This window comes from Corynebacterium sp. CCM 9204, assembly GCF_041357695.1.
GTDB lineage: Bacteria > Actinomycetota > Actinomycetes > Mycobacteriales > Mycobacteriaceae > Corynebacterium.
Genome location: NZ_JAUERX010000007.1, coordinates 1 through 57,671, shown reverse-complemented (window position 1 = coordinate 57,671; position 57,671 = coordinate 1). Strand labels below are relative to the sequence as shown.

Annotated in this window: 49 protein-coding genes and 5 tRNA genes (1 of these 54 running past the window's edge); 39 read left to right on the top strand and 15 right to left on the bottom strand. The window is 61.9% G+C overall.

Going from position 1 to position 57,671, the window contains the following annotated elements; translation table 11 throughout:
- From QWU43_RS11365 to QWU43_RS11350, 4 genes are all read left to right on the top strand, one after another.
- Nucleotides 1–1,019: the 3' portion of a pyruvate dehydrogenase gene (locus tag QWU43_RS11365; protein ID WP_370917888.1), read on the top strand. It extends 721 nt beyond the left edge of the window; the window shows 1,019 of its 1,740 coding nt (coding positions 722–1,740); its start codon lies beyond the left edge, outside the window; it ends in the stop codon at nucleotides 1,017–1,019.
- 51 nt (nucleotides 1,020–1,070) lie between these two features.
- Nucleotides 1,071–1,829, top strand: coding sequence for a MerR family transcriptional regulator (locus QWU43_RS11360; RefSeq protein WP_370917887.1), 759 nt, complete (start codon nucleotides 1,071–1,073; stop codon nucleotides 1,827–1,829).
- Nucleotides 1,830–2,022: 193 nt separating this feature from the next.
- Nucleotides 2,023–2,724, top strand: coding sequence for a response regulator transcription factor (locus QWU43_RS11355; protein WP_370915764.1), 702 nt, complete (start codon nucleotides 2,023–2,025; stop codon nucleotides 2,722–2,724).
- Complete coding sequence (locus QWU43_RS11350) at nucleotides 2,721–4,106, top strand: ATP-binding protein (protein ID WP_370915765.1); 1,386 nt, start codon at nucleotides 2,721–2,723, stop codon at nucleotides 4,104–4,106. Before QWU43_RS11355 ends, QWU43_RS11350 begins: the two co-directional genes overlap by 4 nt.
- Before the next feature lie 75 nt (nucleotides 4,107–4,181).
- On the opposite strand, the gene QWU43_RS11345 is transcribed toward QWU43_RS11350, so the two are convergent.
- From QWU43_RS11345 to QWU43_RS11335, 3 genes are read right to left on the bottom strand one after another with little or no spacing between them, the layout of a single operon-like run.
- Nucleotides 4,182–4,907 carry an esterase/lipase family protein gene (locus QWU43_RS11345; RefSeq protein WP_370915766.1) on the bottom strand — a complete coding sequence of 242 codons (726 nt, stop codon included), beginning with the start codon at nucleotides 4,905–4,907 and terminating at the stop codon, nucleotides 4,182–4,184.
- Nucleotides 4,904–5,728, bottom strand: coding sequence for an esterase/lipase family protein (locus QWU43_RS11340; protein ID WP_370915767.1), 825 nt, complete (start codon nucleotides 5,726–5,728; stop codon nucleotides 4,904–4,906). Before QWU43_RS11340 ends, QWU43_RS11345 begins: the two co-directional genes overlap by 4 nt.
- On the bottom strand, nucleotides 5,725–6,150 hold the full coding sequence (locus tag QWU43_RS11335; protein WP_370915768.1) for an HIT family protein: 426 nt from the start codon (nucleotides 6,148–6,150) through the stop codon (nucleotides 5,725–5,727). The genes QWU43_RS11340 and QWU43_RS11335 overlap by 4 nt, the downstream gene beginning before the upstream one ends.
- Before the next feature lie 96 nt (nucleotides 6,151–6,246).
- On the opposite strand from QWU43_RS11335, the gene purD reads away from it, so the two are divergent.
- The 7 genes from purD to QWU43_RS11300 all read left to right on the top strand — a co-directional run bounded on the left by purD (nucleotide 6,247) and on the right by QWU43_RS11300 (nucleotide 15,847).
- Nucleotides 6,247–7,527, top strand: a complete 1,281-nt coding sequence (gene purD / locus QWU43_RS11330) for a phosphoribosylamine--glycine ligase (RefSeq protein ID WP_370915769.1) — start codon at nucleotides 6,247–6,249, stop codon at nucleotides 7,525–7,527.
- Nucleotides 7,528–7,564: 37 nt separating this feature from the next.
- Nucleotides 7,565–8,947 carry a TrkH family potassium uptake protein gene (locus tag QWU43_RS11325; protein ID WP_370915770.1) on the top strand — a complete coding sequence of 461 codons (1,383 nt, stop codon included), beginning with the start codon at nucleotides 7,565–7,567 and terminating at the stop codon, nucleotides 8,945–8,947.
- Nucleotides 8,940–9,602: a TrkA family potassium uptake protein gene (locus tag QWU43_RS11320; protein ID WP_370917886.1), complete on the top strand. Its 663-nt coding sequence runs from the start codon at nucleotides 8,940–8,942 to the stop codon at nucleotides 9,600–9,602. Before QWU43_RS11325 ends, QWU43_RS11320 begins: the two co-directional genes overlap by 8 nt.
- A 58-nt stretch (nucleotides 9,603–9,660) precedes the next feature.
- Nucleotides 9,661–11,091, top strand: a complete 1,431-nt coding sequence (purB, locus tag QWU43_RS11315) for an adenylosuccinate lyase (RefSeq protein ID WP_370915772.1) — start codon at nucleotides 9,661–9,663, stop codon at nucleotides 11,089–11,091.
- A 90-nt stretch (nucleotides 11,092–11,181) separates the two neighbouring features.
- Nucleotides 11,182–12,444 carry an alpha/beta hydrolase-fold protein gene (locus tag QWU43_RS11310; RefSeq protein ID WP_370915773.1) on the top strand — a complete coding sequence of 421 codons (1,263 nt, stop codon included), beginning with the start codon at nucleotides 11,182–11,184 and terminating at the stop codon, nucleotides 12,442–12,444.
- A 47-nt stretch (nucleotides 12,445–12,491) separates the two neighbouring features.
- Nucleotides 12,492–14,942, top strand: coding sequence for a bifunctional lysylphosphatidylglycerol flippase/synthetase MprF (locus QWU43_RS11305; protein ID WP_370915774.1), 2,451 nt, complete (start codon nucleotides 12,492–12,494; stop codon nucleotides 14,940–14,942).
- An 11-nt stretch (nucleotides 14,943–14,953) separates the two neighbouring features.
- The gene (locus QWU43_RS11300; RefSeq protein WP_370915775.1) at nucleotides 14,954–15,847 is read left to right on the top strand and encodes a phosphoribosylaminoimidazolesuccinocarboxamide synthase; all 894 of its coding nucleotides are present in this window, start codon (nucleotides 14,954–14,956) and stop codon (nucleotides 15,845–15,847) included.
- Nucleotides 15,848–17,259: 1,412 nt separating this feature from the next.
- Here the strand turns inward: QWU43_RS11300 and QWU43_RS11295 are convergent.
- Nucleotides 17,260–18,954: a DASS family sodium-coupled anion symporter gene (locus tag QWU43_RS11295; RefSeq protein WP_370915776.1), complete on the bottom strand. Its 1,695-nt coding sequence runs from the start codon at nucleotides 18,952–18,954 to the stop codon at nucleotides 17,260–17,262.
- Nucleotides 18,955–19,353: 399 nt separating this feature from the next.
- On the opposite strand from QWU43_RS11295, the gene QWU43_RS11290 reads away from it, so the two are divergent.
- From QWU43_RS11290 to QWU43_RS11260, 7 genes are all read left to right on the top strand, one after another.
- Entirely contained in the window at nucleotides 19,354–21,504 is a 2,151-nt protein-coding gene (locus QWU43_RS11290; RefSeq protein ID WP_370917885.1) for a S9 family peptidase, read from the top strand.
- 58 nt (nucleotides 21,505–21,562) lie between these two features.
- Nucleotides 21,563–22,054: a glutathione peroxidase gene (locus QWU43_RS11285; RefSeq protein WP_370915778.1), complete on the top strand. Its 492-nt coding sequence runs from the start codon at nucleotides 21,563–21,565 to the stop codon at nucleotides 22,052–22,054.
- 274 nt (nucleotides 22,055–22,328) lie between these two features.
- A complete protein-coding gene (locus QWU43_RS11280; protein ID WP_370915779.1) occupies nucleotides 22,329–24,116 on the top strand; it encodes an alkaline phosphatase in 1,788 nt (595 codons plus the stop codon).
- Nucleotides 24,117–24,294: 178 nt separating this feature from the next.
- Complete coding sequence (gene purS / locus QWU43_RS11275; protein WP_370915780.1) at nucleotides 24,295–24,534, top strand: phosphoribosylformylglycinamidine synthase subunit PurS; 240 nt, start codon at nucleotides 24,295–24,297, stop codon at nucleotides 24,532–24,534.
- Between the two features lie 5 nt (nucleotides 24,535–24,539).
- Complete coding sequence (purQ, locus tag QWU43_RS11270) at nucleotides 24,540–25,211, top strand: phosphoribosylformylglycinamidine synthase subunit PurQ (protein ID WP_370917884.1); 672 nt, start codon at nucleotides 24,540–24,542, stop codon at nucleotides 25,209–25,211.
- Nucleotides 25,212–25,247: 36 nt separating this feature from the next.
- Nucleotides 25,248–27,581: a phosphoribosylformylglycinamidine synthase subunit PurL gene (purL, locus tag QWU43_RS11265; RefSeq protein WP_370917883.1), complete on the top strand. Its 2,334-nt coding sequence runs from the start codon at nucleotides 25,248–25,250 to the stop codon at nucleotides 27,579–27,581.
- 520 nt (nucleotides 27,582–28,101) lie between these two features.
- On the top strand, nucleotides 28,102–29,421 hold the full coding sequence (locus tag QWU43_RS11260) for a DUF2254 domain-containing protein (RefSeq protein WP_370915783.1): 1,320 nt from the start codon (nucleotides 28,102–28,104) through the stop codon (nucleotides 29,419–29,421).
- On the opposite strand, the gene QWU43_RS11255 is transcribed toward QWU43_RS11260, so the two are convergent.
- On the bottom strand, nucleotides 29,418–29,690 hold the full coding sequence (locus QWU43_RS11255) for a hypothetical protein (RefSeq protein WP_370915784.1): 273 nt from the start codon (nucleotides 29,688–29,690) through the stop codon (nucleotides 29,418–29,420). The two genes, QWU43_RS11260 and QWU43_RS11255, sit on opposite strands and share 4 nt — an antisense overlap.
- Before the next feature lie 135 nt (nucleotides 29,691–29,825).
- Between QWU43_RS11255 and QWU43_RS11250 the strand changes: the two genes are divergently transcribed.
- Nucleotides 29,826–30,536, top strand: a complete 711-nt coding sequence (locus tag QWU43_RS11250; RefSeq protein ID WP_370915785.1) for a DUF2334 domain-containing protein — start codon at nucleotides 29,826–29,828, stop codon at nucleotides 30,534–30,536.
- Between the two features lie 258 nt (nucleotides 30,537–30,794).
- Entirely contained in the window at nucleotides 30,795–31,478 is a 684-nt protein-coding gene (locus QWU43_RS11245; protein WP_370915809.1) for a hemolysin III family protein, read from the top strand.
- Nucleotides 31,479–31,505: 27 nt separating this feature from the next.
- Here QWU43_RS11245 and QWU43_RS11240 read toward each other — a convergent pair whose 3' ends face one another.
- A complete protein-coding gene (locus QWU43_RS11240; RefSeq protein WP_370915786.1) occupies nucleotides 31,506–32,474 on the bottom strand; it encodes an acyl-CoA thioesterase in 969 nt (322 codons plus the stop codon).
- Between the two features lie 242 nt (nucleotides 32,475–32,716).
- Between QWU43_RS11240 and QWU43_RS11235 the strand changes: the two genes are divergently transcribed.
- The 3 genes from QWU43_RS11235 to purM all read left to right on the top strand — a co-directional run bounded on the left by QWU43_RS11235 (nucleotide 32,717) and on the right by purM (nucleotide 35,933).
- Nucleotides 32,717–33,136, top strand: a complete 420-nt coding sequence (locus QWU43_RS11235) for a sterol carrier family protein (RefSeq protein WP_370917882.1) — start codon at nucleotides 32,717–32,719, stop codon at nucleotides 33,134–33,136.
- Between the two features lie 75 nt (nucleotides 33,137–33,211).
- The gene (gene purF / locus QWU43_RS11230) at nucleotides 33,212–34,729 is read left to right on the top strand and encodes an amidophosphoribosyltransferase (RefSeq protein ID WP_370915810.1); all 1,518 of its coding nucleotides are present in this window, start codon (nucleotides 33,212–33,214) and stop codon (nucleotides 34,727–34,729) included.
- Between the two features lie 139 nt (nucleotides 34,730–34,868).
- Nucleotides 34,869–35,933, top strand: a complete 1,065-nt coding sequence (gene purM / locus QWU43_RS11225; protein WP_370915788.1) for a phosphoribosylformylglycinamidine cyclo-ligase — start codon at nucleotides 34,869–34,871, stop codon at nucleotides 35,931–35,933.
- Between the two features lie 257 nt (nucleotides 35,934–36,190).
- Here purM and QWU43_RS11220 read toward each other — a convergent pair whose 3' ends face one another.
- Entirely contained in the window at nucleotides 36,191–36,412 is a 222-nt protein-coding gene (locus tag QWU43_RS11220; protein ID WP_370915789.1) for a DUF3073 domain-containing protein, read from the bottom strand.
- A 243-nt stretch (nucleotides 36,413–36,655) separates the two neighbouring features.
- Nucleotides 36,656–37,759, bottom strand: coding sequence for a folate-binding protein YgfZ (locus tag QWU43_RS11215; protein WP_370915790.1), 1,104 nt, complete (start codon nucleotides 37,757–37,759; stop codon nucleotides 36,656–36,658).
- 70 nt (nucleotides 37,760–37,829) lie between these two features.
- Between QWU43_RS11215 and QWU43_RS11210 the strand changes: the two genes are divergently transcribed.
- Nucleotides 37,830–38,735: an aminodeoxychorismate lyase gene (locus QWU43_RS11210; protein WP_370915791.1), complete on the top strand. Its 906-nt coding sequence runs from the start codon at nucleotides 37,830–37,832 to the stop codon at nucleotides 38,733–38,735.
- Nucleotides 38,736–38,744: 9 nt separating this feature from the next.
- Here QWU43_RS11210 and QWU43_RS11205 read toward each other — a convergent pair whose 3' ends face one another.
- On the bottom strand, nucleotides 38,745–39,446 hold the full coding sequence (locus tag QWU43_RS11205; RefSeq protein ID WP_370915792.1) for an FABP family protein: 702 nt from the start codon (nucleotides 39,444–39,446) through the stop codon (nucleotides 38,745–38,747).
- Nucleotides 39,447–39,525: 79 nt separating this feature from the next.
- Nucleotides 39,526–40,275 carry a DUF2993 domain-containing protein gene (locus tag QWU43_RS11200; protein ID WP_370917881.1) on the bottom strand — a complete coding sequence of 250 codons (750 nt, stop codon included), beginning with the start codon at nucleotides 40,273–40,275 and terminating at the stop codon, nucleotides 39,526–39,528.
- A 70-nt stretch (nucleotides 40,276–40,345) separates the two neighbouring features.
- Here QWU43_RS11200 and mshD point away from each other — a divergent pair, with 70 nt between their 5' ends.
- The 5 genes from mshD (at nucleotide 40,346) to pstB (ending at nucleotide 45,565) form a co-directional block, all read left to right on the top strand.
- Nucleotides 40,346–41,281: a mycothiol synthase gene (gene mshD, locus QWU43_RS11195; RefSeq protein ID WP_370917880.1), complete on the top strand. Its 936-nt coding sequence runs from the start codon at nucleotides 40,346–40,348 to the stop codon at nucleotides 41,279–41,281.
- 278 nt (nucleotides 41,282–41,559) lie between these two features.
- Complete coding sequence (gene pstS / locus QWU43_RS11190) at nucleotides 41,560–42,666, top strand: phosphate ABC transporter substrate-binding protein PstS (RefSeq protein ID WP_370915811.1); 1,107 nt, start codon at nucleotides 41,560–41,562, stop codon at nucleotides 42,664–42,666.
- 68 nt (nucleotides 42,667–42,734) lie between these two features.
- A complete protein-coding gene (pstC, locus tag QWU43_RS11185; protein WP_370915795.1) occupies nucleotides 42,735–43,796 on the top strand; it encodes a phosphate ABC transporter permease subunit PstC in 1,062 nt (353 codons plus the stop codon).
- Nucleotides 43,796–44,731, top strand: a complete 936-nt coding sequence (gene pstA / locus QWU43_RS11180) for a phosphate ABC transporter permease PstA (RefSeq protein WP_370915796.1) — start codon at nucleotides 43,796–43,798, stop codon at nucleotides 44,729–44,731. Before pstC ends, pstA begins: the two co-directional genes overlap by 1 nt.
- A 57-nt stretch (nucleotides 44,732–44,788) precedes the next feature.
- Nucleotides 44,789–45,565: a phosphate ABC transporter ATP-binding protein PstB gene (gene pstB, locus QWU43_RS11175; RefSeq protein ID WP_370915797.1), complete on the top strand. Its 777-nt coding sequence runs from the start codon at nucleotides 44,789–44,791 to the stop codon at nucleotides 45,563–45,565.
- A gap of 160 nt (nucleotides 45,566–45,725) precedes the next feature.
- Here the strand turns inward: pstB and phoU are convergent, their stop codons facing one another.
- On the bottom strand, nucleotides 45,726–46,463 hold the full coding sequence (phoU, locus tag QWU43_RS11170) for a phosphate signaling complex protein PhoU (RefSeq protein ID WP_370915798.1): 738 nt from the start codon (nucleotides 46,461–46,463) through the stop codon (nucleotides 45,726–45,728).
- Between the two features lie 84 nt (nucleotides 46,464–46,547).
- On the bottom strand, nucleotides 46,548–47,717 hold the full coding sequence (gene dusB / locus QWU43_RS11165) for a tRNA dihydrouridine synthase DusB (protein ID WP_370917879.1): 1,170 nt from the start codon (nucleotides 47,715–47,717) through the stop codon (nucleotides 46,548–46,550).
- A gap of 364 nt (nucleotides 47,718–48,081) precedes the next feature.
- Between dusB and QWU43_RS11160 the strand changes: the two genes are divergently transcribed.
- From QWU43_RS11160 to QWU43_RS11125, 8 genes are all read left to right on the top strand, one after another.
- The gene (locus tag QWU43_RS11160) at nucleotides 48,082–49,611 is read left to right on the top strand and encodes an acetyl-CoA hydrolase/transferase family protein (RefSeq protein ID WP_370915800.1); all 1,530 of its coding nucleotides are present in this window, start codon (nucleotides 48,082–48,084) and stop codon (nucleotides 49,609–49,611) included.
- A gap of 297 nt (nucleotides 49,612–49,908) precedes the next feature.
- A tRNA-Lys gene (locus QWU43_RS11155) sits at nucleotides 49,909–49,984 on the top strand.
- Nucleotides 49,985–50,566: 582 nt separating this feature from the next.
- A tRNA-Glu gene (locus tag QWU43_RS11150) sits at nucleotides 50,567–50,642 on the top strand.
- Between the two features lie 36 nt (nucleotides 50,643–50,678).
- A tRNA-Asp gene (locus QWU43_RS11145) sits at nucleotides 50,679–50,752 on the top strand.
- A 226-nt stretch (nucleotides 50,753–50,978) separates the two neighbouring features.
- A tRNA-Asp gene (locus tag QWU43_RS11140) sits at nucleotides 50,979–51,052 on the top strand.
- A 25-nt stretch (nucleotides 51,053–51,077) separates the two neighbouring features.
- Nucleotides 51,078–51,150, top strand: a tRNA-Phe gene (locus tag QWU43_RS11135).
- A gap of 85 nt (nucleotides 51,151–51,235) precedes the next feature.
- A complete protein-coding gene (locus QWU43_RS11130) occupies nucleotides 51,236–51,898 on the top strand; it encodes a lipocalin family protein (protein WP_370917878.1) in 663 nt (220 codons plus the stop codon).
- Nucleotides 51,899–51,947: 49 nt separating this feature from the next.
- Nucleotides 51,948–52,262: a GNAT family N-acetyltransferase gene (locus QWU43_RS11125; protein ID WP_370915802.1), complete on the top strand. Its 315-nt coding sequence runs from the start codon at nucleotides 51,948–51,950 to the stop codon at nucleotides 52,260–52,262.
- 78 nt (nucleotides 52,263–52,340) lie between these two features.
- On the opposite strand, the gene epsC is transcribed toward QWU43_RS11125, so the two are convergent.
- Complete coding sequence (epsC, locus tag QWU43_RS11120; protein ID WP_370915803.1) at nucleotides 52,341–52,928, bottom strand: serine O-acetyltransferase EpsC; 588 nt, start codon at nucleotides 52,926–52,928, stop codon at nucleotides 52,341–52,343.
- A 113-nt stretch (nucleotides 52,929–53,041) separates the two neighbouring features.
- Nucleotides 53,042–53,977 carry a cysteine synthase A gene (cysK, locus tag QWU43_RS11115; protein WP_370915804.1) on the bottom strand — a complete coding sequence of 312 codons (936 nt, stop codon included), beginning with the start codon at nucleotides 53,975–53,977 and terminating at the stop codon, nucleotides 53,042–53,044.
- A gap of 805 nt (nucleotides 53,978–54,782) precedes the next feature.
- On the opposite strand from cysK, the gene ramA reads away from it, so the two are divergent.
- Nucleotides 54,783–55,622 carry an acetate metabolism transcriptional regulator RamA gene (ramA, locus tag QWU43_RS11110; protein WP_370915805.1) on the top strand — a complete coding sequence of 280 codons (840 nt, stop codon included), beginning with the start codon at nucleotides 54,783–54,785 and terminating at the stop codon, nucleotides 55,620–55,622.
- 64 nt (nucleotides 55,623–55,686) lie between these two features.
- Here ramA and QWU43_RS11105 read toward each other — a convergent pair whose 3' ends face one another.
- Nucleotides 55,687–56,271: a cob(I)yrinic acid a,c-diamide adenosyltransferase gene (locus tag QWU43_RS11105; RefSeq protein ID WP_370915806.1), complete on the bottom strand. Its 585-nt coding sequence runs from the start codon at nucleotides 56,269–56,271 to the stop codon at nucleotides 55,687–55,689.
- Nucleotides 56,272–56,364: 93 nt separating this feature from the next.
- On the opposite strand from QWU43_RS11105, the gene murA reads away from it, so the two are divergent.
- The gene (murA, locus tag QWU43_RS11100) at nucleotides 56,365–57,627 is read left to right on the top strand and encodes a UDP-N-acetylglucosamine 1-carboxyvinyltransferase (RefSeq protein WP_370915807.1); all 1,263 of its coding nucleotides are present in this window, start codon (nucleotides 56,365–56,367) and stop codon (nucleotides 57,625–57,627) included.
- Nucleotides 57,628–57,671: the final 44 nt, after the last annotated feature.

Here is a 57,671-nt window from a genome sequence, read left to right as displayed (position 1 = left end):
AACAGGACAATCCTTACGATGTCGGGATGTCGGGGTTGCTCGGTTACGGCGCCTGCTTCGATGCTTGTGATCAGGCCGATCTGCTCATCCTGCTGGGCACAGACTTCCCGTACAACGACTTTCTGCCCAGCGGAAACGTGGCACAGGTCGATATCAACGGCGCTCACATCGGCCGCCGCACCGAGGTGAAGATCCCGGTCGTCGGTGACGTGAAGGCCACCATCGAGAACATCCTCCCCTCCATCGAGGAGAAGACCGACCGTTCCTTCCTGGACAAGATGCTCAAGGAACACGCGAAGAAAATCAAGCACGTCGTCGAGGCATACACCAGCAACATTGAGCACCACACTCCGATCCACCCCGAGTATGCCGCAGACATCATCGACGAACTCGCCGCCGAGGACGCGATCTTCACTGTTGATACCGGTATGTGCAACGTGTGGGCCGCCCGCTACATCAACAACCCCACCGGCGGACGCATGATGCTCGGTTCCTTCCGGCACGGCACGATGGCTAATGCCCTCCCGCACGCCATCGGCGCCCAAGCCGCGGCCCCCCACCGCCAGGTGATTTCGCTGTCCGGTGACGGTGGCCTGGCGATGCTCATGGGGGAGCTGCTCACCGTGAAGCTGCACCAGCTCCCCATCAAGACGATTGTGTTCAACAATTCGTCGCTCGGGATGGTGAAGTTGGAGATGCTCGTCGAGGGAATCCCCGAATTCGCGACCGACCACGAGGAAGTCAATTTCGCGGCGATCGCGGAAGCCTGCGGTGTCCGCTCGGTGCGGATCACCGACCCGAGGAAATTGCGTGCGGAACTCGGTGCGGCTTTTGCCCTCGACGAACCCGTGCTCATCGACATCGTCACAGACCCGAACGCACTGTCCATCCCGCCGGACATCACCCTGGAACAGATCATGGGCTTCTCGAAGGCGGCGGCCCGCACCGTCCTTGACGGTGGCGTGGGCAGGATGTACAACCTTGCGATGAGTAACCTGCGGAATATCCCCCGCCCCTGACCCTCGGCCGATCTTGACCTTCACGCTACGGGAACCCCGAGAGTGGTGTCCGTGACCGACTACACGATTGGACAGGCCGCAGCGGAACTGGGTGTGACCACTCGGACACTGCGACATTGGGACGAGATCGGGCTGCTCAGTCCGGGCTGGCGCACGGAGACCGGCGACTATCGCCTGTACACCGACGCCGACCTGGACCGCGGCTTCGACATCCTCATCTATCGACGGGCGGGTGTCCCACTCCGGGGCATCGCGACGCTGCTCGCAGAGCCCGGGGACAAGCGGGAACGGCTACTCGCCCAGCGGGAGCTCCTCGTCCAACGGATAGGTCACCTGCACCGGATGGTCCGGGCAGTGGATTCCATCCTGAAAGGGGATACCGTGACAATGCAGGACAAGAAGACGATATTCGGCGACGAATACCACGACTGGCAGGCGGAAGCTGAGGGGCGCTGGGGTGAGACCGAGGACTGGGCGCACGCCCGGGACGTGATGACGACGATGGCTGCCGACGATTTCCGCAGGGTGAAGGCAGAGACCGACGCCTTCGCGACGGCACTCGTCGCCGCCCGCGACAGCGGGGTCGCACCGGGTAGCGCCGAAGCGGATGCGCTCGTTGAGCGCCATGCCGCGATGGTTGCCGCATTCTATCCGTGTACCAGGGCGAAGCAGATCATTCTCGCCCGGATGTACGTGGCGGATGATCGTTATGCCGCGTACACCGGGGATGCCGCCGACTACTTGGTTGAGCTCGTCGAGACGAAGGCCCGCGCCGAGGGAATTGATCCGAGCACCGTCACCTGGGAGTGAGAAGCGTGCGCAGGCGTGCAGATCCCGGGAGCGGTGTGACATCGTGGAGCCGCGGTGACCGGGCCAGTATTCACAGGTACCTCACAGCCTGTGCACGGTGATTCCACACCGCCTGCGTGTGTAGTGGGTGGGAAGGCATGCCACGCGCGGAGAAATAGGTGGAGGGGAAGAATCGGTGAGAAGCTTGGAATCCATGCGGGATATCCCGGTCACGGTCCTCGTCGTCGACGACGAGCCCAGCATTGTGGAGCTACTGGCGGTGAGCCTGAAGTTCCAGGGATTCACGGTACTTACCGCAGGCTCCGGTCAGGAGGCGCTGCGGATAGCCCGAGCGAACACGCCGGACGCCTTCATCCTTGACGTCATGATGCCTGGAATGGACGGCTTCGAGCTCCTGGGAAAACTACGTGCAGAGGGCTTCGACGGCCCGGTTCTGTACCTGACCGCGAAGGATGCCGTTGAACACCGGATCCACGGACTGACCATCGGGGCAGACGACTATGTCACCAAGCCCTTTTCCCTGGAGGAAGTGATCACGAGGCTGTGCGTGATCCTGCGACGGGGACGACTCCTCGACGACGGGGACTCGGATGCAACTCTCCGGTACGCTGACCTCACCCTCAACGATGACACCCATGAGGTGACGAAGGCGGGGAGGATCATTGATCTGTCACCGACCGAATTCAACCTTCTGCGCTACCTGATGCTCAACGCGGAGGTAGTCCTCAGCAAGGCCAAGATTCTCGACAACGTGTGGCACTACGACTTCGGTGGTGACGGAAATGTCGTTGAATCCTACATCTCCTATCTGCGGCGGAAAATCGATACTGAAGCACCGCGCCTCATCCACACCATCCGCGGTGTCGGATACGTTCTGCGTACCCCACGCTCATGATCCGGGAAGCTGTCAACGGCTGGAACGTGCGGTTACCACTGCGTACCAGCCTCATCCTGATCGTGCTCCTCATGACGGCGACTGGCTTGGGGCTGTCCGCTATCGTCGTGAGCGGGGTGATGCGTGACTACACTTACGCGCAGATCGACGACCAGTTGGAGGAAGCGCTCCGCACTTGGGCCGACAGTGACATCCCACGCTTAGAAGCAGATGGTCCTCGTTTGCCGAGCGCCTTCTATCTGGAGAAAATCTACCCGGACGGGACAACGCTGACTTTCAATGCAAGCTCATCGGTCCCGGATCTCACCGGAGTGGTGCCCGGTGAGTACCCCGTCACGGTGGAGACCGTTCCCGGTTCCGGAGAGGGCATCAGTTGGCGGGTGATGGCGGCGGCGAGCGGCGGAGTAACAACTGTTGTCGGTTACTCACTGGTGGTCGAGAAGGCGATGCTTCGTTCGTTGCTGTTCTTCCAGTTCATCGTCGGACTTCTCGTGCTGGCCACAGTCGGAGGCATTGCCCGGTGGATCGTCCGGAGGGCGCTGCACCCGCTCCGCGAGGTTGAGAAGACGGCGGTGGCCATCGCCGGTGGTGATCTGAACCGCAGGGTTCCTGAATGGCCCGGGACGACTGAAGTGGGGCAGCTCGCGGAATCCCTCAACATCATGCTCGCGCGGCTGCAACGGTCGGTCGATTCCGCTCGGACGAAAGAGGAACAGATGCGACGGTTCGTCGGTGACGCGTCACATGAGCTCAGAACGCCACTCACCGGTGTCCGAGGATTCGCGGAACTCTATCGTTCAGGTGCCACCCACGACATTGACATGGTGCTGGGGAGAATCGAACAGGAGGCGGGCAGGATGGGCGTCCTGGTTGAAGACCTCCTGGCTCTCACCCGTGCGGAGGAAGCCCCGATGGATCCTCAGCCCGTCGACATGCGTTCGGTGTGCCTCGATGTTGTGACCACTATGCGTGCGGCACATCCGAACCGGGAAATCCGTGTGGTGGACACCGCACCGGAGGCGGCTGTTGTCGCCGGGGATCCGCAACGCCTGCACCGTGTCATCGGAAATCTGGTGGGTAATGCACTGCTTCACGCGGGTGTCGATGCCACGGTCACTCTCGGTCTCGGAATAGACGGAAAGAAGCTGGTGATATCGATCGAGGATGACGGCTGTGGAATGACGGAGGAGGACACCCGGCACATTTTCGACCGTTTTTACCGGGCGGATACCTCCAGATCCCGGGCCTCCGGGGGATCTGGACTGGGGCTGGCCATCGTGAAATCCCTGGTGGAATCGCATGACGGCACAGTTGGAGTGAAGAGCGCGCCGGGTGAAGGCGCCGTGTTCACCGTCAGGCTCCCGCTGCATCATACCGAATGAGAGCATTCTGTATCATCTGCAATAATACAATAGGGGAAGTGTGCACGATCTGTCAGTGGGGGTTGCGGTGGCCGGTTACAGGTTCTCGACTCTGGGGGACGTCTCATGTCCGGTCGCGGAGAGATCCTGCTCGGCTTCCCCCGGTGCGGGGATCTCGTGCGGTTCGTCTGCACCATCAGCCAGTGCCTGCGAGACTTCCTCCGCGTGCTTTGTCAGCAGGGCGTGAGGGGTACCCGTAACCCACCGGACCTCACCTATCTGTGAGGAACTCGCATCGACGACACGGTCATTGTCCGAGATGATTGAGATGACCCGAACCCCTTCCGGGATCGGGGCCTCTATCTCCGCATCGCACATGAGCTGGACGAGGGACGGCCCCGTGACTGCGGTGACAAGCGCGCGGACCAGTGGATTCCATGCCACTGGTTGCCCCCGGAAACAGGCTCCGAGACCCACCAACGTCCGCACCCTGCCCGCAAACCCTGGCAGATGAGCGAGCCGTAGCCCCATGAGTCCCCCGAGTGAATGGCCGACTATGTCGAACCGCTGACCCGGTTCCAGCTCTCGCTCCAGGGCGGTTACGATGTCGAGGAGGCACAGCTCAAGTCGGTCTGTACCCCGGTGGCCGAATTCCACACCGATGACCCGGCGCCCGTCATCCTTCAGGCGTGCGGCTATGAGTGCGAAATTACCCGGTGAACTCACCGTACCGTGGAGCAACACCACCGGGGTGTCCCCGGCCACCGGTGGCAGCGGTTCGGGCAGGATGCCCCGGCGGGGGATAAGCAGGGCAAGGTTCACGGATTCTCCTCGTGTGGAGTAGACGGGCGCAGTGACTCGATGGTCTCTGCGACGAGAGTGCGCACAATTCTGCTCCGAGGCATTTCCGTGTGCAACACGACCGCCCGCGGGTGGAGCTCCTGTAGCCAGATGTTCTGTACGTCGGGTCCATCGAGGAAACAGGAATCGGCGGGAACCACAGTGGAGTCGGTTCTGGTGGCGATGCAGGTGTAACTGACACCGGGTTCCGTGTCCCCGTCGGCGTTGAGAGCGGTGAGAAAGTCGGATCCCACGAACTGCTGTCGACCTGCCGGGCCGAACACTGTCGTCGTCGCACGGTTGGTCAGTTCAGCCTGCAATTCGGTGTATACGAAAGGTTTGAGCAGACCCGCTTCCTGGATGCCGTGGTTCGGGCTGGCGAGGCACACGAGGTGCCGCACGTGGTGTGCGCCGCCCAGCATCCGCATCCACCACCGGGCGAGAACCCCGCCCTGGGAATGACCGACGATGATCACCTGATCCGCACCGGTCGCGTGGAGAACCTGATGGATGTAGGCACCGACCTGGTCTGCCGAGTCCTCGATGCGATTGGTTGCCCGGTTTCCGTAGTCCGGGATGAACACCGCCCATCCCAGTTCGCGGAGCTGTGCTGCCAGATCCTCGAAATCACCGCTGGTGACCGTGGTGCCGTGGATGAGAATGACAGGCCAGGGCCGTTCCTGGGTGGTGCGTGCCCGCCAGTCGTCCTCGACCCAGCCTCGGACCCGTAATCGGGCTCCGACCGGAACCGAGACATCCAGCTCCGGGATCATTCGCGGCAGACGGGCGGAGATATCCCTCAAGCGGGACGGCCGGTCTCATCGGTGCCCAGTGCGGCGCGCAGCTTGGCGGCAGCCTCGTCCATCTTCTCCGGATCTGTCTGATCCGCCGGGATCACCCGCCTGAAGTCGTAGTCGGACATGTCCGATGTGGGAAAGACGTGGATGTGGGTGTGTGGGACCTCGAAACCGGCGATGATGTAGCCAGCCCGGGGGACGTTGAAGCTCTCGACGATCGCGGCGCCCACCATCTGAGCGACCTCGTTCAGATGCGCCCAGCTCCGCTGGTCCAAATTCGTCCAGAGGTCAACCTCATCGACTGGAACCACCAGTACATGGCCATATACCAGCGGCTCAATGGTGAGGAATGCCGCTGCTTTGTCATCCCGCCAGACGAATCGTCCCGGCAGTTCACCGTTGATGATCTTCGTGAATACGCTGCTCATACCTGTACAGGGTAGCGGTCCGGGGGCATCTCCGCTGCCCCCTCGCACCCGTATTTCTGTATGGTGCCCGGACAGAGCGGCAGTAGGGTGGGAGACATGCGAATCCTCGTCATCGGATCCGGCGCCCGCGAGCATGCACTGCTGCGTGGCCTGGCACAAGACCCTACTGAACCAGAACTTCACGTCGCCCCGGGTAACACCGGAATGGAACACCTGGCGACCCGGCACACGGAGCTCGACGGTGTGCCGTTGAAGATCGATGACCCAGCACAGATCACTGCTCTGGCGCGCAGTATCGACGCCGGTCTCGTGGTCATCGGCCCGGAGATTCCGCTCGTTGCGGGTGTCGCCGATGCCCTCCGAGAGGCGGGTATCGACGTGTTCGGTCCCGGGCGGGAGGCCGCGCGGATAGAAGGGTCCAAGGCCTTCGCCAAAGACGTGATGGCGGCCGCAGGTGTCGCCACCGCACACGCCGAGGCGTTGGAACCCGGTGTCTCCGACGAAGAGATCAACGCCGCCATCGATCGCTTCGGCCCCGTCTGGGTGGTCAAGGACGATGGACTCGCGGGCGGCAAGGGTGTCGTCGTGACCCCTGACCGCGACGAGGCTCTTGCACATGTCCGTGCCGTGCACGAAGTCGGAAACCCGGTTCTCCTCGAGAGTTTCCTCGACGGCCCGGAAGTTTCCCTGTTCTGCCTCGTCGACGGAACCACTGTCGTTCCACTCCTGCCGGCACAGGACCATAAGCGGGTCGGAGACAATGATGAGGGGCCGAATACCGGTGGTATGGGTGCGTATGCGCCGTTGCCGTGGTTACCTGACGGTGCCGTGGAACAGATCGTCCGGGACGTCGTGAAGCCTGTGGCCGAGGAAATGGACCGCCGTGGCTGTCCCTACTCGGGACTGTTGTATGCGGGACTCGCCTGGGGTCATGAGGGACCCGCCGTCGTCGAGTTCAACTGCCGGTTCGGGGATCCAGAGACCCAGGCCGTCCTCGCGCTTCTGGAAACCCCACTCGCGGGGCTCCTCAACGCTGTTGCCACCGGGACGCTCGCAGAACAACCACCGCTGCAGTGGCGGGATGGTTACGCGCTCACCGTGGTTCTCGCGGCACAGGGCTATCCAGCCTCCCCCCGTTCCGGGGACGTCATCACCGGAGCCGATGATGACGCCGTTCTCCACGCCGGAACCGCGCGTAACGCGGATGGTGAGCTCGTCTCCGCAGGTGGCCGAGTGCTCTCCATTGTGGGCACCGGGCCGGACCTCGCTTCCGCGAGGACGGATGCCTACCGAGTTCTCCGAGGAATCAGCATGGCCGGTGGGCACTACCGTTCGGACATTGCAGCCCCGGCTGTTGAGGGACGGATCCGGGTCTGACGCCAACCGGCACCGGTGGGGGCTAGAGTTCTACGGCGTGAGCAGAACTCTCCCTGGGCGCGGTCCGGGGTCCCCGCACAGTCCCCTCAGTCCGGCCCGGCTCGTGGCCGGGGCATTCGCCATCCTGATAACCTCCGGAACCCTTCTTCTCCTGCTCCCGTTCTCGCGAGCGGGCGACGGAGGGGCTGATGTTGTCACAGCCCTGTTCACCGCCACCTCTGCGGTGTGTCTCACAGGGTTGATCGTCGTCGACACCGCGACCTACTGGTCTCACTTCGGGCAGGCGGTGATAGTCCTGCTCATCCAACTCGGTGGACTCGGGATCATGACCCTGGCTACATTCACCTCGTGGGCGGTGGCCGGGAGGATCGGTCTACAGTCCCGGCTCAACGCCGCCGCGGAGGGGCGCGGGATACACCTGGGTGACGTCCGTACCCTCCTCGTCGCCACGATCAGTTTCACCGTCATGGCGGAGCTGATCGTCGGTATTCTGCTTACCTTTCGTTTTCACTCCTACGGTTTTAACTGGGCCGCGAGTGTCTGGGAGGGTGGTTTCCATGCGGTCTCCGCCTTCAACAACGCTGGTTTCGGTCTGCGGAGCGACAATCTCGTGCCCTATGCCCGGGACACCGGGATCGTGCTTCCCGTAGCGGGTGCGATCATCGTTGGTGGACTGGGGTATCCAGTGTTGCTTGAGACGGCGCTCCGGATCCGTCGTCGGACCCAGGGGGTTCGTACCCTGCCGCAGATGTCCCTGACCGCCCGATTCACGCTGACGGGTACGGCTCTGCTCATCCTGTCAGGATGGGTTGGATACGCGGCTCTTGAGTGGCGTGGGGTCTTGGCCGAGTTCAACGTCAGTGACAAGCTGCTCAATTCGTTCTTCCAGTCAGTCACCACCCGGACCGCGGGATTCAACACGGTTGATATCGGAGCGCTGCATCCGTCGAGTCTTCTGCTGACCGATGTCCTGATGTTCATCGGCGGAGGTTCTGGTGGTACTGCCGGTGGAGTGAAGGTGACGACGGCTGCGGTGCTGGTGGCTGTGGTCGTCGCCGAAATCCGTGGTTCGGAGCATGTCTCCGCCTACAGCAGGCGGATCCCGCAGCGGACGATCCGACAGGCGCTGACCGTCATCGTTCTGGCCGGGGTCTCAGTTGCGGGGGTGATCGGTGCGATGATGCTCCTTGCACCTGAGATAACCACGAACAGAATCGTGTTTGAGGTGGTCAGTGCCTTCGCTACAGTCGGCCTGTCGACGGGTATCACCCCGGACCTGCCGCCAGCCGGGCAACTGCTTCTTGTTCCACTCATGTACGCCGGCCGCATCGGACCGATCACCCTCGTCGCTGCGCTGGCGACCCGGAACCGAACCGGTATCCTCTATTCGCATCCCGTTGAAAGGCCCTACATTGGTTAGTTTCCTGCGCCGCCGCTCCCTGCCGCCCGTTGTCATTCTCGGTCTGGGGCGTTTCGGTATGGCACTAGGGGAGGAACTCGTCGCGTCCGGGGTGGAGGTCCTCGGTGTCGACGATAGGGAGGATGTTGTGTCCGGAGCGGCAGGTGTACTCACCCACGCGACGATCGCGAACACCACCAACATCGAGGCTCTGCGGCAATTGTCGGTGCACGAGTGTCAACGTGTCGTTGTCGGAATCGGTTCGGACATGGCGGCATCCCTGCTCACGGCATCCGCTGTTATTGAACTCGGTGTACCCAACGTGTGGGCCAAGGCTGACGGTGATGCCCATGCGAAGATCCTCACCCAGATAGGTGTTCATCACGTCATTCGCCCCGAGCGGGACACCGGGCGGCGGATTGCCCACCTGATGACCGGGAACGTTGAGGAGTACGCCGAATTCGACCGGGATTTCGCGGTCGTCAAACTGGCGCCGCCGATGTCGATGTTGGGGAAGAAGGTCGGGGACGTACCACCGGGTGTTCACATCGTTGCGGTTCGGCATCCCGGGACACGTTTTGCGGTGGCACGCCCCGATGTCATGATCCGCTCCGGTGATCTCGTCATCGCGGCCGGGGATCCGGATGTCCTTGAGGCATTCGTCGCCGCGGGCTGACCCCACCCGAAGTGGTTGTTTCCGACTGGCACTCGTTCTCTCGTGCGATAATGACCGGGTGCCTGCCAAGAAGAAGATCGCCAACGTCCTGTCCACTCGCTACGCGTCCACGGAACTGACCAATCTGTGGAGTCCGGAAGCCAAGATCATCATGGAGCGCCAGCTCTGGATCGCGGTCATGAAGGCCCAGAAGGATCTCGGGGTGGACATCCCAGGTGACGCCATTGCCGCGTACGAACGGGTGATCAACCAGGTCGACCTGGAATCGATCGCAGCTCGGGAGCGTGTCACCCGGCATGACGTGAAGGCCCGTATCGAGGAATTCAACGCTCTCGCTGGGCACGAACAGATCCACAAGGGGATGACCAGTCGGGATCTCACCGAGAACGTGGAGCAACTGCAAATTCACCGTTCGCTTGAAATTGTCCGGGACAAGGCGGTAGCCGTCATCGCGCGTATGGGTGAGCGCGCTTCCGAATACCAGTCGGTTGTCATGGCAGGCCGGTCGCACAATGTCGCCGCCCAGGCCACTACGTTGGGCAAACGCTTCGCTTCCGCCGCGGACGAGATGTTGGTGGCCGTGGAACGGACTGAGGGACTGCTGGCGCGTTATCCGCTCCGGGGGATCAAGGGGCCGATGGGAACTGCCCAGGACATGTTGGACCTCGTGGGCGGCAATGAGACCAAGCTCGCGTCGCTGGAGACCCGAATCGCCGATCACCTCGGATTCTCCCGGATATTCGACTCAGTCGGACAGATCTATCCGCGTTCCCTCGATTTTGATGTCGTCTCTGCACTGGTGCAGTTGGGCGCGGGTCCGTCATCACTGGCCCACACGATCCGGCTGATGGCTGGGAATGAGACCGTCACGGAGGGATTCAAGGAAGGACAGGTCGGTTCATCGGCGATGCCGCACAAGATGAACGCCCGTTCCTGTGAGCGCGTCGGTGGTCTGCAGATCGTCCTCCGTGGTTACCTGACCATGATTGCTGATCTCTCCGGGCAGCAGTGGAACGAGGGAGACGTGTTCTGCTCCGTAGTCCGGCGCGTCGCACTGCCTGATGCCTTTTTTGCCCTTGACGGGCAGTTCGAAACATTCCTCACGGTGCTCGATGAGTTCGGGGCATTCCCCGCGATGATCGACCGTGAGTTGGAGCGCTACCTCCCGTTCCTGGCGACCACCCGGATCCTCATGGCGGCGGTTCGTGCCGGGGTAGGGCGGGAGACGGCGCACGAGGTGATTAAACACAACGCGGTCGCTTGCGCTCTGAACATGCGGGAGAACGGTGGGGAACAGGATCTGGTGGACCGGCTTGCCGCGGATACCCGGTTGCCGCTCGACCGACAGCAGCTTGTCGACGCCTTGGCGGATCGGCATGTCTTCATTGGTGCAGCGGAGAGCCAGGTTTCTCGGGTGTTGACCCGCATCCAGGACCTGGTTAACCGGCACCCGGTGGCTGCGACCTACCGGCCAGGCGAGATTCTCTGATCCGGTAACCACAGCGGATACGGGGAACTCACATCTGGTTGACAGGTACCTGCGAGCGCTTTCGTGGTGGAACCGGATAGATTCGTCGGCATGAATGAACTTCCCGCCATTTCCCTCACAGGGTCCCTGGCCGTGGCTGTGACCGTATCCGTCCTCGCCGTGGTTGGGCTGTTTGCCGCTGTTGGAGCCCGAAAACCTGAGCTTCGGCGCCGGACTCTCATCGCGGTGGGTGCGGCGCTGGCTATTACCCTTCTGGTGTGGTTGGTTCTCGAATACCTCTGGCGGCCGTTCCCTGACTCGCTACCCGTCCGGATCTATCTGGCTGGGGTGGTTGCTTTCTTCGTCATCGCGGCCCTCATACTGCAGAAGGGGCGTCGTCGGATCTTGGTGATTCCGGCGGTGCTCGGTGTGGTGGCCACTCTCGCAGTGGTTAATCAGGTATACAAGAGCTACCCGACCCTCCGCTCCCTGGATCCATCCCCGATTGCTGTGGATATGAGTTATGCGGAGTTCCAGAGGCAGACTGAGGTACCGACGATCAACGGTCACAACGCCGCAGCCCTTGTCACACTTCCCCTCGATGCGACGGAATCGAAGTTCACGCACCGTGACGCCATCGCCTGGGTACCACCTGCGTACTTCTCGGACCCCGACCTGGAGCTACCTGTCATCATTCTTCTGGCCGGTAACCCAGGCTCGCCTGACCAGTGGTTCAATGCGGGGGGCGCAGCGGAGACCCTCGTGGATTATCAGGCGCGGCATAACGGTGTCACTCCTATCGTGATCAGCGTCGATGGTACTGGGAGTTTCGGAGCCAATCCATTGTGCATCAACAGTGACCGTGGCCAAGTCCAGACTTGGCTCGCCGTAGATGTACCGGCTGGTGTCAAGGATCGCCTGCGGGTTGATCCGGACCAGTCCCACTGGTCCATCGGGGGACTCAGTTACGGTGGCACATGCTCGCTTCAAGTTCTCGTGAACCACCCAGACTCTTACGGAACGTTCCTCAATTATTCCGGTCAGGCCGAGCTCGGCACCGGTGATCACAAGGAGACCGTCGACGAGTATTTCGGCGGCAGTGAGCAGTCCTTTATCCAGGCGAATCCGGCTGATCAGCTCGCTAAAGCCATCGAGGAGGGATCTACGCGTTACTCCGGGATCGCCGGAAGGTTTGTGGCCGGTGACGATGATGATGAGGCGATCGAGGATCTGAAGTTCATGCAGCGGGTAACCAGTGATGCCGGGATGGACACGGAGTTCTTCACCGTTCAGGGTAGCCACGACTACAAGACATGGCGGAATGCTTTCCGCGAGACCCTCGACTTTGCGGCTGAGCGGGGCGGCCTGCACTGATGTCCGGTGTAGAGAGAGGGACGGATCGGGGGAGTACCGTGCGTGCCATGGGGAAGGGGATGGTGCATACCGTGTCGATGATCGCCCGGTGGTTGGCGGGCCTGCTGCGGGGCGCTCCAGTGACCGTGTCGGCGCTCATCCTGAACTGGCTGTTGTTCGCGGTCTGGCGGGGCGATGGTGATGCCCTGGAATCCGCACTCGGGGCGGCTGCCCCGCAGCTCCACCCCTGGGCTGTGCTTACCGCAGGCCTGACCGGGCCGACACTGTCTGCGGTGATCCTCGCATCCCTCGTCCTACTTTCCCTCGGGCTCCTCGCGGAGCGGCAGCTCGGTAGTCACCGTTACGCCATCGCAGCCGTGGTGATCCAGGCATTCTCCGTGATAGCGGGGCTTACTGCGGCCCAGGCTGTCGTCGGTACGGGTAGCCACTGGGGTGAGCTCCTGTCCGGACAGTATTCGTTGTCGCCTGTGTCCTGGGTGTTCGGCACTGCGGCCTTCGCCTCGGCGTCCATGACCGCGTTGTGGCGGCGTCGGGTACGGGCGGTGGTCCTCGCCTTCGCTCTGACGCTGTTCCTCTACTCGGGGATCGTCACTGATTTCGTGCGGCTTGCCGCGGTTCTGATCGGCCTATTCATCGGTCAGTGGCTCGTGGAACGTTCCCTCCGTTTCGGGGCGGTCTCGTTCCGGGAGGCCCGCACACTGCTCGCCATCGCGATGATCTCCGTCGCGGTCGGTCCTCTCGTGGCGGGGTTAAACCCGGATTCTGCAGGCCCGCTATCCGGGATTGCAGTCCTGACGTTTGATTCCGGATTCGGGCTCCGGGACGCCTTGGAGATCTGCGATATGGACCCCAGTTCACTGGCCTGTGCCGATGCCAGCAATGAGCTGCGGCAGACCGGAATCGGCCCGTTCCTTCTGAACCAGCTTCCGATCATTCTCATGGCTGTCATCGCGCTCGGGATCGCCCGCGGGCGTCGACTCGCGTTCATGGCGGCCGTGGTAACGCAGGTGGTAACCATCGGAGTACTTGCGCTAGAAATGCTGGCGCGCATCGGTGATCTCGGTGGTGGCATCTATGCCTGGTCCAGTCTTGCGGGTGTCGTGGTGCCGTGGGTGGTGGTTCTCCTCCTGCTCATCAAATACCGGCGTTTCGTCGGTGTGCGGGTGCACCGGGGAGCGGTGGTGGCCCTGTTCCGGCGGATTCTGCTGCTCCTTGTGGGCACGGGAGTGGTCTGGATACTCGGGGCATTGGCCTTCCGCGACGATTTCCTTCCCCGGGCGGAGCCGGTGTCCGTGCTGAGATCGTGGTTACTGCACTACATACCTCCGGTACTCGGGGACAACATCGATCATGATCTAGTCCCGGTCGGTGAGCTGAGCTGGGCGCTCTCGGTATGGATCGGCGTGATTTTCTGGGCGGGGGTCGTACTTGCTCTGTTTGTCGCGGTGACGTCCACCGGGGATCCGGGAGACACCCGGAATCGCCTCCGCGCGGCGGAGATGCTCGATTCGGGTACCGGGGACCACCTCTCAGCGATGACGCTCTGGCCAGGTAACCGGTACTTCCTGACGGACGGTGGATATGTCGCGTACCGGGTGTACGCGGATGTGGCGGTGACCGTCGGCGAACCGGTTACGACCGGGGGCACTGATCCGCAGGAACTGGCGCGACGGTTCGAGGAATTCGTCGCTGCCCGTGGACGTAGGGTCGCATGGTATTCGGTTCGCTCAGACTTTGCCGTCGGTCGGAGTAGCGCCGATTTCCACGCGGTGCAGGTCGCGATGGAAGCCATCTGCGATACGACGACCGTCGAGTTCCGCGGAAAGAAGTTCCAGGATGTCCGGACCGCGAGGAATCGTGCGGTGAAGGAGGGTATCCGGGCGGAATGGACTTCGTGGAAGGAGCTCGGTCCGGTGATCCGGGAGCAGATCATCGAGCTGAGCGAGGAGTGGGTGGCGGACAAGGCGTTGCCCGAGATGGGTTTCACTCTCGGTGGGGTCAATGAGATCGCTGCACCGGACGTGGCGTTGATGCTCGCACTCGACGCGGATGACAGGGTTCATGGGGTTACCAGTTGGTTGCCGGTACGTCGTGATGGTGTGGTCATCGGACGGATGCTGGATTTTATGCGCCGGGACACGGAGGGGTTTCGGCCGGTCGTGGAGTTTCTCATCGCCGAAACGATGTTGCGCGCGCAGTCCGACGGGTTGGAGTGGGTTTCTCTGTCGGGCGCACCGCTTGCGCACACGGGAGGAGCGGAGGCCGGCGGTGTCGCGGCTGTCCTCGACCGAGTTGGTGCATTTCTGGAACCGCTCTACGGGTTCAAGTCGTTGGCGGCGTTCAAATCGAAGTTCCACCCACGGCATGAGTCCTGGTATCTCTGTTACCGAGATGAGCTCGCTTTGCCTTCGATCGGGGTGGCCATCGGTCGGTGCTACGTGCCACAGATGGAGGTCAGCCAGGCGGTTCACGTGGCGCGGGTGTGGGCGCAGGGCTAGACTATGTCATCATGCGCCCTGAACTCTCCCAGTACAACCATCTCTCAGCCGGAAAGGTCCGCGAGATCTACGAGATCGACGAGGACACGCTTTTGATGGTCGTATCTGATCGCATCTCCGCGTACGACCACATTCTGGATACCGAGATCCCCGACAAGGGCCGCATTCTTACGGCCATGAGCGTCTGGTTTTTCGACGCCATTGATTTCCCGAATCATCTCGCGGGCCCCATCGACGATGAGCGTATCCCCGAGGAGGTTCTCGGGCGTGCCCTGGTGTGCAAGAAGCTGGAGATGATCCCCTTCGAGTGCGTGGCACGTGGTTACCTTACGGGTTCCGCGCTGGCCGAGTACCAGGAGACCGGTGCGGTGTGCGGAATCGAGCTCCCGGAGGGGCTCCGGGAATCCTCCCGTCTCCCACAGCCGATCTTCACTCCCGCCACCAAAGCGGAGTTCGGGGACCACGACGAGAACGTCACCTTCGAGGATGTCGCCGAGCGTCTCGGCGAAGCCCGCGCGACGGAGCTTCGTGACGCGACACTGGCCATCTACACTCGCGCGGCGGAGCTTGCGCTCGAACATGATCTGATTCTGGCTGACACGAAGTTCGAGTTCGGCGTTGACGAGAACGGGCATCTCGTTCTCGCCGACGAGGTACTCACTCCGGATTCCTCCCGGTACTGGCCGGCGGATGTCTACGAGGAGGGAAAGGTTCAGCCGAGTTTCGACAAACAGTTTGTGCGCAACTGGCTCACCGGGCCGAAATCGGGGTGGGACAAGTCCTCGAATACGCAGCCTCCGCCGCTTCCCGGTGGTGTCGTCGAGGCCACCCGTGAGCGCTACATCGAGGCGTATGAGCGGGTGTCCGGTCAGAAGTTCGGCAATTGGATCGGCTGCTGCGTCTGACTGACGTCCGTTTTCACAGATAACCCTTCCGTGGGCACTGCTCGTGAGTGGGGATTTTGCAATTCTGGGGTTCTGGGTGGAGCCGGAAGGTCGAAGATGGGGCAGGAACGACGCGTAACCTGAGCCGCATTCGCGGATCAGACAAAGGCTATCCCGCCTTCTCGTTAGCTGGGCTGGTATCGATCATTTCGTCAAGCGTCTCCGTGGATGTAAAACGCCCGCACACCGGCGGCACGGCACGCAACTTCCGGCAACAAGGATCCGCCAGTGAATATCATCAACGAGTGTTGACGCCTATGGTATCCAAGGCGATAGTGGCGATAATAGGCGATAATAAGGGTGGTTTTGGCGAAGCCACGAATGAGCCGTCGAGTCTCATCCTCCAGACCTGCGGCACCATTCTTGAACACCGTGTTAAGTGGCTCAATCGTGTTGCCATGGCAATAAGTATTTACCTAGGAAGGATTGTGTATCGCGGGAAGGGCTTTGCTGAGCAAACTTAGGGCTTGCCGAGACCCGGATACGCAATTTCTTCTGCCTGATGATCGACAAAACCCTTGACGAGGAATACGCGCAGGGTGCTTTTTGTGGACATTGGTGGATACGGGATACCGGGTACTTGAAAGGAATTCGTAATCGTTGTGCGCTGACGAACGGTAAGTGGCGAAGCGGTTCAGGGTGAACTCTTTCTCACGGAATACGAAGAGCTGTCGCACATCGGAAATGAACTCAAGCTCTTCCAACGAGGTCGTGTGCTTGTCGTAGTGGTTGAAATGGCGTTTTCCACGCCTTCATGCGTACCCGGGAAATACCAAGCGTGTCACCACTATCGGTACCCTTGTGCGAGTCTGGCTATCTTGTGCAGTCTTTGACCGATCAGATACATCCGTAGCTAGCGTCTTGGCCTTGGTTCTCGGCGGGTTGGGCACGTTCGCGCGTGGAGTACCCCTTTGGCACAGGGCCATCTTCCATGGTGCATGTCAAAGTATCCATGGCCTGTTTACCGAGGGGCTGACGCGGGGATAGGTGGCATTCGAGATGACTGGACCGAGGGGCTGGCCGGAAGGGCGTGAGCATGCCGGGGTCCCATCCCGGCCAGGTCCGTGACGATGTGATGCGCGTGGCCTGGTGCGCGGTCAGCAACCGTGACCCCGGGTGTCACGGTGGAGCAGGCTGCCCATGATGTCGGGGTCCGCCCGGGCACTGTGACCAGGTGGCTGCTCCAGGACCGCATGGACACCGGTGAGCAGGAGGGAACTATAAAATTGAGTCGGTGGCCTTGGGTAAGTCCTGGCGGGGTTTTCATGTCCCTCCATCAATGGCCGAGTGCTGTGCTGGAGCGTAAAGGACGACGCCCGCCCGTGTGATCGGGGCGGGCGTCGTCCTCTGGTGTCGGAGCCGGGGAGTCTACCTCAGCCGGCGGGGGTGGGCAGTGGGCTGTTGAGATCGAATACGGCGACCCCCAGCGTCATCACGATGATGGTGATGAGGAACAGTGCGATGACGTTGAGCCAGATTCCGGCTTTCAGCATGTTGTTCATGGTGACGTATCCGGAACCGTAGGCGATGGCGTTCGGTGGTGTCGCTACCGGGAGCATGAACGCGGAGGTGGCAGCCAGGGCAACCGGAATGGCCAGGTACATCTGGTTCATGCCGAGGCCGATGGCGACTCCGCCGACGACGGGGAGGAAGGTCGCGGCCGTCGCGGTGTTGGAGGTGAACTCGGTGAGGACGAGAACGACTGCACCGAGGACGATGACGAGGAGAACGATGGGCAGGTTCTCCAGGGCGCCGACGCGTTCACCGATCCACAGGGACAGTTCCGTGGCGGAGAACTGGGTGGACAGGGCGAGTCCGCCACCGAACAGCAGGAGCACACCCCAGGGAAGTTCGAGGGCGGTGTGCCAGTCGAGCAGCGGAGTGCCCTTCTTCAGGTCCGCCGGAATGATGAACAGAATGATGCCGACGATCATCGCGATGACGGCGGAGCTGAAGTTTGACGCGAAGGTCGTGCCCTTGAAGACGAGGGGAACGGCGATCCAGGCGACGGCCGCGAAGACGAAGACGATGCCGACGAGACGTTCACCGGAGGACATCGGGCCCATTGCCTTGAGTTCCTTGTGCATAACCTCGCGTCCACCCGGAATGTGGTCGATCTCCGGTTTGAACACGACCTTGACGAGCAGGAGCCAACAGGCGAGGAGCAGAACCACCGCGAGCGGTACACCGACGAGCATCCATTCACCGAAGCTGATGGGACGCCCTTGTTCGGACATGTAGCCGGCGAGCAGCGTGTTCGGCGGGGTGCCGATGATCGTGCCGAGGGAACCGATGGATGCTGCGTAGGCGATGCCGAGCATGAGTGCGATACCGAAGTTCGTCTTTGGCGGCTCTGCGGGGCCGCCTTCGGAATCGTCGAGTGCGTCGGGGTCTTCGCCGAGTTCACGCTTCTTGTCGGCATCCAGGCTGTCGTTGATCAGGGTCAGGACGGAGACACCGATCGGGAGCATCATCACTGCTGTCGCCGTGTTGGAGACCCACATCGACAGGAATCCCGTGGCGAGCATGAAGCCGAGGATGATCGTTGATGAAGAGGTACCCATCGCTCGAACGATGTGGAGTGAGATTCTCCGGTGCAGGTTCCACCGTTGCATGGCGAGTGCGAGCATGAAGCCCCCCATGAACAGGAAGATGACGTCCTGGGTGTAGGCGCCGGAGAAATCCTTGATCTTGGCGACGTTGAAGGCAGGAAAAAGAACGAGCGGCAGGAGTGCGGTGATGGGGATCGGGATGGCTTCGGTCATCCACCAGATGCCCATGAGCGTCGCGATCGCTGCGGTCGCCCGCATCTCGTGCGTGGTGGTGTCATTCGGCATGATCCAGTAGATCAGGGCCGCAATGAGCACACCACCGATGAGTCCGGCCCGCTGCCGGATGAGTTCGTTGCGTTCGACGGCTTCCGCCTGCTGCCCCGGAGATTCGTTCGGTGCACCGGGGCCGATGTCGTGGTGTTCGAACGGGTCGACGTCACCGTGGGATTTCGCTGAGAGGTAAGGATGCGACACGATTGATTCGTGCTCGCCGATGTTGTCGATCGGTTTGGGCATGAGGCCTCTTTCAACTGTGTGTGTCACAGGGGGTGCCTGCGAGGGGGTGGTTGGCGGGACTCCGGGGGCGTCTACCCGGATCGTGCTTTTTACCGCTGACCCGCAGGCACTCCGTCTGCGTTCGGTACGAGACGGTGCTCGATCTAAATGTAGCGGGCGGACGTGTTCATTAGTTAACAATTGATGTGGCAGTATGGTTCAGCTCTCCCGCGAGCGGCAAAAACAGTGGTCAGCTCGGACTCGACCCGGAAAATGGGGGGTGATTAAGGGGTGGCTTCATGTGTACGGTCAATGGCTCGAACTGACGGATGCAGTGAGGGATGTCTTCCCCTGCCGAACTGTTCCGCGGTGCCTGTTTCAGGAACGCGGGGTCGGCGGTGCGCGGGTAGCATCAACGAAATGGACAATGCAGATTCCGGAGCAACACGACCGAACACCGTGCGACCACCGCTCGCAGCCCGTCATCCTGTCGTCCGTGAATATCACGGACACCGGCTCGTCGACGACTATGAGTGGCTGAGGGACAAGGAATCCCGGGAGACCCTCGATCACCTGCACGCGGAGAACGCCTACACCGATGCGATGACGGGTGACCTGGATGTCCTGCGGAAGAACGTCTTCACTGAGATCAAGTCCCGGGTGAAGGAGACGGACATGTCCGTTCCCACCCGTGCCGGTGAGTGGTGGTACTTCGGGCGGACCGTCGAGGGGTCGAGCTACGGTATCTCCTGCCGGGTGCCCGCGGACCCTGGGGCCGACGCTTGGGTGCCGCCGGTCATCCCCGAGGACGGGACGCTCGAGGGAGAGACAGTCATTCTCGATTGCAACGAACTTGCCGAGGGGCACGAGTTCTTCGCCCTCGGGGCGTCGAGTGTGACGCGATCGGGTCGCTACCTCGCCTACTCGGTGGACACCGCGGGTGATGAGCGCTTCACCCTCCGGATCAAGGATCTGGAGACGGGGGAACTTCTCGACGACAGACTGGACGGCATCTCCTACGGCGCGACCTGGGTGGGGGAGGATTATATCTTCTACCAGCGGGTCGACGACGCCTGGCGGCCGGACTCGGTCTGGCGGCACAAGGTGGGGACCCCGGCGGAGGACGACGTCCGCGTGTTCCACGAGCCGGACGAGCGGTTCTGGACCGGCGTCGGAACTTCCCGGAGTGAGAAATACGTTTTCATCGGCACCGGCTCCAAGACCACGAGCGAGACCTGGGTGCTGGACATGGACGACCCGACCGGTGAGTTCCGTTGTCTGCTCCCGCGCAAGGAGGGCATTGAATACGACGTCGATCACGCCGTGGTCGGTGGAGAGGACAGGTGGTTGATCACGCACAACGCCGATGGACCTAACTTCGCCGTCGGGGAGTGCGCCGTCGGTGAGTTCACCGATCTGCGCTCCCTCCGGCAACTGATCCCGCATCGCGATGATGTCCGGATCGAGGGGGTGGACACCTACCGTGATTTCATTGTTCTGGCTTATCGAGCCGGGGCTATAGGCAGGGTCGCCGTGATGCGTCTTGACGGGAAGGAGGGCTACGGTACTTTCGATGAGATTCGTTTCGATGAGGAATTGAGCAGTGTCGGTGCGGGCGGGCAACCGGAGTGGGATGCACCGGTCATCCGGCTCAGTTACACCTCCTTCGTCACTCCGGCGCAGTTGTACAACTACACCGTGTCTACCGGTGAGCGGGTGCTGCTGAAGGAACAGGAGGTGTGCGGCGGTTACAACCCGGAGGACTACATGGCGACCCGACTGTGGGTCACCGCCCGTGACGGTGCCCGTATCCCCGTCTCTCTCCTGCACCGAGCCGACCTGGATCTGACCGAGCCGAACCCGACGCTGATCTACGGGTACGGATCCTATGAATCGTCCATGGACCCAGGCTTCTCGGTGTCCTGGCTGTCGATGCTGGACCGGGGGATGATCACCGCCTTCGCCCACATCCGGGGCGGTGGGGAGATGGGAAGGCTCTGGTACGACAACGGGAAGACGATGTCGAAGAAGAACACGTTCACCGATTTCCTCGATGTCGCGGATGATCTTCTCGCTCGGCGGGTGACCACCCGGGAACAACTCGTTGCCCTCGGCGGTTCGGCGGGTGGCCTACTGATGGGTGCTATCGCGAATATGGGTGGGGACAGGTTCCGTGCCATCGAGGCGATCGTTCCTTTTGTCGACCCACTTACCAGCATGCTGATGCCCGAGCTGCCACTCACCGTCACGGAATGGGACGAATGGGGCGATCCGCTGCACGACAAGGCAGCTTACGAGTACATGGCCTCCTATGCCCCATACGAGAACATTGAGGCCAAGGCATATCCGAACATCCTCGCGGTCACGTCGCTGAATGACACCCGGGTGCTCTACGTGGAACCGGCGAAGTGGATCGCGAAGCTCCGTGCCACGGCGACGTCCGGGCAGTTCCTGCTCCGCACCGAGATGTCCGCCGGGCACGGTGGAGTGTCCGGCCGTTACGAGCGCTGGAAGCAAACTGCGTTCGAGTATGCCTGGCTGATCAACCAGGCGACAGGCCGTACGGAGTAGTGGTCTGGGGCGAACGCGGATCGCCGGGCTCCGTGTGAGAGAGCGCTACACTTGCAGTATGAGCGCCATCTATGACATTCCCGTGACCACTCTCGATGGTCGAGAAACCACCATGGCGGATTGGGCGGGACATGTCCTGCTCATCGTCAACACCGCGAGCGGCTGTGGTTTCACGAATCAGTACGGGGGACTGCAACATCTGTTCGATGAGTACCAGGCGCGGGGATTCTTCGTCATCGGGGTTCCCTGCAACCAGTTCAAGGGTCAGGAACCCGGTTCGGCGGAGGAGATTGCGGAATTCTGCAGCACCTCCTTCGGTGTCAGTTTCCCGATGCTCGCGAAATCGGACGTCAACGGTGACGCGGAACATCCGCTGTACACACTGCTCAAGCAGACCCCGGATGCTGACGGTGTCGCCGGTGACGTGCAGTGGAATTTCGAAAAGTTCCTTGTCGACGACGCGGGCGGGGTGGTTGGCCGATTCCGGCCCGGCACTGATCCGGAGGATGATGCGGTGATCGATCTGATCGAGCGGCATCTGCCGCTGTAGGCGATACCGCGGTTGTTCACCCCCGGTGATCACCCGCTTTGCCCGACACCCGGGTGAGGGGTCGATGAACGGTTCTTTAACGCGGGGTTCCGGTCGGGGAAAGTCTGCACCTCATCCGCCCCGTGGGCTGGCGTGACTTGCTTTGGCCCATGTCAAACGTTGCTACGCTTTTGCTGTTGCGCAGGGGTGCCGCCGCAAACCGGGATCAGTTCTCCCCCTACCGGTGTGTCATGCCCAGGTCTGCGCCGGTCGCTGATGACAAGGGGATGGGTTCATGCCGCAGCAGGACAACCGCCAATTCGGATCGGACGGTGGGTTAACCCGCCGTGCGTTTCTCCGCAGCACCGCTTTTACCGGGGTCACGCTCGCGGGTGCAAACCTGCTCCCGTGGGAAGAGATCGCTGCCGCGGGTGAACCCGGAGCCGCCGGTGTAACAGCTTTCCTGCACTCCGTTGCCTCTGGCGATCCGCTCCCGGATGCCGTCATCATCTGGACCCGCGTCACTCCGATACCTGAGGCAGCCCCGGGTTCAGGTCTCGGTGACCCCACCATCGTGCAGTGGGAGGTGTCCCTCGACCCCGGGTTCGGTCGAATCGTGCGCAGCGGACGAGAGCACACGAGCGCGGTCTTCGATCACACCGTCAAGGTCGACGTCAGAGGACTGACACCGGCCACGACCTACTTCTACCGCTTCAGCGTCGTCGACGGTCCCTCCGCAGGCGCAGTTTCCCGGACCGGGCGCACCCGCACCGCTCCGGGAGCCTACACCCGCCCCGGCTCCGTCCGCTTCGGGGTGACGAGTTGTGCGAACTACGAGGCCGGTCATTTCCTCGGTTACCGTGACATGGCGGCCAGGGAAGACATCGAATTCGTCCTGCACCTGGGCGATTACACCTACGAATACGAGACCGGCGGCTACGCCGGAGCATACGGGACCGTCGCCCGTCGAGTGCAGCCACCACACCGGACGACCACCCTCACCGATTACCGTATCCGGCAGGGTTGCTACCACAGCGATCCGCACCTCGCTGATCTGCACGCTGCGAAGCCGATGGTCTGCATCTGGGATGACCACGAATTCGCGGACAATACCTGGCGGGAAGGGGCAACGGGCGACAACGAATGGTCGGGGCCTGACTTCTCCGAACTCAAATCCGCAGCCACCCGGGCATACTTCGAGTGGATGCCTGTGCGTACCCAGGGGGCCAGGGACGACCGGCACCTCTACCGAACCCTGCGGTGGGGCACCCTCATGGAGCTGATCATCCCCGACCTGCGCAGCTACCGTGATGTGCAGGTCGAGCAGTCTCTCGCGAACGTGACCGACCCGGATTTCCTTCGTGCTGTGGGCCGCGACGGACTTTCCATGCTCGGCCAGACCCAGTTCGACTGGCTGACAGGTGCCGTCACCACATCGACCGCCCAGTGGCAGTTGATCGGCAATGAAGTGATGTTCGCACCCCTGACCATCCCGGACACCCTCGACCCCTTCATCCATGACTGGCTGGTCAAGCAACTCGGAATCCCGCCAGACGGGCTTGCGGTGAACACCGACCAGTGGGATGGCTACATGGCTGAACGTCAACGCCTCATCGACGCGATCGTCGCTGCAGGGCGTACTGATGTGGTGTTCCTCACCGGCGATATCCACACCTCCTGGGCGGCCGACATTCCCCGCGACGCCTTCACCTACCGACGTCTCCGGGGCGGAGACGTCGCCGCCACGGAGTTCGTCGCCCCGTCGATCACCGGAGCATCGGTGTTCGACACAATCACGAAGAACCGGGAACTGGAAGTGGTCACAGGCCCGGCGATGGAAGCGGCGCAGCAGGCTCTCCGGGATCTTGATCCCTGGTACAAGTGGATCGATCTGCGCTACCACGGCTACCTCTGCATCGACGTCACCCCCGACCGCGTTCAAGCGGACTGGCACCACACTGCCACGGTCCTCGACTCGAGCGCCCCCTCCTACTGGGCCCAGAGCTATGCCACCGCAGCCGGACACCCCGGCGTGTACCGGGTGGATGCGCCCGTCGATGCGGGCCATTCGGCTTTCGGGTGACGGGTGGCGGGGATTGCCCGGCGGCGGAGGGGCGCACGGTGTATCTGATGCCGATGAAACACCCCCTCACAGATGTGTGAACGCCCCGGCAGCCGGTAGTCTTGGTGCCGTTATCCCCGGTCCACGGCGCGTGGGCCGGAATCCCCCTGACACCAGTGAAATTGGGAGCTGACACACCGTGGCCCGTGTAGTTGTGAATGTGATGCCGAAGGCAGAGATCCTCGATCCCCAGGGACAGGCCGTACACCGTGCCCTGGGACGAATCGGAATCGACGGCGTCGCGGACGTCCGTCAGGGTAAGCGCTTTGAGCTTGACGTGGATGACACCGTCACCGACGAACAGCTCAATCATCTCGCGGAAACCCTGCTGGCGAACACCGTCATCGAGACGTTCAGCATCGTCCGCGGGGAGGCGTGAGCCCAGTGACCGCAAAAATCGGTGTCATCACCTTCCCCGGCACTCTCGATGACGTGGACGCCGCGCGTGCGGCCCGCATCGCCGGTGCCGAGGTCCACGAACTCTGGCACGCCGACGAGGACCTGAAGGGTGTCGATGCGGTTGTCGTCCCCGGCGGGTTCTCCTACGGTGACTATCTGCGCAGCGGTGCGATCTCGGCGCTCGCCCCCGTCATGCGTGCTGTGGTCGATGCCGCGCGCCAGGGCATGCCGGTGCTCGGGATCTGCAATGGTTTCCAGATCCTCACCGAGGCACATCTCCTCCCCGGAGCGCTGACCCGCAACGAGGGTCTGCACTTCCACTGCGTGGACACCTACCTGGAGGTCGTCAACGCGGACACCGCCTGGACCAATACCCTGGCCCAGGGGCAGAAGATCCTCATCCCCGCGAAGCACGGTGAGGGCCGCTTCCAGGCCGACGCCGAGACCGTGAAGATGTTGGAGAATGAGGGCCGCGTGGTGTTCCGCTACACCGACAACTTCAACGGTTCGGTCAACGCCATCGCCGGTGTCAGCAGCGCCAACGGCCGTGTCGTCGGCCTGATGCCGCACCCGGAGCACGCCGTCGAGAAGCTCACCGGACCATCCACCGACGGCCTGGAACTGTTCCTGTCCGCCATCAGCCACATCGGTGCCTGACCGCGCCACCACGAGAAGGACACCGGAGAAAACGCCATGACTTTCAACGACACCGTCGATGCCGCCATCGCCGACCCGAACGCCGAACAGCCCTACGCCAGCCTCGGGCTCAAAGACGACGAGTACGCCCGGATCAAGGAGATCCTCGGTCGCCGTCCCACCGACGCCGAGCTCGCCATGTACTCCGTCATGTGGTCGGAACATTGCTCCTACAAATCCTCGAAGGTGCATCTCCGCTACTTCGGGGAGACCACCACCGACGAGATGAACTCGAAGATTCTCGCAGGCATCGGTGAGAACGCCGGCGTCGTCGACATCGGCGACGGCCACGCCGTCACCTTCCGCGTCGAATCCCACAACCATCCCTCCTACGTCGAACCCCACCAGGGCGCGGCCACGGGTGTCGGCGGCATCGTCCGCGACATCATGGCCATGGGTGCCCGCCCCATCGCCGTCATGGACCAGTTGCGTTTCGGCCCGGCCGACGCTCCAGACACCGCCCGCGTCCTGCCCGGTGTCGTCGACGGCATCAGTTTCTACGGCAACTGTCTCGGATTGCCGAACATCGGCGGTGAGACCGTCTTCGACGCCTCCTACGCCGGTAACCCGCTCGTCAACGCCCTGTGCGTGGGCACGTTAAAAACGGAAGACCTGAAACTCGCCTTCGCCTCCGGGCTGGGCAACAAGGTCATGCTCTTCGGCTCCCGCACCGGCCTCGACGGCATCGGCGGTGTCAGCGTGCTGGCCTCCGACACCTTCGAGGAAGGGGCGGAACGCAAGTTGCCCGCCGTGCAGGTCGGTGACCCCTTCGCCGAAAAGGTCCTCATCGAATGCTGCCTCGACCTCTACCGCGCCGGTGTCGTCGTCGGTATCCAGGACCTCGGTGGTGCGGGCCTGTCCTGCGCCACCAGTGAGCTCGCGGCCGCCGGCGACGGCGGCATGCTGGTCAACCTCGACGCCGTGCCCCTGCGCGCCGAGAACATGACCGCAGCGGAGATCCTCGCCTCCGAATCCCAGGAACGCATGTGCGCCGTTGTCGCACCCGAAAACGTCGAGCGTTTCCTCGAAATCTGCGCCCACTGGGACGTCACCTGCGCCGAGATTGGTGAAGTCACCGACAACGACCACCTCGTGATCACCCACCGGGGGGAGACGGTCGTCGATGCCCCCGCGCACACCATCGCCCACCAGGGTCCCGTCTACGAGCGCCCCTTCGCCCGCCCCGACTGGCAGGACGATCTCCAGCGGCCCGTCGAGGTGGACAAGCCCACCGATGCCGCCTCGATCCATGATGCCTGGATGCGGATGATCTCATCCCCGGCGCTGTGCTCGCGGGCGTTCATCACCGAGCAGTATGACCGCTACGTCCGTGGTAACACGGTGCTCGCCCGCAACGCCGACTCCGGTGTGCTGCGCATCGACGAAAGCACCGGTCGCGGTGTCGCCGTTTCTGCGGATGCCTCTGGGCGTTACACCAAGCTCGACCCGGGGACCGGTGCCCGCCTCGCCCTCGCGGAGGCGTACCGCAATGTCGCCGTCACCGGCGCCCGCCCAGTTGCAGTCACCAACTGCCTCAACTTCGGTTCCCCCGAGAACCCGGACGTCATGTGGCAGTTCCGCGAGGCCGTGCACGGACTGGCCGACGGCTGCGTCGAACTCGGTATCCCGGTCTCCGGCGGCAACGTCAGCTTCTACAACCAGACCGGCACCGAGCCGATCCTCCCGACCCCCGTCGTCGGCGTCCTCGGCGTCATCGACGACGTGGAACGCCGCATCGGGCACGAGCTCGGCACCGTCGACGGCGGCGAGGTGCTCTATCTCCTCGGCGAGACCCGCGACGAGTTCGGCGGTTCCATCTGGCAGCAGATCAACCACGACCAGCTCGCAGGCATGCCCCCGAGTGTTGACCTCGCGAACGAAGCGGCACTGGCCGAGCTCCTCTCCACGCAGACCGTCGACGGTGGGCAAACCCCCGTCATCACCGCCGCGCACGACCTCTCCGAGGGCGGCCTCGCCCAGGGGCTGGCGGAACTGGCGATGACGGCCCGCCGGGACACCGGTATCGGCCTGGACATCGATCTCTCCGGGGTTCACGACAACCCCTTCGTCGCACTGTTCTCCGAGTCCGCGTCCCGCGTCCTCGTAGCCTGCGCCCCGGAGGACGCCGAGGAACTCGAACGTCGTGCCGGAATCAAGGGTGTTCCGTTCACGAAGTTGGGCACCACCACCGAACTCGGCGACGCCGCACTCATCCGCGTCAGCGGGGGCGTTGACCTCGAGGTCTCGGTTACCGCGCTCCGCGAGGCATGGCAGGCCACCCTGCCCGGTATCTTCGGCCACGCCGTCGGAGCGAACTCCGTGGTGGAGTAGCTCCGGCGTTGTTTTCTGGCACGACAGAGCGGGTTGGAACCGTGGTGGGTTCCGGCCCGCTCTGTCGTGTGATTAGACGGTTCAGAATGGACCGTGTCTTCTGCCGATGCTGTAGTGGTGTCGCTCTCGGCGATTACATTCCCAGTGTCGGTATGAGGCGGGCGGGGCGCTTCCTCACGGGGGCGCTTACAGAGTCCGGAGGTTCTGTGGTCATGTGGAAAAACTCATGGGGTGTTTCTGGGGCCCACCCATCCAGTTTTACTTCCTCATTCTGTACTCCCGGGTGCTCGGCAAGATCTGCATAGTCGGGTCTCACCTCGCTGGCCCTGTTCCGTGATTGGGTGTCGATCTTACGTTTTCGTTGCACTCCCATCGGCGGAACTAGTCATGTGCCTGACCTCCCGGAAACCTGACGCCCCGGCCCGGCTGAGGTGGAGAGAACAGGGAAACTCTGTACTTTCCCGGGAATATGTATACCGGATCTCCGTTCGGGATTGGCGTTAGCCGATACACTCACGCCATGAATTTTCTCCGGCACCGCCTCGTCCGTACGTTCGGTCTGTTCTGGTTCCTGCCCGCCGTCATGGTGCTGTTCTCGGTGGCGCTGGCGCAGTTCCTGATCGTGCTGGAGCGTCACATCGGTGTCCCGAGTTCCCTGGAATTCGTGTACACCGGAGGTGAATCCGGAGCACGGGGCTTGCTGTCGTCGATGACGGGAATGTCCATCGGGGTGGCCGGAACCCTGTTCTCCATCACCATCGCCGCGCTGTCCTCGGTGATTTCGACGATGGGGCCCCGCCTACTGCACAGTTTCCTCGCTGACCGGGGTATCCAGGCGACATTGGGAACATTTCTGGCTACGTTCGCGTTCTCCCTGTTCAGTTTGCGTGCGGTATCCGCCGGGGCCGGAGACACGGTATTCATCCCGCATTACAACGTGACGGTGGTGATGGTCTATGCCGGGCTCTGCATCGGATTCCTGGTGTACTACATCAACCACATGGCCCAGTCCATCAACATGACCCGCGTGGTCAATCTGCTCACAGATGATCTGACTCAGGCGTTGAAGCGTGGTACCGAAGTGGCTGAGGAACAGGGGGATTGTCCGCTGGCCGCTGACGGTTTCTTCGACGCCGGCACCTCCGTCCGGACTTCTCGCGGCGGTTACGTCCAGCAGGTTGATTATCGCCGATTGACTGAGCTCGCCGAAGCGACCGACAGCGTGGTCCAGTTACGGGTGCGTCCGGGGGATTACCTGCTCACAGGTTCCGAGGTCGCACGGGTCGTGCACGGGGGTGATGTTCCGGAGGGGATCGCGGACTGTCTTCTGCTCGGCTCCAACCGGGACGACTCGCAGGATCTCGAGTTCGCGGTGAATCAGATGCTTGAGGTTGGGGTACGGGCGTTGAGTCCGGGGATGAATGATCCATTTACCGCGATGGGTGTTGTGGACAGGTTTGCGGAGGCGTTGGCGGAGCTGCACAACAGAGCGCTTCCACGCGGGGTGATCTCCCGGGACGGAAGGCTCCGTGTTGAGTACGCCGTAACAACGTTTGAGGGTCTCGTGGACACCATGTTCCATCAGCTCCGGCAGAATGCCTCCGGATGTACCGCCCTCTATGCCCGGATTCTGGAACGTCTGGGGGACGTGGGTGACATTATCGGGACACAGGAACGTCTGCACCACCTGATGCGGCATGCTGATCTCGTGTGGGCCGACGCACAACGGACGGTGCAGAACTCGGCGGACCTCGAAGACATCCGCCGCCGACACCTGCGGGTGCAGTCGGTGTGCACCCGGAGACCCGGAGCCATAACCGGAATGATCGGCGTGATCTAGCTGTCGCATTCAGCGGCGTGTGCCGCGTCCAGTCTGTCCCGCAGTTGTTCCCGCCGGTAGATGATGTACCAGATCAGAAAGCCGATACCCGGTATCAGTGTGACCAGGGAGAAGACGAGAATCAGCCGGAACGGGTCGGAGTCGCGGCGAAGTTCCAGCCGGAGTGCAGTCACTGGCATCGCGATGAACAGCAACATCAGGATGAGCCCGGAAAGTCCGAGACCACCGACGTCGCGTAGCAGGCTCATCGCGTGGGTGGTCTGGTGCATTATTCCCGCTTTGTCTCGTCACGTTTTCATCCGAGAGAAACTATATCCCATCCAGGATTCTGGATGAGGTGTTCCGACACCGTAAAGCCGGTTGTTCACTCCGACATCACCGCACATTTACACAGGTATGTCACGATGGCCTACATGAACCGCCCGCTGCTTTCCCTGTCTCTCTCGGCTCTCCGATCGGAGAATCTCGATTTTGTGAGAACACTGTTGACTGAACTCTCCCCGTACGGTGTCCGACCGGCGCTCAGAGTGGCACCACACTGTTCCCGAGACTGGGCACTACGCAGGAACCCGGATGTTCTCGACTTCATCCACTCCGAACGGAGTGCAGGGGCGGAGCTCGTGCTCGCCGGACTGGACCAGTCGGTTCGGGGGAGGCGATCCGAGTTCGCGGAACTTCCCGCGCACGAGGCCAGACTCCGGCTGACCGCGGCGCGTCGCCAGATGGCGGCGATGGATCTGGACACGGAGGTGTTCTCGCCACCCAAGTGGATTCTCTCCGAGGACACGCGAAGTGTTCTCGGAGAACTAGGTTTTACGGTACTCGCCGATCTTAACGGGGTGCAGGATCTCCGGACGGGTGTGGTAGCGGCGGTGCCTGTGCTCGCTTTCGGCGAGGGATTCGGGGCGGCCCGGTGGTGGCGGAGAAGCGTCCGCCGGGTCAGTACCCGCCAGATCGACTCCCGGCACAGTATCCGGCTGTCCGCCGCCGCGGGTAGACTCGCGGACCCGAAGACCCGGGGGAGTCTGCTCGCGATGGTTCACGACGCTCTCGACGCCGGGTACACCCCCGTGCATCGTATGTCGGACCTGCTTGTTGATGCGCCGATGGTCTAATGCGGCCGGAAGGAGCACGTCTGGCGCATGCTGGGTGCTGCAGCGTAGCTTTGATTCAGGGGTGATACCTTCCGTACCTCCGGGTCTTTTCCGGAACCTGGGGAAGCGTCCCCTGACAGTATCGATCATGCGAGGACGAGGAGTACGAACATGCACCGGGGCGGACGCCGTTCCACTCTGCCGTCGGGAAACGAGAACACCACCGATGATGAAGCCGCCATCGTGGGGGGAAACACCGAACCCGTACGGGTCGACGGGATGGTGTCCCGCACCATCTGGCGCACGGACCGTGGCCCCCGTCCGGGAAGTCGTGGCTGGATACACTTCTTCGCGGCGATCCTCGCCGTGTTTGCCGGGTCGGTTCTAGCCACCTATTCGTGGCTCCAACTGCCGTGGTGGCAGGCTGGCGGGGTGATGGTGTACGCCGTCGGTGTAGTCATTCTCTTCGGGGTTTCCGCCGCGTATCACCTGGGCCCCTGGAAGAAGGCATCCACGGTGGTGTGGTGGCGGCGAGCGGATCATTCCACGATCGCTGTGTTTATCGCCGCGACGTACACACCTTTCTGCCTGATCTCCCTCCGCCCGTCGACCGCGACCTGGGTGCTCGCGGTCGCCTGGGGCGGGGCACTGATCTCCGTGCTGATGAATCTGCTCTGGATCAATCATCCCCGCTGGCTGGGGGTCCTGGTCTACCTTGCCCTCGGCTGGTTGATCGTCCCGGTGATCCCGCAACTCTGGGCCGATGCGGGCTCAGCCGTTCTGTGGCTGTTGTTTGCCGGAGGGATCGTCTACACCGTCGGTGCCCTGATCTATGCGTTCAAATGGCCGGGGCGGGATGCCCGTTGGATGGGTTACCACGAGTGGTTTCACCTGGCGACCGTCATCGCTGCTGTCGCGCACTTCGTCGCGGTGTGGATCGTCGTCGCCCAGGCCGTGCCCTAGAGTGAAGTCCCGGAAACCGGGCATGACTCAGCGCATGATCAACGGCAGTGGGTGATACTTGGCCCGGAGTTGGCGCAGAATCGCGGCATGCTCCGACAATCGGACGTCCTCCACTGTCCTGGGGGTGAACTGGCGGGCAGGCAGTGGATGACCGTCGATGTCGACACCGATGTACGTCACCGTGGCGTGGATCGCCGTCTCTAGGTTCTCCCGTCCACCCCGAGGTGAACCGGCACGCAGATGCACCGAAGTCTGCATGGATCGGGCGTCGGTACGTACCAGGCGCGTGTCCACTTCGATGAGATCACCGATGTTGATTGGCCGATAAAAGCGGATACCGCCGGCGTAGACGGCAACCGTATTCTCCCCCGACCACTCCATCGTGCACGCGGTCGCGGACTCGTTGATCCACTCCATCGCAGTGCCACCGTGCACCTTGCCGCCCCAGTTCACATCCGTTGGTTTCGCAAGGAAACGCGTGATCAGCCGTGGTGCCTCACTCGGGCCGTCATAGGTCTGCTTGCTCATCTCATCCTCGATGGCCTTACGTAACTCGATCCGCGACACCGCAGCCTCATGCACCTGCTTCTCGTGGTCCGTCGTCGGCACGAACTCCGGGACCTTCTGCGAACGCCCGGTCTCCGTGTCTCGGGCGACGAAAATGACCAGACAGTCGCAGGCCCGGGTGTAGACCCCCTCGCGGGGATCAGCAGAGAAAACCTCATTGATGATGTGCATCGAACTACGGCCGGTCATGGCGATCCGTGACCGGACCTCCACCATGTGGCCGGACGGGATCGGGCGAGCGAAGTGGATGTGCCCGACGTAGGCGGTGACACAGTAAGCGCCGGACCATGCGGTCGCGCAGGCATAAGCAGCTTTGTCGATCCATTCCAGCACACGGCCACCGTCCACGCCGTGTGCACCGGCGGTGAGGATATCCGTGGGGCTCGCGAGAAAACGGAGGGTTACTGCGGGGGAGGGATGCTGTGGCATGTGGTGGTTCTGTCCTCTTCGAGTTTGTTCAGGTGTGGCTGATACGACTACTGCACTGTAGTCACCCGAGTGCCCCGAACGGGAATGTCGTTCCGTAGACCGGCTCCGGGACAGAGGAACCACCCGACCCAGGATCCGGTGAAATGGTGTGCCCCTCTGCGAAACTGTCGACACCGGATCGGGACCGTATCGTGGCGCACCGGGACAGCCCGGAAAGGGGCGAGGGGCTAGAGTCGGGAACCATGGGCAAGATCCCCGATCCCGAAGAAGTTCACGCAGCCGTTACGACCATCGCCGACTGGATCCGTGAGGAGAATCCCGACTCAGCGCAGGGACAACCCGCCCGCCGATCCCTCGCGGATGCCGTGCGGCTCACCGCCCGTGCGCTGGCGGCTGACGCGCCGGGCAAGAGCGTGGAGGTCCGGGTCCCACCGTTCGTCGCGGTGCAGTGCGTCGAGGGACTCCGGCATACACGGGGTACGCCGCCGAATGTCGTGGAGTGTGATCCACACACGTGGCTGCGCCTGGCCTGTGGATTGGTCACACTCGATGAATTGCGGGTTCAGCCCGGCATCGAGGTCTCCGGTACCCGGGCTGAGGAGATAACCCGGTGGCTCCCCGTCGTCCGATTGCCTCGGGTGGGGGATCGTGCAGGAAACTGAAAGCCCCCGGTGATTGGGGGTTGTACGGCGCGACGGCTAGCATGATGCCATGTGGCAGCCAGTGACAAGTCGGACATGAAGGACGACCGGCCCAGCGGAACCCGCAGGGTTGATCTCGACGACCACGGGGAGAATCCACCCCGGGAGGAATGTGGCGTATTCGGGGTGTGGGCACCGGGCGAGGACGTCGCCAAACTCACCTACTACGGGCTCTACGCCCTCCAGCACCGCGGCCAGGAAGCCGCGGGAATCGCGGTAGGTGACGGGGACCAGATTGTCGTGTTCAAGGATCTCGGTCTCGTGTCCCAGATCTTCGATGAGCAGTCTCTCGCCGCCCTCAAAGGGGACCTCGCGATCGGGCACACCCGCTACTCCACCGCAGGTGGAGCCTGCTGGGAGAACGCCCAGCCGATGTTCCGGATGGCGCCTGATGACACGGATGTTGCCCTCGGGCACAACGGTAACATCGTTAACTATCTCCAACTCCTAGACGAAGCCGCGGAGAAGAAACTCGTCAACCCGGAGACGGCTCCCAGCGACTCTGATGTGATGACTGCGCTACTCGCGGAACGCATCGGGTTTGGGCGAAGCATGCTCGACTCCGCACGGGAACTCCTACCCCGAATCGAGGGTGCGTTCTGTCTCGTGTTCACCGACGGTAACACCCTCTACGCCGCCCGGGACCGCAACGGTGTCCGCCCGCTCTCCCTCGGGCGTCTCGACAACGGCTGGGTGGTCGCCAGTGAAACTGCGGCACTAGACATCGTCGGCGCGTCCTTCGTTCGAGACATCGAACCCGGAGAGATGGTCACCATCGATGCCTCCGGGGTACGCAGTGAACGCTTCGCGCCGACGAATCACAAGGGCTGCGTCTTCGAGTACGTTTACCTGGCGCGCCCGGACTCCACGATCCGGGGGCGAAACGTCAACGCGACACGCGTCGAGATAGGGCGTCTTCTGGCCGCTGACTGTCCGGCTGACGGAGCAGACATCGTCATTCCCGTCCCGGAATCCGGAACCCCGGCTGCTGTCGGATACGCACAGGGGTCCGGTATTCCCTTCGCCCAGGGGCTGATGAAGAACGCCTACGTCGGGCGCACCTTCATCCAGCCTTCCCAGACGATCCGGCAATTGGGCATCCGGCTGAAGCTCAACCCGCTCCGGGAGGTCATTTCCGGGCGTTCCCTCGTTGTCGTCGATGATTCGATCGTGCGGGGTAACACCCAGCGTGCCCTGATCCGGATGCTTCGGGAGGCCGGCGCCCGGGAAGTGCACGTCCGGATCGCGTCCCCTCCGGTGAAGTGGCCATGCTTCTACGGCATTGACTTCGCTAGCCCAGGGGAACTCCTCGCCAACTGCGTCGAAGGTGATGATGAGGAACAGATGATTGACGCCGTAAGGACCGCCATCGGCGCGGACTCCCTCGGATACGTCTCTGTCGAGCGGATGGTGGAGGCGTCGCGCCAGGACTACAGTCAGCTCTGCTGTGCGTGCTTCGACGGGCACTATCCGTTGGGTATGCCTGAAGGGAATCCCAATGCGGAGCTGGTCCGCAAGTTGCAACGCACCGCGGAGGAGCCCGCGCTCCACTGATCGCCCTACCCGTCCGGGGTCCTGTGCTCTACCATCGGCTGCGGAATGATGCTGCCGCCGGTGGACACGGAGCAGACCTGCGGGAGCATCCAGATCCACACATTCACCGCGTACCTAGCCCAGGAGAAGACGAAGCACCATGAGCCCACACGACGAGCAAGGCGTTTCCTATGCCGCAGCCGGTGTCGATATCGCAGCCGGCGACAGGGCGGTGGAGTTGATCGCCCCGCTGGCCCGTCGAGCCACGCGTCCCGAGGTCCGGGGTGGTATCGGCGGCTTCGCCGGTCTGTTCGCCCTCGGCAAGTACGAAAACCCTCTCCTCGCGGCGGGATCGGATGGAGTGGGCACTAAACTCGCCGTCGCCCAGGCGATGGATGTCCACGACACCATCGGAATCGACCTCGTCGCCATGTGCGTCGATGATCTGGTGGTATGCGGAGCCGAGCCGCTCTTCCTCCAGGACTACATCGCGATCGGAAAGGTTGTCCCCGAGCATGTCGCGCAGATCGTGTCGGGTATCGCGGAGGGGTGTGTCCAGGCGGGTTGCGCCCTGCTCGGTGGCGAGACCGCGGAGCACCCCGGGGTGATGGAACCTGGCCACTACGATGTCTCCGCTACAGCGGTCGGCGTTGTCGAGGCCGACCGTGTCCTCGGCCCAGAGCGGGTTCGTACCGGGGACGTCGTCATTGCGATGGCCTCCTCCGGTCTGCACTCCAACGGTTACTCCCTCGCACGGCACGTCCTGCTGGAGAAGGCTTCGCTGCCGTTGGACGGGCACATTGAGGAACTGGGTCGTACATTGGGGGAGGAACTGCTCGAACCCACCCGGATCTACGCTAGGGATTGCCTTGCGCTCGCTGCGGAGTGTGATGTACACACCTTCTGCCACGTCACCGGGGGTGGATTGGCCGGTAACCTCGCCCGCGTCATTCCCGAGGGTCTCACGGCAGAACTTTCCCGTGGAACGTGGGCACCACCCCAGATCTTCCGCACCATCGCGGACCTCGGAAAGGTGCCGCAGGACGAGATGGAGAAGACCTTCAACATGGGGGTCGGCATGGTTGCGGTCGTGGCCCCGCAGCACCGTGACAGGGCTTTGGCGATGCTCACCGCCCGGCACATTGACTGCTGGGAGCTCGGCAGCGTCCGGACCCGTGGCACGAATGATCCGGGCGCAGTCCTGCTCAAGGGCAGCTACCAGTAACCCTCATCATTGAATTCCGCCGAGGCTGAGGTCTCATCCGCGTCATTGTCCGACCTCCGATTGTCCCGGGGCCGGTGAGTCTCTCATACAGGCGCCGCCCCAGTAAATATGGAGCGGCTACGGGCCCGGCGGATGGGTTCCAGGCAGCGCGAAACCGCTCTCCGGTTCACCTGTGGGTGTCCGGAGAGCGGAGTTACGCTACCCGCACGGGAAAATAAGGTGGGACCGCCTCGGGCGGCCCCACCTTCAGGTGGCTTCTAGCGCCACCTGGCTGCGCTGTCATCGTCAGCACCGTCATCCTCAGACCAGTCTGACCACTGGTCGTACGGGTCTTCGCTCGGGTCATCCTCGGAGTGGTGGCTCCCCTCATCCCTCCCGGACAGTTCACGCTGGAGCGAGTCCAGGTCCATGTCCGGGATGTTGTACTTGAGTTGACGAGCAACCTTGGCTTGTTTTGCCTTGGCACGGCCGCGACCCATGGTCTGACCCCCTTGGAGTGATCGGGGCGCACGCGAATGCCGCGCCCCAGGGCGTGTTTCTAGTTCAGTGTATTCCTGTTAGACACAATAGCGGGAACCGGACGATTTTTCTGCTTTTGCCCCGTGACCTCGGATTCTGGCCTACCCCGTCGCGTGAAGCGGTCGCGGGGATGTCGGTACGGAGCGCGGGTTAAAGTGCTGGTCGGGGAATGACGGGAGCTGAATGAGGATTCCGTTACCCCATCAGTCTGTCAGCCCCTTGAGACGGTTGATCGCCGCACGGCCGGGCTGTATTCCCTGCTCCCGCGCTATGGAATCGGGGTCCACGGACACCGCGACTCCGTCGCCCACGGTCAGCCCCGCGGAACGCTGTGCGCTGCGTTTGACCAGTGCGAGTGCCACCGGCCCGTAGTCACAGTCCTGGACGACGGTTCCGATTCTCCCGACCGTACGCCCACGGTCGGTGACTGGCGCCCCGGTCTCGGGCAACTCAGGTGCTGAGCCGTCGAGATGCAGGAGAACGAGGGAACGGGGAGACCTACCAAGGTTATGTACCCGGGAAACCGTTTCTTGTCCCCGATAGCAGCCTTTGAACAAATGGACCGCCCCCGGGTGTTTCTCCGAGCCGATCCAGTGCGGAATCTCGTGGGGGATGGATCGGGAATCGAGATCCGCCGCGACCTCGGGTTCGAGAGCTTTGACGCGCTCCGCTGTCCATGCCATCAGCCCCGCCAACCGCAGGGCCCCGCCGTCAGGGGAGCAGAGTTTGTCGAGGACCTTCCCGATCGTTGTCCGCGGCACCACGATGTCCCTCCGGGAGGGTCCACGCCAGTCGACGTCCCGGAAGTATATGGCCTCCTCTGGTGCCGCAGGGATGGCGCCGAGCACGGTGAGGACGGCGAGATCGGTGACGCCGATCTCGACCTCGGACCAGAACTTCATTCGTTCCAGGTACGAGCACAGCGTTTTCGCGGATGCGGCGGGCAGATCAAGGTGGAACACACCCCCCGTCAGCGTCAGATCCGCGTGGTGGAGGATGCGTCCATGCGCGTCCAGATCGAGCGCACTGGCGCTGTATCCGTCGGGGGCGTCATCGAGCTTCTGGGACAGGAGTTTGTTCAGGTAGTCGGCTGCATCGGGGCCACTGACGGAGAGGACGGTCCGGTGTGAGCGGTCCACCACGATTCCAGGGCCGTCGATGGCGCGCTGCTCCACCAGCGGTTCTCCGTAGTGCCAGGCGACACCCGCGGTGTCCGCTGCGGTGTCGGGACCGAAAGCCGGCTGTGCACCCGGTCGGTCGAGGAGAACGGAGCGGTAGGTGCTGTTGTCGGGTTCCACACCACGCATGCTAGTCGGTATGGTCCCGCCGGGTGGCTGCCGTATCGCGGGTGGCGGGGGATGGGCATAGGCTGGAGGCATGAGCACCGTAGGCCCTAGACCCGTCATTCTCACTGTGCGCCCGGCGGGAGGACCGTCGCGACGGCACAACCCCGAACTCCCGATGATCTACGCAGATGATCTCGGGGTGACCAGAGGCGACGGGATCTTCGAGACACTGCTTGTCCGGGATGGCAGGGTCCGGAATCTTGATCGTCACCTCGGTCGGTTCCGAAGCTCTGCCCGGATGATCGGACTCGCTGAACCGGATGTCGGACAGTGGGTACGGGCGACGAAGGAAGCCGTCGATGACTGGGGCTCCGCAGGAGGCGGTGAAGCCGCGTGCGTGTGGACGTACACGCGCGGACGCGAGTCCACCGGGCGGCCCACAGGCTGGATCACCGTGAAACCGTTGTCGGAGCGAATCCTCCGGCAGCGGGCGGAGGGAGTGTCAGTGCTGACGACGCCCCGCGGTTACACCGTGACTTCAGAGTTGCCGGTGCAGGGGATGGAGTCGACGGACGGGCCGCCGCCGTGGCTCGTTCTCGGAGCGAAGACGCTGAACTACGCCACGAACATGGCCGCCCTCAGGTACGCGGCGTCGAGAGGGTACGACGATGTCATCTTCACGAGTGACGGTCGTGTGTTGGAGGGGGCGACCTCAACGGTCGTCACCGTGACCGGTTCAACTTTGCGTACCCCACCGCCTGGTCGGGAACTTCTTCCGGGGACCACCCAGGCCGCGCTTTTCGAGCACGCTGCGACACTGGGGTGGACGTGTCTGGAGGAGCCGATGTTCGTCAACGATCTCTTTGATGCGGACAGCGTGTGGCTCTGCAGCTCGGTTCGACTGGCTGCCCGCGTGGTCGGGATCAATGGGAGGGGGCTGCCGGAGACCGAGGCGGAAGATGTGGTCCGGGAGCTCATCGCGGATGCCCTCAGTTGAGACGAGTGCTCAACCGATGACCCGCTTCAACTGAGCTGACATCCGGGGGCGTAGGGCACCGTCGACGACCCGCTCATCCACCCACCCGAGGTCGTTGGTGGGAAGTAACCCGTAGAGACGTTTACCGGGTCCGAGAGTCGCGGGGCCGGTTGCCGTGACCATCGTGGAGGCGCTCTCCACCTGCCAGGCACGCTCCGTGAGGGGTTCGCCGTAGAAGATCTCGACGACACCGGTGGAGTGGCAGCAGATGAACTCGATCTCATCTTTCTCGCTGATCCGCAGGAAACCCGTCTCCCGCTGATCTGCGCCGGCGGGTTCGCCTTCGTCGTTCAGCCTCCAGATCCTGGATTCATAGGAGATGTAGTTTTCGCCGTCGTGGGCGAAGACGAGCTGCTGGCCGAAGTTGTACTGGCCGTCGGTGGCGGTGTCGGCCTGCCCCTCGCCACGCCAGACACCGATCAACGGAAGTAGCGCGAGCAGACCGTCGTGGAGACTCGGTCCCTGACGGAGATTGGCGGTGTCATCGGGTACCGGGAGATCGCCGAGCCCCGGGATGTTCCGGCCCGCGGTGTTCCGTGCCTGTTCGGCGGCCAGATTCACCGCTTCGTTCCCGTTGAGGGGTGCTGTGTTGGCCGGGACACCTGCGGCTGAGGCATCCGCGGGAGTGTCGGTGCGGGAGCTGTCCGGGGTGGGCTTCGTCGAGTCATCCATGGGATACAAGCCTAGCGGCCTGTCACCTGTCCTGTCCCACTGGTGTCGGTGTCAGTGCGTGACCGGTCGGAGGGCGGCGTCACATTGCCGAGGTGCCCAGCGGAAGCAGTGGAGTGTCACCGACGATGGCCGGTCGCTGCCTGGATTCGAGGTAGATGGACCCTCCCGAGCAGAAGACCTTGTCTATCAGTGTGGGAAGCGGCGTATCCCGCGAGTCGAGGCTCCAGGTGAAGATGGACTCGACCTCTTCCTCTCGGTCATCGGGTACGCCCACCATCCGGTACGGCGTCATCGTCAACTCCGGCCCGCGGATGCGTAACCGGACGTAAACCGCCACCGGGTGGTCGAACCCTGGGGGTGTACCGGTCAACCGGGCTTCCGTGGAGGGTTTCGCCGAGGGAGAGATGTCCGTTGGATGCGCGATATCTAGGTCCGTTATCCCGATCTGATTTCCCAGTGCAACTCCGTCAAGGCGCACCGTTCTGGCGATGACGGATGCGGGAGCCCCCAGGACATCGCCGGAGAGGACTGCTCCTGGAGCGAGTCGGGCATCCCGGATCTCGGTGCGCAGATTTACCATCCCGAGGTCGCGGACGGGTACATCCCCGGCCTCCACGATGATCGTCGGTACGGTGTGCGTGAGCAGAGCACCGAGATAGGGGACCCCCCCTACCGTGACACTAGGGTACTGGGAGAGGTCATCGGCCGCCCGGACCTCATCGGAGATATGGCGCTCGACCTGAACCGCCACCACCGTGTCGACGATCCAGGGAACGGCGAGGAGCACGAGGGTCGGTAACAGGAACCCACGGAGAGCGGAGATCTTCACACCTCCAAGGTTTACCGCACATGGCGGTCGGTGGTTTTCACTAGCCTGGATTCCCATGGAGATCCGTACGATGACACCCACTGACACTGCCGCGCCGACCCCCGCGGTGGATATCCGTGAACTGAATGCCCGTGCTGCGGAGAACGACGGTATTGAGCCGTTCTCCGAGCAGTTTCTTCTCGGGCTCGACGACGGTGGTGATCGTGGACATCGGCACGTATCGGTCCTTGATGACGACGGTCACCTCATCGGAGCGGCGGCGCTCGACGGTACGACTGCAGAGCTGGTGGTCGATCCAGCCTGGCGTCGGAGAGGGGTGGGAACCGCTTTGTTCCGGACCCTCGTGGAGACTTTCGGCGCCGTGACCGTCTGGGCCCACGGTAATCTTCCTGCTGCCGTTGCCTGGAGTCGGGAACAGAAGCTCACCCCGGTCAGAGAACTCCTGGTGATGAGAATCGGCGGACCCCGGCTCGTTGCGGCTGCGGAGACACCGGACCGGGGCGGTTACCGGATTCTCGATCTCGTCGAATCCCGCCGCCGCTTTGGTCGGGACATCGTTGACACCGAGTGGCTCCGGGTGAACAATGAGGCCTTCGACTGGCACCCTGAGCAGGGAGGGTGGGATGCCGCGAAGCTCGCTCGCGGGCAGGACACCGACTGGTTTGATCCCCACGGGGTTCGTCTTCTCTGGGGTGATGCCGGGGAAGACACGGAATCCGGTCGGATACCTGAACTCGCTGGATTCCACTGGACCAAGTGGCGCGGTGAAAGCGAGGACGGACATGCCACCGGTGAAGTGTATGTCGTGGGGCTGGCCGATGGATTCCGTGGGCGTCGACTCGGAGGAATGTTGGTTGCGGCAGGACTCCGGTACCTCATCGACCGGGGGGCGGAAGAAGTGATCCTCTACGTCGAAGCGGACAACGCCGCAGCCGTGGCTGCTTATGAACGACTCGGCTTCGAGGTACGTGAGCGGCATGTCGCATACGGCTCCACGGAGAGGTGATTGAGGGGGTGACACCATCCATGGTGAACTGGGAATAATGGGTCTTCCCCGGGGTGGTTCTCGCAGCTTTCCGCCTGAATTAACCTTTTGTTCACTGGCAGGGCCCGCCCGGGACACCTCCACCCTCTAGCTTCATGGACGAGGCAAACGGACCGCACTCCCGCAGACATCGGGGCGGTGTGGTTCATTTTTCCGCCGCGGACTTTCATGTTCTGCGGCATCACCAGGGAAAACTGCCGTGAACACCCCAACCACATCCATGGAGGAATTCCGAAGTGATCCGCAATCGTTCCCGTCGTGCCGCCCTTCTCGGTGGTATCGCCATCGTTTCCCTCGCGGCCACCGCCTGCTCCGAGTCCGCTGACACCACTGTCACCGGTAGTGGCGGCGGCTCCATCGAGGGGCTTTCCGGCACCACCGGAACGCTGTCCGCTGAGGGTGCGTCGTCGCAGCAGAAGGCCATGGACCTCTTCGGTACCGTGTACCAGCAGCAGGTTTCCGGTGCCCAGTTCAACTACACCGCTTCGGGTTCCGGCTCCGGGCAGAAGCAGTTCATCGCCGGCCAGGTCGCCTTCGGTGGCTCTGACTCCCCGCTCTCCGACGAGCAGATCCCGGACGCTGAGAAGCGTTGCGGTGGCAACGAGGTCTGGCACCTTCCGCTCGTCATCGGTCCAGTCGCCGTGGCCTACAACCTGGAGGGTGTGAGCGACGATATCGTTCTGTCTCCCGAGGTCATCGCCAAGATCTTCGGCGGTAAGATCACTTCGTGGAATGATCCGGCCATCGCGAAGCTGAATGACGGCGTTGACCTTCCGGATACCAGCATCAACGTCATCTACCGCTCCGAGGAGTCCGGTACTTCCGACAACTTCCAGAAGTTCCTCAAGGCCTCCGCCCCGAACGACTGGTCCACCACCGGTAAGTCTTTCCCCTCGGCCACCGGTGCAGGTGCCAACGGTTCCAACGGTGTTGTCTCCGAGGTGTCCAAAACCAACGGCGGCATCACCTATGTTGAGGCTGGCTTCGCCACCGAGCAGGGCCTCAAAATCGCCCAGATCGATTTCGGTGAGGGGGCCGTGGAACTCAATGACAAGACCGTTGGTGAAGCACTGGACAACCTCACCTACAAGACCGAGGGCCACAACATGGTCGTCGATTCCGCGAAGCTGTTCGAGATGAAGAAGGCAGGGGCATACCCGCTCGTCCTCACCACCTACGAGATCGTCTGTTCAGCAGGGTACGACGAGGAGACCTCCAAGATGGTCAAGGACTTCCTCACCGTTGCTCTCGGCACCCAGAATGAGCGCCTCGAGAAGCAGGGTTACATTCCGGTTTCCGGTGCCTACGCCCAGAAACTCAAGGACGCCGTCGACGCGATCCAGTAGCACCCTGCGTGTCCCGGACCGGGGCACGCATTCCGTATCTCCGCACCTCACGAGGACACACATCAGACATGACGAAGCCACTCTCCACATCTGGGCGTCGCCAGTCGGGAGTCCAGGGTGACCTGGCACAACCGACCATCGCTGACACGCCCGTCGGCACCGGGCCCGGCGCTTTCCGCACCGCCGGAACCGCCCACCGCCGTAACGACCGGATCTTCAAGGGAATTGCTACGACCTCGGCGGTCACCATCACCGTTCTGATCGGGGCGATCGGTTTCTTCCTGCTCTGGCGTGCGGTCCCCGCACTGATGAACAACGCCGAGGGATTAACCGGATTCTTCACCTACGGTGGCGACTGGAACACCAGTGACACCAGCGCGATGCTGTTCGGTATCCCGAACCTCCTCGCGGTGACCGTCACGGTCTCTCTGGTTGCTCTCGCCCTGGCGATGCCCATCGCCCTCGGCGTTGCCATCTACCTCTCCTCCTATGCACCCGAACGACTACGCAGGCCCCTCGGATTCCTCGTCGACCTCCTCGCGGCTGTCCCCTCCATCGTCTACGGACTCTGGGGCGCGGCAGTCCTCGGTCCGGTACTCGGCGGAGTCTTCACCTGGATCAATGCGCACGCCGACAGTTTCTTCCTGTTCCGGCACTACGCGAACTCCCCGGCATTCTCCACCTCCCGGAATGTTCTCACCGGTGGTGTCGTGCTCGCGATCATGATCCTCCCGGTCATCGCAGCCACCGCCCGTGAGGTGTTCGTGCAGACCCCCGTCGGGCACAAGGAATCCGCACTCGCCCTCGGTGCGACCCGCTGGGAGGTCGTGAAGATGACCGTCCTGCCGTTCGGTTTCTCCGGCTACATCTCGGGTTCCATGCTGGGCCTCGGACGTGCTCTCGGTGAAACGATGGCCCTCTATCTCGTCGTCTCCCCGTCTTCATCGTTCCGTGCCTCTCTCTTCGATGGTGGTACGACGTTCGCCACCGCCATCGCGAATGCCGCGCCGGAATTCAACGACAACCTCAAAGCAGGTGCCTACATCGCGGCCGGCCTGGTTCTGTTCCTCCTGACCTTCGTGGTCAACGCAGGTGCCCGCGCCGTCATCAAGAACAGGAGCAAGGCCTGATGAACGCAACCTCCCTCTCCCAGGACACCGGAAGCGGGCATGACGTCATTGGCGCCGCGCCCACCTTCCCCAAGCTCTCCGGATCCAGGCGGAACGCCAATGTGATCTCCAGGTGGGTCATCCGGACCTGTATGGTCATCGCACTCGTCCCCCTCGTCTGGATCCTCGCGGACGTACTCATCAAAGGAATCCGGGTCACCCTCAGCCTCGACTGGTGGACGAAATCCCAGCTCGGAGTGCTTTACACCGAGCCCGGTGGCGGCATGGTTCACGCCATCATCGGTACTCTCGTCCAGTGCGGTGTCGCGTCCCTCTTCTCGATCCCGATCGGTGTCTTCACGGCCGTCTATCTCGTCGAATATGGTGCCAATAATCGACTGTCCAAGGTGACCACCTTCATGGTCGACATCCTCACCGGTGTGCCGTCGATCGTCGCGGCACTGTTCATCTACTCGGTCTGGATCGCGTTGTTCGGATTCAACCGTTCCGGCTTCGCGGTCTCCCTGGCACTCGTCCTCCTCATGGTTCCCGTCGTCGTGCGTACCACAGAGGAAATGCTCCGCATCGTCCCACAGGATCTGCGTGAAGCCTCTTATGCGCTGGGTGTCCCCCGCTGGAAGACCATCGTCAAGATCGTCCTACCCACTGCCTGGTCCGGTATCGTCACCGGCATCATGCTCGCCATCGCCCGCATCATGGGTGAATCCGCCCCGGTCCTGATTCTCGTCGGTTCGACCCAGGGCATCAACTGGGACCCGACCGGAAACTCCCAATCCTCGCTTCCGTTGATGATGCTCGACATGTATCGCGCGGGTACCTCCCCCGCAGTCGTCGACAAGATGTGGGGTGCCGCGCTGACACTTGTCGTCCTCATCGCGGTCCTCACGATCACAGCCCGCATACTCTCTCTCCGGGTCACCGGAAAAAAGAAGTGACCCGGGTCCTTTCCCGCATCAACTCCGCACATCCTGGAACAGAAAGACACAGAACACATGGCCAAGCGCCTCGATCTCAAGGACGTCAACATCTACTACGGTGACTTTCACGCCGTACAGGATGTCTCCCTCAAAGTGCCGCCGAACGCCGTCACCGCGTTCATCGGTCCCTCCGGCTGCGGTAAGTCGACGGTGCTGCGGACCCTCAACCGTATGCATGAGGTCACGCCGGGTGCGACGGTCAAAGGTGAAATCCTCCTGGACGGCGAGGATATCTATGCACCAAACGTCGATCCCGTCGCCGTCCGTAGCACCATCGGCATGGTCTTCCAGAAGCCGAACCCGTTCCCGACGATGAGCATTGAAGAGAACGTCGTCGCCGGGCTCAAGCTGGCGGGCGAACGGAACAAGACCAAGCTCAAGGAAGTGGCCGAACGCTCTCTTCGGGGCGCGAACCTCTGGGAAGAGGTCAAGGATCGCCTGGATAAGCCTGGTTCCGGTCTCTCCGGTGGGCAGCAACAGCGCCTGTGCATCGCCCGTGCCATCGCTGTGGAACCCGCGGTTCTGCTCATGGACGAGCCTTGCTCTGCCCTAGACCCCATCTCGACTCTCGCGGTCGAGGAGCTCATTGATGAGCTCAAGCAGGAGTACACCATCGTCATCGTCACCCACAACATGCAGCAGGCCGCTCGCGTATCCGACCAGACGGCGTTCTTCTCCCTTGAAGCAACAGGCAAGCCCGGGCGCCTCGTCGAGGTCGGCCCCACCAACAGGATCTTTGAGAACCCACAGAAAAAGGAGACCGAGGACTACATCTCCGGTCGATTCGGATAACTCAACCCCGCAGCACAAAAAACCGGTTCCACCAGTTACGGATGGTGGAACCGGTTTTTCTGTTTTGAGGCCGTAACGGCTCGGTGACGTCGTACCGGCCTCCCGTGGACAGAACCCCGTCGTGATGGAGGTGTCGGCTGACGTTCCTTCAGGAACCAGGTTAGTGGCCACTTCGGGAGAATCGGCGCTCAAGCTCCTCGAACCGCCGCTCAATATCGGCGTCCGCCTCGTCCTCACGTCGTTTAGCCATGTAGTCACGTGGCATCAGCCCGGTGCTCAGGTAGACGATGCGGCTAGCGACATTGACCGCGTGATCCGCGTAACGCTCGTAGTAGCGGCTTAGGAGGGTCACGTCGACCGCTGCCGTGGTGGAAAACGGCCAGTCCCGCTTGGTCAGGACCGTGAACAGGTGCTCATGCAGATCATCGACCGCATCATCATCTGCACCGAAGACGAGGGCGACATCGACATCCGGATCGATGAGGATCTCGCGTACCTTCGCGCTCATCTCCAGCGTGACGCGCGCCATCTCCTGAAAATAGCCCGTCAGGGGCTGCGGTACCGCCGCTTCGGGATGTCTGCGGCGGGCTGTTCGGGCGACATGCTTCGCCAGAACACCCATCCGGTACATGTCCTCAACGATGTAGATGGAGGAGACGACCTGCCGTAGATCCCGGGCGAGAGGCCCTTCGAGGGCAAGAAGCTGAACGGCACGTTCCTCGCAGCGCAGACGGACCACCTCGAGGTCATCGACGAGTGACAGGGACTTCTCCGCAGACTGGAGATCCTGCTTGAGAAGCGCGTCGGACGCGTTGCCCATGATCGAATGAACCTGATCACACATGATGATGAGATCATGGGCGAAGGCGTCGAGATGTTCCCGGTATGAGGTTCGCATAACAGCCACTATAGATGTAACGACGCCGGTCCGCCGCCGCCCGGAGCGGTTGTCCCGCAGGTGTGCGGCCACCTGAAAACCGGGTTAGCCTCCGGAGTTCTCGACGTCGGCGTCGATGGGTGCGGTTGCATCCTCGGGATCGTCCAGCCAGCCTTCGGGTAAGAGAACCCGCCCAGGTGATCCCTGTCTACCGCGTGGTCCCTCCGCGTCATCGGGCAGTGCCTCGGATCCCGCGAGTGGAGCGAGTTGAGCGTCGAGCTCCTTCAGTGAGGACACCCCAGCCAATGCCCTCCGCACGTCACCGCCCACGGGGTAACCACGGAAGTACCACCCGACGTGTTTGCGAAGGTCACGACAACCTTTCTCTTCACCATCATGGTCGACGAGTAGCTCAGCGTGACGACGGATGATCGTGGACACCTCACCGAGTGTGGGTTGCGGAGGCAAGGGGCGTCCGGTCAGCTCAGCGGAGAGTTCGGCGAACAACCAGGGGCGTCCGAGACAACCTCGTCCGATAACGACACCGTCGCATCCCGTCTGGTCCATCATCCGTCGGGCATCCGAGGCTGCGAAGATATCGCCGTTCCCGAGAACGGGAACTCCTGTGCCCGCAAGATGCTCCTTGAGTTCCGCGATACGTGACCAGTCCGCGTGGCCGGAGTAGCGTTCGGCCGCGGTCCGTCCGTGGAGTGCGACGGCGCGGGCGCCCGATTCCACGGCGATGCGACCGGCATCAAGATGCGTGAGATGGTTGGCGTCGATACCCACCCGGAACTTGACGGTGACGGGAATATCTGTCCCTTCCGTTGCACGGACGGCTGCGGAGACGATGTTTCCGAAGAGGCGACGCTTATAGGGTAGCGCCGCACCACCGCCCCTCCTGGTCACCTTCGGGACGGGACATCCGAAATTGAGATCTATGTGATCGGCCATATCGTTGTCCACGACCATTTTGGCTGCTCGGTAGGTGTATTCGGGGTCAGTGGTGAACAACTGCAGTGAGCGGGGTGTCTCATCCGGGGCGAAAGTCGTCATATGAAGGGTCTTCTCGTTTCGCTCCACGAGTGCCCGGGCCGTCACCATTTCGCAGACGTAGAGTCCCGCTACACTCCCCATTTTCGTCTTCTCCTGCTCGCGACAGAGGGTTCGGAAGGCGACGTTGGTGACCCCGGCCATGGGGGCGAGTACGACGGGAGACCCGAGGGATAGTGGCCCGATGGTCAGAGCGGGGGAACGGTCGGTAGCGTCAGTCACCGTCCCATTGTCCGGTGTGTGGTGCCTCCGAGACAAACCACTCTCCGGAAGGATCGGGGTCGGGTTTGCGCATGTCGGTGCATTCGGCAGAGACGGGTGCGCTGCGGGTGCGTGGAGGGGAAGCGATCCTCCTAAACTGTGGGGTGAAGCACATCTGGAGGGGGTGTTGGGGGTGTCATTTACCAGCTTGTAGGAGAAAACTGTTGGGTTGTGGGGGCATATTGGGGGGCAGCGATGTATCGTGGTCCACGTAACTTAGACGTCAACGCAACGGGTACATCACATTCTCTTTACCCGGGGGCGGATGGCGAATCGATTCCCTGGACGCCGCTGGTCGGCTAACAGGTACTCAGGAGGAGATTTAATGTCTGACCGGATCGCTAACGCTCAGCTCAAGAGTAAGGTCATGTCTGCCGAAGAGGCCGCCCAATTCGTCAACGACGGAGACAAGGTTGGTATCTCAGGCTTCACCGGGGCCGGTTATCCCAAGGCGCTCCCCAAAGCCATTGCGGAACGGGCGAAGGAAGAGCACGCCAAGGGCAACAGTTACATGATCGACCTGTTCACCGGCGCCTCCACCGCCGATGACTGCGACGGTGTCCTCGCTGAGGCCGACGCTCTCCGGTTCCGTACCCCTTACCAGTCGGACCCGACGCTGCGGAGCAAGATCAATGACGGCACGACCTTCTACGCCGATTACCATCTCTCCGAGTCCGGTATGTACGTCGAACAGGGCTTCTTCGGTCAGATGAACGTCGCGATCGTCGAAGCGACCCGCATCACCGACGAAGGACACATTGTTCCGTCATCATCCGTTGGAAACAACGTCGAGTACCTGGATGCCGCCGAGAAGATCATCATCGAGGTCAATTCGTGGCAGTCGCCGGAGCTTGAAGGGATGGCTGACATCTGGCGGATGCCATCGCTGCCGAACCGGATCCCGATTCCGTTGACCGAGGCTGGCCAGCGAATCGGCAAGACCTACATAGACATCGATCCAAACAAAGTTGTCGCCATCGTGGAGACCGATGCTCCGGATCGGAACGCACCGTTCAAGCCCGCAGATGAAATCTCCCAGAAGATCGCCGGAAACTTCCTCGACTTCCTCGAAGGCGAGGTCCGCGCCGGGCGCCTGACCTATGACGGATACATCATGCAGTCCGGTGTCGGGAACGTTCCGAATGCCGTCATGGCGGGTCTGCTCGACTCCAAGTTCGAGAACATCAAGGCATACACCGAGGTCATCCAGGATGGCATGGTCGACCTCATTGACGCGGGGAAGATGACCGTCGCCTCCGCGACCTCGTTCTCCCTCTCCCCCGAGTATGCCGAGAAGATGAACGCGGACGCCAAGCGCTACCGGAACACCATCATCCTCCGGCCCCAGTCCGTTTCCAACCATCCCGAGGTGGTCCGGAGGCTCGGACTGATCTGCACCAACGGACTCGTCGAGGCTGACATTTACGGCAACGTCAACTCCACCAACGTCACTGGTTCCCGGATGATGAACGGCGTCGGCGGTTCTGCGGACTTCACGCGTAACGGGTATATCTCGTCATTCATCACCCCTTCCGAAGCGAAGGGCGGTGATATTTCCGCTATCGTTCCGTTCGCGTCCCACATCGACCACACCGAGCAGGACGTCAAGGTCATCATCACGGAGTATGGCTATGCGGATCTCCGTGGTCTCGCACCGCGTCAGCGTGTCGACAAGATGATTGCACTGGCTCACCCGGACTACCGCCCGCTCTTGCAGGAGTACTATGACAAGGCACTTCACCTGGCCAAGGAGAAGAAGATGATGCAGACCCCGCATATCCTCTCTGAGGCGCTGAGTTTCCACCAGCGTTTCCTGGAGACCGGCTCCATGAAGAAGACCCCGAAGAAGAAATAGTACTTTCGGGACAAGTTTACTTCAGAACCGGCTACACGCCTCTCCGGTGTGCGTGTGGCCGGTTCTTTCTGTGTCGCACCCAGAGTGTGCCGTTCGGGAGAAGGCTGGGGCGGGGTGCAGGACATCTTCAGCGGACCGAGGAAAACGTACAGTCAGAGGTTGTGTGAGTCCCGTGGAGTGACGTTAACGAACGGCTTGGGGGAGGTCTTTCCGGGGAAATTTCTTTCTGATGGAATAGGGCGCTACAATGAACACTTGTCTGCCCCCAGGGGCGGACTCCGGAAGGATATTCCGGATGGGCCTTTAGCTCAGTTGGTAGAGCTACGGACTTTTAATCCGCAGGTCGTGGGTTCGAGCCCCACAGGGCCCACCAAGAAAACCCTCCCGCCACGACCCAAGTCGCGGCGGGAGGGTTTTTCGCACTGTGGTGGCGGGGCCATCATCGGTACGGCCGTGTGGATTCTGAACCAATGGTTGATTCGGTCGAGCTTGGGGTGGTGGGAACGGGGGCGCCGGTGTCGGGCATGGATCCGGCTGCTCTGTTACGTGCCCCGTATTGGGTTTCGCTCGGTTCCGTGGGGCCGTGTACAGGACGTGTGGGTCCGTGGCTCACTGTGGGGTTGGTGAGGCTCTGTGCGCCCCTGGTGGTTTCCTGTCCCGTGTGGCTTATGAAGTTCCCATGGAATCGGGAAAGAGACGTCGTAGAGTTCGCTGTCCGGAAGGATTCGCTGTTTCGCGGTTTTAGATCACGGTTGTCGCATCATCGGTTGGGGTTTGACCGGGGCGGGTGATGGCAGCGCGTGGCGGGCTCCGTGGTGTCGTTGGTAGTCGGAGATGCCCGTCTGTGTAACGCAAATACCCATTCTGACCTCATGGTTTTGTGTAGAGCGCCGTTGGCAAGTATATTTTGAGCAAGCTGCTTCGCACAGTGTTTATCACTTGTGGGTAGTTGTGAGCTCCCATCGTCTAGGGGCCTAGGACACCGCCCTTTCACGGCGGCGACACGGGTTCGAATCCCGTTGGGAGTACCACCCCTCAATGTATCGAGGGGCGTAAAAAGAGAATGAGGCCCTGTGGCGCAGTTGGTTAGCGCGCCGCCCTGTCACGGCGGAGGTCGCGGGTTCGAGTCCCGTCAGGGTCGCAGTCATCCCCGGAAGCATTTCAGCTTCCGGGGATTTTCTCTGTCACGGGTGAATCTCTTCGCGGAGGTATGCGTGGTCCAGAGTTGTGCGGATGGTTCGTGTCGGGGCTGGCGGCAGCAGGGTAAGGTCCCCGGAAGCTGTCTTGTACTGTGGATTTGTTGAAACTCCTCGCACTGTGTAAAGTTTCCTCTCGTGCAAAGGGATGTTCCGATGCACAAAGAGTAAGGCCCTGTGGCGCAGTTGGTTAGCGCGCCGCCCTGTCACGGCGGAGGTCGCGGGTTCGAGTCCCGTCAGGGTCGCGAGATTGTCTTCGGACATTCTTATGGCCAGATAGCTCAGTCGGTAGAGCGTCCGCCTGAAAAGTGGAAGGTCGCCAGTTCGATCCTGGCTCTGGCCACAAATCAACCCCCGTCCTGGAAGTATCCAGAACGGGGGTTGTTTGTGTCTATCGGCTGATTGTCTAGGTCATGTACGGTGATGAGATGGGAATTTCATTTCGGAAGTATCTACCGTCCGTGGGCCTCGTTACTGCCCTCTTAATCCTCGGGGGGCAGTCTCCGGGGCCGGCCTCGGCATCTGAAAATGGAGCTGAGGGTTTTAGGGGGATCCCGGTCACTTCGTCTCTGACAAGTTCACCGGGGGAGCTTTCTCAAATTGATCAACTTGATCTGGTCGCTTATCAGGGCACCTGGAATCAGATCGCCGTGTTGCCGCAGATATTTAGCCTCCAGTGTGCGCGGGACACCCGCGCAACCTATGAACAGGTGTCGGAGAGCACGATCAGGGTCATCAACACCTGTACTGACTGGTTCGGTAATCCATCCGGGATCGAGGGCACCGCACGGGTCACCGACCCCGGGACGAAGGCGTCACTTCGTGTCGCCTTTAAGGGAGTCCCGTTCCAGAATCCGGATGGACCGGCCAACTACCGGGTTACCTGGATCTCTGCGGACGGCGAGACCGTGATTGTCGGTAACCCGGAACGGACTGCCGGTTTCGTCCTGTCGAGGAAGGCTGATCTCATGGAGTCCGAGTGGCGGCAGGTTCGTGACACCGTTGCTGAGCGAGGGTACAACCCGTGTACGTTCATTACCTCGCCCGTCACCGGAGGCGTGGAGGGATATCGGCCACTGTGCACTCTGTGAACCGTGTAGGACGTGAACCAGCCAGAGCTATTCAGATCGGGGCCGGACAATGAACACCACGAGACCTGGTTTCATCCATGACGTGGATTCCCAGCGGTATGTCATCACGATCGATGGAGTGGAAGCAGGGTACGTATCCTATGAACTCCTCACCTCACGCCTCGGGGAACCCGCGTTACGCGACTTCAACCACACAGTGATCCACTCCGACTACAGGGGCAGTGGTCTGAGTTCGCGACTGATCAGATTCGCCCTGGATGACACGATTGAGGCGAATCTCGCCTATAGATCGACGTGTTCGGCTGTCGAGCATTTCATCTCGAAGCATCCCGCGTACGTTGACGGTCTTGATGGATCGGTGTAATTGGCAGGGAATCTTTGGAAAGTGGATGAGGGGCCACCTAACTGGTGGCCCCTCATCCACTTTGCTAGAGGAAGAAACTCAAAATAGCGGTGGCTCCTTGTCGACGTAGCGGTCCGGGTCGACGAGCTTCTTGCACTCATTGGTTTTACGGGGTCTGTTGACCGCTGGGATACCAACCGCGATGTGATTGGCGGGAACGTCCTTGGTGACGACGGCGTTCGCCCCGATTGCGCTCCCACGACCAATTGTGATCGGTCCGAGAACCTTTGCGCCGGCTCCGACGGTCACATTGTCCTCAAGGGTGGGATGTCGTTTGGTCTGGGTGAGTACCTGACCCCCGAGAGTCACCCCGTGATAGAGCATGACGCCGTCGCCGATCTCGGCGGTTTCGCCGATCACGATGCCCATACCGTGGTCGATGAAAAATCGGCGGCCGATGGTGGCACCCGGGTGAATCTCGACGCCCGTGAGGAAACGCGTGAATTGGGCGAGTATCCGGGCCGGACCACGGAGTCCACGTGTCCATAGTGCATGAGCGATGCGGTGTGACCAGATCGCGTGCAGGCCAGAATAGACGATCGCGTTCTCGACGTCGCCGCGTGCCGCAGGGTCGTGCTCGCGTGCATTGGTCAGGTCTTCTCTGAGCGTCCTCAACAGGCGGTACATGGCTGCCAATCCTATCAGCGCAGGTGATGCTCTCTGTCGGTGCCACCGTTCGGAGTGCCTGGCCCGTAACCCCTCTTTAGTCTGGTGAAGGGTTCGTGCCTTCAGAAAGCGCGTTAGTTGCGGATGTCGTCGAAGAGCACGGTCGAGACGTAGCGTTCCCCGTAGTCGCAGACCGTGGTCACGATGGTCTTTCCTGCGTTCTCGGGCCGGGCTGCGAGGTTCAGCGCTGCCCGGACGTTGGCCCCGGTGGAGATTCCGCCGAGGATGCCCTCCTTTCGTGCGAGGTCGCGTGCGGTGGCAATGGCATCTTCATTGCTCACCGTGAGGACATCGGTGAGCACTCGGCGTTCGAGAACGTCGGGAACGAAGTTTGCGCCGAGGCCCTGGATCTTGTGGGGACCAGCTTTACCGGTGGACAGGAGAGCTGATTCAGCAGGTTCGACCGCGTAGATCTCGACATCATCCTTGCGTTCCTTCAGAACACCACCGACACCCGTGACGGTACCGCCGGTTCCGACTCCGGTGACGAAGATGTCAATGTTGCCGTCGGTGTCGTTCCAGATCTCCTCGGCGGTGGTAGCACGGTGAATCGCCGGGTTCGCAGGATTGGCGAACTGTCGCGCCAGGATTGCGCCGTCGTTCTCAGAAACGATTTCGTTGGCCTTGTCAACGGCGCCTTGCATACCCGCGGCACCCGGGGTGAGGACGATTTCGGCACCATATGCACGGAGCATGACACGGCGTTCCATGGACATGGTCTCAGGCATGGTCAGGATGACGTTGTAGCCCCGGGCGGCCGCGACCATGGTCAGGGCGATTCCGGTGTTCCCGGAGGTCGCTTCCACGATTGTGCCGCCAGGTTTTAGGGAGCCGTCAGCCTCTGCAGCATTGATGATGGCGAGCCCGATACGGTCCTTGACGCTGTTTGCCGGATTGAATGATTCGAGCTTAACCAGGATCTGGGCGTCAAGCCCCTCCGTCATGCGGTTCAATCGGACCAGGGGTGTATTACCGATGGTTTCGGTGATGTTGTCATGAATGTTCGCCATATTGAAAAACTCCTTGTTGATCTGCGTTGATCTGCCGTGTTGTTGTTCTATGACCGTGGTCATATCCCGGGTCATGGCTGTCACGCTACACCACAAATAGACCGGACTATAGACAAGTTTGTCTGTTTCGTGTATTGGGGTGTGTAGATGCGTGCTGGGGTGTGGAGTGTGGGGCGGGGAGTGTTTATTACTGGCCAGGGGGTCTACCTCTGCTGGTTTCCTGGAGGTGTGGCGATGGTCTGGGTCGGCGTTCTGTCGGGTGCTGCTGACTAGATGTCCCCCTTATGTGGGTGGGTGGGCGCATCGACTGTTTGGAAAAAAAGTGATGTTTCTTACGCCTTGCGTTTGGGCGTGAACAGTGTTGGGGGTGATTTGCGGGGGATAGCATTTTTAATGGTCCATGTGGGGGGAATGTTGTGGATGGGGAATGGGTTCACGTCTCAACCTCTTCGAAAGTGATTTCGAGGGCTGGGGGTTAGTGGTTTTGCTGTCCGGTTGAGCGGTGTAAATGTTGGTATGACCAAGATTATGAACGCGCTGTGGGAAGGGGTCGGGTCACTGTAGGGGGCGGTGACCGGTTCTCGATTGGTGAATCTCGTTTAACACTGTTCACAGGGGGGCGCGTAGGGGGCGATGGGAGAGACCACATCACCCCTTAGCCGGACGCCCGTTTTCCTGATTCGGCGAATAATCACCGTGATGAGCGGCCTTCTCACCCCCTTGGGGCGTGGTTATACTGCACTTACGGAAGATATTGACTCACTCGACGGGGGCACCTGACCGGGTGGACGCGCAGGAGGTATACGTGGACTCACAACGCACGAAAGACGATGAAGAGGCGATTCGCACAGCACTCTCGTCGTTAAGAACGGCGACCGGCATTCCGGTGACGATGTTCGCGACGGTTCTACCGGACAACCGGCTGCAGATAAGTGCCTGGGTCGGATTACGGACCCCGGCTCTGCAGAACCTCATCATCGACCACGGCTGTGGTGTTGGTGGGCGGGTTGTCACCACTAGGCGTCCGGTAGGGGTGAGTGATTACACGCGTGCGAACGTCATCTCACACGAATACGACAGCGTCATTCAGGATGAGGGGCTGTTTTCGCTGGTCGCGGTTCCTGTCATCGTCCACCGCGAGATTCGTGGGGTTCTCTATGTCGGGGTGCATTCCCCGGTGCGCCTCGGGGACAAGGTTATCGAGGAAGTCACGATGACCGCCCGCACGCTCGAGCAGGAACTTGCCATCAACTGTGCCGTCCGCCGTAGTGAAGGAGGCCGTGCCGGAGCGAAATCCGGCCGGATCATGAACGGTGCTGAGTGGGAGCAGATCCGTTCCACGCACTCGAAGCTACGGATGCTCGCGAATCGTGTGGAGGACGAGGCACTTCGTCTTGAGCTGGAGGAACTCTGCGACCAGATGGTGACACCGGTTCGTGTGAAGCAGACGACCAAGCTGTCCGCACGTGAGCTTGACGTCCTGGCATGTGTCGCACTCGGTCACACGAACGTTGAAGCTGCTGAAGAGATGGGGATCGGTGCGGAGACCGTGAAGTCCTATCTGCGCAGCGTCATGCGGAAGCTGGGGGCGCACACCCGCTATGAGGCGGTCAACGCCGCCCGTCGTATCGGCGCGCTGCCCTGATCTTCGCTGTTCCCTCTCCGTCGTTGGTGCCCCGGATCTGAAAGGTCCGGGGCACCTTCGCGTCTCACGGATGGGTATGTCTACCCGACCCCGGAACCCAGGTGACGTCATCACCGTCATTGGCGACTCTGCTAAGAATAAACAGGAGGTCCGATAGTCGGTTCAGGTATTGGGCGGGCAGAACGGATGTCGTCTCCGGATGATTCTCGACGGCGTTCCATGCGGCTCGTTCCGCCCGTCGCGCGATGACCCTCGCGGTGTGCAGCAAGGCGGCCGAGGGAGTCCCGCCGGGAAGAATAAAAGAGCTGAGCGTAGGTAGATCCGCGTTGAACCGGTCGCAGTCGGACTCTATGTGGTCAATGTAGCTCTGGTTCACCCGGAGCGCTGGATACTTCGGGTTTTTCTCGATGGGGGTCGCGAGATCCGCACCGGCGTCAAAGAGCTCATTCTGTATCCGGCGGAGCACCCTGGCGACGTGTTCGGACGGTCGACCGAGGGCGAGAACCTGTCCGATCGCGCAGTTGGTCTCGTCACATTCGGCGTAGGCGACCAGACGGGAATCATTCTTGGATACTCGCTCGAAAGTGGACAGTGCGGTTGTACCGTCGTCTCCGGTACGTGTGTAGATCCTGGTGAGGTGGACAGCCATGTTCCCCAAGCTAGACAAAATCTTCTATGCGCGGGACTTCGGGGGAGTGTTCCAGGCAACACGATGCTCGTGGAACCGTTAGGCTGTTGAACTGTGAAGGAACGATTTTTGGTAACAGGCGGCGCACGACTGTCCGGTTCCGTGAAAGTGACCGGTGCAAAGAACAGTGTGCTGAAGCTCATGGCTGCGGCGCTCCTCGCGGAGGGAACAACGTTGCTCCGGAACTGTCCGGAGATCCTTGACGTCCCTCTGATGGGAGATGTCCTTCGGGGGCTGGGCTGTGAGGTGGAGATAGATGGCCCGGACGTCAGTATCACCACACCTGCGGTACTGCGCAGTCGTGCTGATTTTGAGGCGGTGCGGCAGTTCCGTGCGTCAGTGTGTGTTCTCGGTCCGTTGACCGCGAGATGCGGGGAGGCTGTGGTCGCGCTTCCCGGTGGCGATGCCATCGGGTCCCGGCCGCTTGATATGCATCAGAGCGGTCTCGAACGCCTGGGGGCGGAGACTGAGATCAGGCATGGGTGTCTCGTTACCAGGGCTCCGAGTCTCAAGGGAGCGACAATTCGTTTCGATTTTCCTTCCGTGGGAGCCACAGAGAACATTCTGACGGCTGCGGTGCTCGCCGACGGGGTGACCGTCCTTGATAACGCGGCAAGGGAGCCGGAGATCGTCGACCTCTGTGAACTTCTTAATGACATGGGGGCGAAGATCGAGGGTGCGGGAACGAACACCCTGACCATTACGGGCGTCGATGAACTTCGGCCTACCGAGCACACGGTCGTGGCTGACCGGATTGTTGCTGGAACATGGGCGTATGCCGCTGCCATGACGCGGGGTGACATCACTGTCGGAGGTATTTCTCCGCAGTTACTCCATCTCCCGTTGGCGAAGCTCAAGTTGGCCGGTGCTGACATCGAGACGTACGAGAACGGCTTCCGGGTACGTATGGACAGACGCCCGACCGCAGTGGATTACCAGACTCTCCCGTTTCCGGGTTTTCCGACGGATCTTCAGCCGATGGCGATTGGTATGGCGTCCATCGCCGAGGGAATGTCGATGATTACGGAAAATGTCTTCGAGTCTCGTTTCAAGTTTGTGGGTGAGATGCTTCGGCTAGGGGCGACCGCATCTGTCGATGGCCATCATGTCGTCGTTCGGGGTGTGCCTCAACTGTCATCGACCACGGTCTGGTCGAGCGACATTCGTGCCGGTGCGGCTCTGGTTCTCGCTGCGCTCTGTGCTGAGGGACAGAGCGAGGTCCGGGAGGTCTTCCATATTGATCGTGGTTATCCGAGGTTCATAGAGCACCTGAACGATCTCGGTGCGGACGTTCGCCGGGTTCCTGAATCGAGCTGACCCTTCCGGTTCACCTGTCCTTCATTCTTCTTAAATCGCTATTT

What these genes read in the sequence shown, in the direction of transcription:
- QWU43_RS11105 (WP_370915806.1), bottom strand. Translation starts at nt 56,271, where the DNA reads ATGGCTGTCCACCTCACCAGGATCTACACACGTACCGGAGACGACGGT.
- QWU43_RS11245 (WP_370915809.1), top strand. Translation starts at nt 30,795, where the DNA reads ATGGTGTCCCGCACCATCTGGCGCACGGACCGTGGCCCCCGTCCGGGA.
- phoU (WP_370915798.1), bottom strand. Translation starts at nt 46,463, where the DNA reads ATGCGAACCTCATACCGGGAACATCTCGACGCCTTCGCCCATGATCTC.
- QWU43_RS11335 (WP_370915768.1), bottom strand. Translation starts at nt 6,150, where the DNA reads ATGAGCAGCGTATTCACGAAGATCATCAACGGTGAACTGCCGGGACGA.
- purL (WP_370917883.1), top strand. Translation starts at nt 25,248, where the DNA reads ATGACTTTCAACGACACCGTCGATGCCGCCATCGCCGACCCGAACGCC.
- QWU43_RS11125 (WP_370915802.1), top strand. Translation starts at nt 51,948, where the DNA reads ATGAACACCACGAGACCTGGTTTCATCCATGACGTGGATTCCCAGCGG.
- QWU43_RS11220 (WP_370915789.1), bottom strand. Translation starts at nt 36,412, where the DNA reads ATGGGTCGCGGCCGTGCCAAGGCAAAACAAGCCAAGGTTGCTCGTCAA.
- QWU43_RS11300 (WP_370915775.1), top strand. Translation starts at nt 14,954, where the DNA reads ATGCGCCCTGAACTCTCCCAGTACAACCATCTCTCAGCCGGAAAGGTC.
- QWU43_RS11350 (WP_370915765.1), top strand. Translation starts at nt 2,721, where the DNA reads ATGATCCGGGAAGCTGTCAACGGCTGGAACGTGCGGTTACCACTGCGT.
- pstA (WP_370915796.1), top strand. Translation starts at nt 43,796, where the DNA reads ATGAACGCAACCTCCCTCTCCCAGGACACCGGAAGCGGGCATGACGTC.
- pstB (WP_370915797.1), top strand. Translation starts at nt 44,789, where the DNA reads ATGGCCAAGCGCCTCGATCTCAAGGACGTCAACATCTACTACGGTGAC.
- pstC (WP_370915795.1), top strand. Translation starts at nt 42,735, where the DNA reads ATGACGAAGCCACTCTCCACATCTGGGCGTCGCCAGTCGGGAGTCCAG.
- mshD (WP_370917880.1), top strand. Translation starts at nt 40,346, where the DNA reads ATGACACCCACTGACACTGCCGCGCCGACCCCCGCGGTGGATATCCGT.
- QWU43_RS11255 (WP_370915784.1), bottom strand. Translation starts at nt 29,690, where the DNA reads ATGCACCAGACCACCCACGCGATGAGCCTGCTACGCGACGTCGGTGGT.
- purM (WP_370915788.1), top strand. Translation starts at nt 34,869, where the DNA reads ATGAGCCCACACGACGAGCAAGGCGTTTCCTATGCCGCAGCCGGTGTC.
- epsC (WP_370915803.1), bottom strand. Translation starts at nt 52,928, where the DNA reads ATGTACCGCCTGTTGAGGACGCTCAGAGAAGACCTGACCAATGCACGC.
- QWU43_RS11160 (WP_370915800.1), top strand. Translation starts at nt 48,082, where the DNA reads ATGTCTGACCGGATCGCTAACGCTCAGCTCAAGAGTAAGGTCATGTCT.
- QWU43_RS11215 (WP_370915790.1), bottom strand. Translation starts at nt 37,759, where the DNA reads ATGCGTGGTGTGGAACCCGACAACAGCACCTACCGCTCCGTTCTCCTC.
- QWU43_RS11355 (WP_370915764.1), top strand. Translation starts at nt 2,023, where the DNA reads ATGCGGGATATCCCGGTCACGGTCCTCGTCGTCGACGACGAGCCCAGC.
- purD (WP_370915769.1), top strand. Translation starts at nt 6,247, where the DNA reads ATGCGAATCCTCGTCATCGGATCCGGCGCCCGCGAGCATGCACTGCTG.
- QWU43_RS11235 (WP_370917882.1), top strand. Translation starts at nt 32,717, where the DNA reads ATGGGCAAGATCCCCGATCCCGAAGAAGTTCACGCAGCCGTTACGACC.
- QWU43_RS11310 (WP_370915773.1), top strand. Translation starts at nt 11,182, where the DNA reads ATGAATGAACTTCCCGCCATTTCCCTCACAGGGTCCCTGGCCGTGGCT.
- QWU43_RS11290 (WP_370917885.1), top strand. Translation starts at nt 19,354, where the DNA reads ATGGACAATGCAGATTCCGGAGCAACACGACCGAACACCGTGCGACCA.
- QWU43_RS11210 (WP_370915791.1), top strand. Translation starts at nt 37,830, where the DNA reads ATGAGCACCGTAGGCCCTAGACCCGTCATTCTCACTGTGCGCCCGGCG.
- cysK (WP_370915804.1), bottom strand. Translation starts at nt 53,977, where the DNA reads ATGGCGAACATTCATGACAACATCACCGAAACCATCGGTAATACACCC.
- QWU43_RS11205 (WP_370915792.1), bottom strand. Translation starts at nt 39,446, where the DNA reads ATGGATGACTCGACGAAGCCCACCCCGGACAGCTCCCGCACCGACACT.
- QWU43_RS11130 (WP_370917878.1), top strand. Translation starts at nt 51,236, where the DNA reads ATGGGAATTTCATTTCGGAAGTATCTACCGTCCGTGGGCCTCGTTACT.
- QWU43_RS11240 (WP_370915786.1), bottom strand. Translation starts at nt 32,474, where the DNA reads ATGCCACAGCATCCCTCCCCCGCAGTAACCCTCCGTTTTCTCGCGAGC.
- QWU43_RS11250 (WP_370915785.1), top strand. Translation starts at nt 29,826, where the DNA reads ATGGCCTACATGAACCGCCCGCTGCTTTCCCTGTCTCTCTCGGCTCTC.
- QWU43_RS11285 (WP_370915778.1), top strand. Translation starts at nt 21,563, where the DNA reads ATGAGCGCCATCTATGACATTCCCGTGACCACTCTCGATGGTCGAGAA.
- QWU43_RS11280 (WP_370915779.1), top strand. Translation starts at nt 22,329, where the DNA reads ATGCCGCAGCAGGACAACCGCCAATTCGGATCGGACGGTGGGTTAACC.
- purF (WP_370915810.1), top strand. Translation starts at nt 33,212, where the DNA reads ATGAAGGACGACCGGCCCAGCGGAACCCGCAGGGTTGATCTCGACGAC.
- QWU43_RS11295 (WP_370915776.1), bottom strand. Translation starts at nt 18,954, where the DNA reads ATGCCCAAACCGATCGACAACATCGGCGAGCACGAATCAATCGTGTCG.
- QWU43_RS11260 (WP_370915783.1), top strand. Translation starts at nt 28,102, where the DNA reads ATGAATTTTCTCCGGCACCGCCTCGTCCGTACGTTCGGTCTGTTCTGG.
- QWU43_RS11305 (WP_370915774.1), top strand. Translation starts at nt 12,492, where the DNA reads ATGGGGAAGGGGATGGTGCATACCGTGTCGATGATCGCCCGGTGGTTG.